Genomic DNA, 57,288 nt, shown 5'->3' with positions numbered 1-57,288 from the left:
AGCTCGTCTCCGAGCTTCTTGACCAGCAGGGGTGGATAGAACGCGTTGTCCCAGGAGTTCACATGGAGCCCGCCGACGAAGATATCGAGGCACAGCAGCCCGGGATCCCGTTCGAGATGGAATTCCAGGCCGAACCCGGCCCGCGACCCCAGCAGCACGACGCCCCTCCCCCACTGACGCTACGCCTGTCCCCGGCACCCTAAGGCCCCGGGCCCCTGCGCTTCCCGGAACGGCCCTGCCCTCCTTCACCCTTCTTCGGCACGGAGCCGGCTGCGGGTGCGCATCAGGATCCGGCCGAGCATGTTCTTCCCGGTCCCGGTCCTGCCGCGGCCCCAGTAGTGGTCGGTGCCGGTGTCCTCGACGATCTCCTGGTCTCCGGTGGACAGCAGGATGCCGCGGATATCGGCGTGCGCCCGGAACTTGGCGGCCACGGCCCGCCGCATCACGTCGTCCTTGACCCGCTCCCAGTCCCGCCGCAGCGGCCGGGACGGATCACGCCCCAACTCGGCGGCGCGCAGCGGCGTACGGGCCCGGCGGACGAGATCCGCATGGCGGGTGCCGATGAATTTCTGGGCCTGGAAGTAATGCTCCGAGGTCGGCCACACCTGCCCGTCGAGTTCCAGTCCGTGCGCGGAGAAGTTGGAGAAGCAGCCGTACGGGACTTCGTCGGCGCCGTAGAAGTAGATCGTCATCCAGGCCTCGTCGCGGTTGCGGGAACGGCACGGTCCCAGGGGCCGGGCCGCCGCCGCAACCGGATTTGCCCGCTGCGGCCGGTCGCGGCGCCGGACCGCTCGTCCGGGCCCCGGCCCCCTCACGCCCCGCTCGTCCGGGCCGCGCTCGTACGGGCCCCCGGGCCCCCTCGGGCCCTGGGCTTCCGAAGCTTCCCGGCGGGACGGGACCGCTGCCTCAGGTGCCCGGGACACCGGGACCGCCAGCATGGGACATGTCAACGACCACCGCAGGGGCCGGGTCCACGACGGGCCCGGCCGCCCCTGCGTGGATTTCACGGGGAGGACATATGTCCGGCACCTTACGCCGACGGGCCACGGTCGGCGCGATCAGCCTGATCCTGGCCGTACCGCTGGGCCTCACGGCCCCCGCCGCCGGGGCCGCCGAGAAGCCGGCGAAGAGCACCACCGCGGCCATGACCGTCGCGCAGGCCCGGCAGGACTACGGCAGCCTCAACGGTCTCCGGCTGCAGAACGTCGACACAACCAGTGGCGTCTGGGTCGTCATCGACGGCAAGCGCCACGGAGTCCCCGACATGTGGACGTACAACAACCTGTTCGGGAACTGGAAGATTGTGACGCTGTACGACCTCTACAACATCCCGTACGGCGGGCATCTCACCCACGATGCCCATCTGATCACTTCGCCGTCCTCGGACACGGTCTGGCTGCTCAACAACGGCCAGAAGCGGGGGATCACGGGCCGGGCCTTCACCAAGTACGAGTTCGACGGGACCAAGATCCAGTCGGTGCGTGACATCGTGCTCGGAGCGATCCCGCAGGGCCCGAACATCGACCTCTGACGCCGTGCGCGGGCGGGGGCGCCCCGGCGCCGGGTGCCCCCACGCCGTAGCGGCAGATCGCCATCCGGGCCTCGCCGCAGTTGCGGGACCCGCACGGCCCCGGGGCACCGGACCGCACCCGCGTCGGGTTTCCTTCGGGCCGGTACGTGACGGAGCCCGGGAGCATGTCCAGCTCCCGGGCTCCAGCTTGCCACCCATTTGCGCACACCGGCGGCGTTGAAGACCGCGGGTCATATTGAGATCGACGTGTTCTGCCTTTGAACTACGCGAGAGCGTCCTGCTGTTCGGCAACCACCGCGAGGTGTGGTTCCAGGTCAACCGCGGCCCGGTGGTGACCGGCCGGTCCCGGCTGACCCGGCACCGGCTGGTCACCGGCCGTTTGCAGGGCAACCTGTTCGGGGCGGAGCGCGGACTCACCGCGGGAAGCGCGGCATTCCCCGACCGTCTTGACGCGGTCGATGGCACCTCGCCCGAGGCGCGGGCGTACCGGCGGTACGCGGCCGGACTGCGCAGCCCCCTTCCCCTGCGCGCGGGGCGGCCGGTCCGCCCCGCCTTCGGCACCGGGACCCGGCGGCGGTGAGGGTACGGAGCCGTCAGCGCCGCTCTTTCTCCCAGGCGGCCACACCCAGCTTCCCGGTGGTCCCGAGGTCCAGCTCGGGGATCAGCATCACCGGACCAGCGCCCGGCTTCGCTACGAGCCGTACATAGGGCCCGTTCGCCGCCTCGCCGAAGCCCTCGTGCTTGTTCCGCCACATCAGACTGCTCCGGGCCGCCTCGCCCGGAGCAAGGCTGAGCCGGCGCGGGCTCGCGGTGCCGAGGCCGGACGAGATCTCCGCGCCGCCGCGCAGCATCCGGATCCCGTCGAGCGGCCGGTGCTGCTCGTCCAGGGGCGTCACCCGGGGATAACCGTCGAGTGCGTACGGCCGGGTGCCGCAGTTCTCCAGCCGTACGCCGACGGCCCGCAGCCCCATCGCCGCCTCCCCCTGGTCCGTCGTCACGCGCACACCGGACCGGGGGCAGGGGCCGGGCGGTGAGCCCAGTTCGTCCACGGGGACGCTCCGCACCGTGAGGATCTTCACCCCGGCCGTCCCGGGGATGTCCGAGCCGGGCGCCGGGGTGGCAGTGGCACTGCTCCTGACGGTGCCGCCGCCCGGTACGGAGGCCACCACTACCGGGGCGCTCTCGTACGGCTTTCCGGCCGAGTCCGTCACCGAGAACGTCACGGTGTAGGCGTACGGCTCCTTCTTGGGACTGGTCACCTCGAAGGCGACGGACGCCACCCCGGACGAACAGCCGGGCGTGCTCGCCCCGAGGCCCGCGGTGCCGGTGATCCTGACGCCGTCCTTCGCCTCTCCGATCGGCGGGCCCGCCTCCCGGCACTTCTCCGGCTCCTCCCCCGCTCGGGCCGGAGCGGTGTCGGTGCCGCAACCACTCAGCAGGAGGGCACCCGTGCAGAGGGCGGCGGCCAGGGGCAGTGGGGTACGGGAACGACGCATCGGGCCACCTCAGCAGTGCGGGCCGCGGCGGCGCTATGACCGGCGCCACATCACCGTGCCATGGGGCGCTGTCGCCCCGGACCGGCAGCGGACCGGCGGCCGACCGTCAGCGCCTCCCGCCGGCCCGATCCCATACGACTCCGCGTCCGCCGGGAACGACGGGCCGCCACCCATGAAGCCTTCCTCGAACTCGCCTGCTGCCCGATCACCCGCCGGCAGATCAACTCACTGTGTCAGGCGTTCTTAGATCTGACTCTGCATCAAGATGTCCACTTGCTTTTTGACGTCGGTGCCACCCTGGAACATATGCTTCATTTCCGGAGAAATCACGGGCCTGAAATTGTTCTCCAGAAGCAGCCTCGGCAGAATAACATGAACATTCAGCCTGCGGTTTCCATCGCCGAACGGATGCATGATCTGAAGCTTGGTGACGACTCTGGCAATCGCCGCCATTTTCGCCCGGTCGTCCACTGCCGCATCGATCTCCTTGCCATAGTCCGCGAAGATGGCATTCAGCAGATCCGACCATTCCTCCGGCTTGTAATTCGTTGTAATCAACTCATCACTGTTGCCGAAGCGGCTCGGCATACGGAGAACGGAGACCGGCTTCGGAGCGTCCGCCTTCTGATTCCAGTCGTACTTTTTGAAGTCGAGCAGAAGCTTCCGCCCGAGAATCGTCATCTTATCCGTATCTTCACTCATCTCCTTCGCACGCAGCGGGAACATCGTCGCCGGAGATGCCTGCGTTCTCTTCGGGGGCTTGGTCAGATTCTCCACTGCTTTGGTATGGAGGCTCTCATAGGTATGCGAATTAAGAACAAAGTCAGGGTTCTCCAGAGCCTCCTTGTATGCCTTGAGCATACCGACCCTGAAACCGGGCGACTGGTCGTTGTCGTAGTAGCTACCAGGGTCTTCCGGGTGTTTCTCTTGCGCCTCTTCGTGATGGACCGGATCGAGGAAGAGCCTCCACCAATCCGACTCCGGGAGGATGTCCGAGAGCTTTCTTGTGACAGGTCCGCCGGAGTTTCCGACAGCAGGAGATCCGTCGGAAACGTCTCCTGCACCGGCCTCGGGGCCGACCGGTGCATCGGGCTGCGGCTCCTGAGTGGCCGGGGGTGAATCCCCGGACAACCTCGGCCGTTGCGGCGGGTCACGATCGTCGTCACCGGTACTGCTGCTGTCACGGGCCCGCTTCTGCGGGGGCTCCGGAAGTGTCCGGGTGTCGTCCGGCTTCGGCTGGGCGCCGAGGTCCACGCCGGAGCCGTCGTTGTTTTCGGGACTGGCGCTCGTGGGGTGGGTCGGAGTGCCGGCGGGCAGGGCGCCGGGGTCCGCCCGGTCCGCGGTGGCCGTCAGGATCTCCGCCTGCCTCGTGAGGCTGGTGCCGCCCTGGCGCAGGGTCCACCGGTCTTCTCGCGGAAGGGCTGCCGAAGGTCTGGGAGTGGCCTCGGGCGGGATCGCACTCGCAGGATGAAGCGGCGGAGAACTGTGCCCGTCGGTGTTGTCGGAGGACCGAGGCGGGGCCGCTTCCTGAGAAGACTCCCGTGTGTGGGTGGGGATGAGCGCGGTGTCGCTGACCTCTTCGATCCTCTTGAGGTAGTCGGCGGGCAGGGCGTCGAGGTCCGCCCGTTCGGCGGTGGCCATCAGGCCGTCCCTCCGGACGCCGCTGAGCCGTTCGTCGCTGCGGAAGACATGGGGGTTCTCGGACTTCCGGCCGTTCCGGGTGTCGAGGTACTCGTCGGGGAGTCCGAGGTAGTGCAGGAGTTCATGGACGAGCGTGCCGTCGTCGTGCCCGAGGTCCCAGCGGATCTGGTTGGCGCGGTCCGGCTTCGGGTTCCGGGTGAGGCTGATGGCTTCGCCGTTGTTGGGATCCGGACGGAACCGGAGCGTGACGCGGAGCTGGTCGCCGGAGGCAGGGAGTTGGTAGCCGCTGTTCACTGTGGAGTCGAGGACGTTCTGGAGCCGGGTCTCCAACGCCTTCAGATCGGTCACGTCGAGGCCGTTGAGCGGCCGGAAGGGCAGGTCGAGCCGGAAGTGGCGGACGGCGCGGTCGCCCCCGAGGTCTTCTCGGCGCACCTGATGCCGGATCAGCGTCGCCGACCCGTCGAGCAATCCGCGCCGCTGGTTGGACTGGACCCGGACCGGGTCGAACCGTTCGGTGCTGACCTTGGCCCAGGCGGCGTCGCCGAATGCCGCCAGTTCCTCCGCCGTTGCGGGCCGGGCGACCCGCCCGGCCGGCACCCGGGGAAGCGACGGGTCCACCGGCGGAGCGGGGCGCTTGCCCGTCGGCAGCGGCGCAGGCGCCGACTCGTCCGGGGAGCGGACGGGCGGCGGGGTGGGGGCCGGGGGAATCGAGGAGGAGGGGGAGGTGAGGGAGGAGGAGGTGAGGAGCTGGTAGGCGAGGGCGGCACGGCCGGGTCCCGCGGACTGCTGGGAGTCGGCGGTGGTCGTGGCGACGGGCTGAGCCGTCGGAGGAACGGGCGTCCTGGCGGGCGCCTGGGGCGTGGAGGGCACGGTCCCGGCCTCGTGGGTGAGGCGGGCAGTGAACGCCGGTGTGGAGTTCGTCCTCAGGGGGCCGTCGCTGGCGGAGTGGATCGGCGCGGCCGGATCCGCCTGATGCGGGGTTGTTCCGGTGTTGGTCGTCGTGGGTGAGGGGACGGCTGCCGAGGTGGTGGGGACCGTCGTGGGGCCGACGGGGGCCCGGCGCGAGGATTCGCGGCGCTGGTAAGCCGTCTCGGCCGCTTCCCGCAGCCTCGTATAGAAGGTGTTCTCCGGGGGGGTCCCCCACATGTGCAGATAGACCAGCATCTGATTGAGGACGGTGTCGTACTCGACCAGCGTGCCGGAGGCATCCCCCGCCGCCTCGTCCCAGCGCTCAAGGCGGGCCCTCTCATCGGGGCTGATCTTGCCCGTCGCCCCGAAGTTGGTGGCGTACCGTGCCAGCTTGTACGGCTGGCTGCCGTAGACCAGCTTCTCCTTGAGCATGTTCTGCTGGAAATCCCCGAACGCCGAATTGTCTTCCCGGGCGCTGTTCAGGGCTGCCAGCGTCTGCTTGCGCTCTGCCGCCAGCTCCTTGACCTGTTGATCGGTCGAGTCGGAGCGCACCAGCTCCATCACCGCGCTACTGCTGAAGGCCCGATGCGCAGCGACATGGGTGAACTCATGTGCCATATGGCCGAGGAGGAAGGAGGTGCCGCCCCTGGCCTGGGTGTCGACATTGAACGAGTACGTCGAAGGTGCACCTGGTATCAGCTTCATCCCGGGGTTGCCGGTCTTCGGATACTCCATCACCGTCACCAGAGGCACCACGTCCATCAGCTCTTGGATGATATTGCGGGTGATCTCGGGCAGTGCCGGATCTTGCTGGAGCACCCTCAGATCCTCGACGTATCCGTCCATCAGAGTCTTGAACTCATCGCCGGTGAGGGCACGGGCAACCCCTTGGGCCTCACTGCCCAGAACACGGTTGTCGAGGTCCGGGTTCTCTCCCCTGCCCAGCGTTCGGTCGGTTTCGGCCAGCAGATCACGGAAGAGCGTGGTGGAGGCCATCTGGGCCTTCTGCGCCTTCGCCTGCTCACTGAGCCGCTGGACACCCAGGGCCCGATTGCTGACAGTGCCCTTGTCGCCCTTGTGGTGGATATAGGAATCGCACTCGCGAACGATGCGGCTGAGGGCCAGCAGCTGGTCCATCGCCCCGGCGTTCCCGAGGCTCTTGAACTGCCTGAGGGCCTCGTCCACCTTGCCGATCTCGGACTTCGACCGGAACCCTGTGGTGGATGTCGCGTCCTGGAACTGCTTCAGGCTCATCACCCCGTCACTGCTCTGCAGCGCGGAAGCGGACGAGGCCCCGCGGGTGTGCTGGGCGCCGGCCCCCTCGTCGGGGTCGTTCTTCGGCGGGCTGAAGCTCGGAGGGAAAAGCGGAGGGGAGACGGATTCCGAGCCGGGCTCGCCGGTTCGGGCTGCCGCAGTCTCCGACGCACTGTCCGGCCGAGGAGACGTGTGCTGGGACATGGTCTCCGTGGTGGTGGCGTCCACCGTCCGCGGCATGGAGGTGTTGTCGGCGTTCCCCCGGCCGGATTCGCTCTTCTGCACGTCCTCGTTCGACACAGTGGCCGGTGTCGTGGTGGAGCGGGAATCCGGTTCGGGCCTGTTGTCGTTCGCGCGCGGTGCCTCGGTGGTGGAGTCGCCGCCCTCCGCCGGCGTGGTGCTCTCCGTGAGGGGAGGGTTGAGCGACTCCGTGTCGTTGGTGGCGTCCACCAGGGTGGACCGGTCCGAGTCGAGGGACTGGTCCTGGTCGGGTGTGGTGCTTTCGGTGGAGAGGGTGGTCGGCTGCTGTCCGTCGGTTTCGGTGTTGGTGGTGGTGCCCGGGGTGTTGCCCGGGGTGTTGCGTGGGGGTGCCTGGTTCGGCGACTGGTTGGTCTGGGTGGACTGGCTGTTCTGGGTGGACTGCTGGTTGGGCTGGTTGGGCGTCTGGGGGGCGGTGGGTGAGGGAGAGCCGGTGGTGGGGACGGGTGCGGTAGTGACGGGAGGCGGCACGCTGCCGTCACCGACGTCGAGGTGGGCGAGATCGCTGCCGTCTCCGTCGTAGGTGAAGTCGTCGTCGATGACGGAGTCGGCGTCCCGGGAGGCGATGGAGGCGGTGTCGCCGTCCTCGTCGTCGTCCAGGGAGGAGAGGGAGGCGGTATCGCTGTCCTCGTCGTCGTCCAGGGGAATGAGGGAGATGGTGTCGCCGTCGTCGCCGTCGGAGGACAGGGTCGCGGTGTCGCCGTTGCCCCCCGCGGGCGCGGTACCAGCGCTGCCGGAAGGTGTGCCGGTGCCTTCGGTGAGCCAGCTCGGGGCTCCCATGCCCAGGTTGCCGCGCAGGCCCATGGCGAGGTTCTCGCCGCCGGTTTCCATCATGGCCCCGAGGCGGCCTTCGGCCATACCGGAAGCGAAGGTCAGGCCGGAGGTCTTGAAGGTGTGCTCGTCGGAGAAGATCAGGTTGTACATGCCCTCCGACACTGCCGCGTGGGCGCCTTCGAAGATGCCCCGGCCGGTGCCCTCGGCGATCTCCCGCATAATGCTGCGGCCCATCGAGTCCGCCGCGCCCTGGCTCAGCACCTTCATGGCATCCGGGCCCAGGTCCTTCGCGATCGGCCCCAGCGCCTTCTCCAGCGCGTCCGGCAGCTCCCGCGTCCCCGTCTTCTCCAGCAGCGCCCGCGCCCAGTCCCGGCCCGCGTCGACCGCGCCGTCCCCGTACTGGCGCCGGAACACCTCCCCCACGTCCTTCACGAACTTGTCCCCCGCCTTCGCCCCGTTCGGGCCGTAGGTGTTCGGCAGGTTCTTCCGGAACGCCTCGCTCATGTCCCGGCCGAAGGAGACCGGGGGCCCGGCATCCGGCTTCTCCGTCTCAGGCCTGCCCTCCCCCGGCTTCGGCCCGGGCTCCGGCACCTCCGCACCCTCCTTCGGCCCGGGAGCGGGGACCTCCGCCTCAGCCTTCGGCTTCGGAGACGGAGAAGGGGAGGGGGACGGGGACGGGACCTCGGTCTCGGTCTTCGGCTTCGGCTTCGGCAACGGAGAAGGGGAAGGGGAAGGGGGCTTCACGTCCGGCACCTTCACCTCCACCTCCGGCCGGTTCTTCGGCGGCGGCACCACACCGTCGATCTTGTTGCCGAGATTCCGCCCCGAGTCCAGCCCGAACATCTTCGCCAGCAGCTTCCCGAACCGGTTGCCCAGCGCGTTGAACGGACCCGCCAGCAGACCCTGCACCATCCCCGACAGCGCCGCGTTCTTCGTGAGATCCGTATCCCACTCGTCCCGCGTCCCCTGGTTCAGCTGAATCCACTGGATCATGGAATCCATCGCCACGCCCATACCGACGTTGATGACCTGATGCGTCAGCAGCGTCACGATCATCCGGCCGATCCACGTCTTCAGGATCATCCGCACAATCGCCTGCTTCTGCAGATACGCACCGATCGACGCACCGAAGAAGAAAGCCGTCGCCGCCGCCACCGCAGCCTCGATCAACAGCGCAATCAACTGCGCGATGATCATGTACTTCGTGTACTGGAGCTGGGTCGCCGACTTCCGCGTGAACTCAGCGACCAACTGCGCCTGGTCACCGACCGCCTTGAAGTAGTCCAGCCCCTCCTGACCACCCAGAAAGGCCTTCATCGCCTCCTGGTACATCTTCGCCGCATCACCGTCGAAATTCTGCTTCGTATAGCCCAGCGCATCGGCGACCATCGCCTGAAACGTCGTATTCAGCTTCCCGTGCAGATCGTTGTGCACCTCGGCGAGGGCAAACAGCTTGTCCTCGTCGCCGTCCGGCGGAACCTCACCCGTCAGAATCGCAAACAACCAGGCACACTCAGGAGGAAAGTGGATGGCCAAGAGTCTGTGCCTGTTCTGCTCGTTCACGGTGCGGGGCGGTGCAGTACGCGGCGGTGCAGTACGCGGCGGTGCGGGCAACGATCCTACGGCTCCCCCCGGCGGACCGGGCCTGCCGTCCAGCCGTCGAGCGCACCAACCGGAACGTTTCCGCCCGGATAGATGTGATGCGGACTCAGATGGTTGAGTGCCGAACCCGATTGGCCGGACATGACCGCTTCGAGGATCCGGGGCGGCAAGGCTCAGCCGCGGCAGACGGCCGGGTCGAACAGGACGGCCGAATCCCCGACGGGCCTGTCGGGGGCTCCATAGCCGGTCAGGGTGAGGAAGTCCGCCTCGACCGGCGTCAGTTCCGCGTTCAGCTCGTCGAGTGAGTAAGTGTCGACGAAACGGGCCCGGGCCCCGGTGACGAGCAGGACCGCGAGGGGCTGGTGGCCGGGCATCGGGAGGCCGGGGTCGAGATCGCCGCCCCAGTACAGGACCGGCGCCTCGGTGCCGCGGTGTGCGAAACGGCCCGCGCCGGCCAGCATCAGGAGCTGGGTCTGGGTGCTGGTCGCCTCCCCGTGGTAGTCGTACAGATAGACCTCAAGCGCCTCGTCACGGTGGCGCAGCAGGTCGCCGCCGTCCATGCCGCGCGGGGCGAGCAGTTGTCGGGGGGTCTTGGCCCGGTCGGCGCGGATCGCGGCCACCGCCTGCGGGTAGTGGGCGGCGATTCCGGCCAGGTCCCAGTCCGGATCGGTGCCGTCCGCGGCCCACCCGGTGTACATCGCGGACGGGTTCTCGATGATGCCGAGGCCCGGCAGGGGCGTCCTCAGCCACTCGTCGAAGCCGTCCCGGGACATCGGTATCCGTGCCGCCAGCATGAACGAACGAGCGCCCATCGAATGCCTCCTCGCGAGAACAGTGCCTCGCACGATAGCCCGGCCCGGTCGTGCTGACCGGGGTGGTGTCAGTGGGGCGACGGCGGCGCCTTGGGCAGGCGCAGCACCAGGCGTGCGCCGCCCCAGGTGTTCCCGGGGGCTCGGGCGGTGAGGGTGCCGCCGTGCGCGGTGGCGATGGAGCGGGCGATGGCCAGGCCGAGGCCGGTGCCGCCGTCCCGGCGGGTGCGGGCGTCGTCGAGGCGGGTGAAGCGGTCGAAGACGCGCTCCCGGTCCTCGGCCGGGATTCCGGGGCCGTCGTCGGTGACTTCCAGAACCACGCCGTCGCCTTGGGTGGTGATCCGGATCCGGACGCCGGTGGCCGCGTGGCGGCGGGCGTTCTCCGTCAGGTTGGTGAGCAGCCGGGTCAGCTGGGCGGCGTTGCCGTGTACGGGCGCGGGGCCGGGGGCATCGAGGTCCAGGGGCGGGCCGGTGCCCGGCCCGCGGGCCAGGTCCTGGGCGAGGAGTGTGAGGTCGACCCGCCGGTGGTGCGGTTCGTGGTGGGCGTCCAGCCGGGCCAGGAGCAGGAGGTCGCCGACGAGGTCCTGGAGGCGGCCGGTGTCTTCGAGGGCTTCGGCGGCGACCCGGGGCCAGTTCGCGCTGTCGGGGCGGGCCAGGGCGAGTTCGAGGCGGGTGCGGAGGACGGTGAGCGGACTGCGCAGTTCGTGGGAGACGTCGCCGGTGAAGGTACGCAGCCGGGTCACGGCACGGTCCAGGCGGTCCAGGGTGTGGTTGAGGGTGGTGGCCAGGCAGGAGATCTCGTCCCGGACCGCCGGTACCGGGAGACGCCGGTGCAGATCGTTGGCGGTGATCTCGGCGGCCTCGCGGCGCAGCGCCTCGACCGGGGCCAGGGACCGGCCCACCGTGACCCAGGTCAGCAGCGCCCCGAGCAGCGCGGTCAGCAGCACACCGGCTGCCAGGAGGACCAGCATGCCGTGCAGGGTGTCCTGGGCGGCGGTGAAGTCGACCGGGCTCCGGACCAGGTAGCGGCCGTCCGCCGAGGACGAGTACGCCGTGGTTCCCCCGGTGGCCTTCGGCTCCGGGGACGGTCCGGGGGCGGTGTCCGGAACCGGGACCAGCTCCACGACGGCTTCGCTCACCTCGATGCCGTCACCGGTGTACGTACCGGCGCCGTCCCTGCCCGCGTGGTCCAGCAGCGCCGCCGCCTGGTCGGCCTGCCGCTGTGAGGAGTCGCGGGCCGACTGCCACAGGTCCGCGCGTACGGTGGCGACCAGGACCGCCGCCCCCGCGGCCAGCGCGACGGTCAGCACCGCCGCCACGGCGAGGGTCATCCGTCCCCGTACGGTGGACGGCCCGATGCGGCGCGGGCACCGGAGAGAAGCGAACACGGCCATCGGTCCTCAGTCTTCGGAGGAGAGCCGGTAGCCGGCGCCCCGGACGGTACGGATGCTCCTGCGTCCGAACGGTGTGTCGATCTTCCGGCGCAGTGCGCTGACGTACACCTCCACGATGTTCAGGTCGCCGTCGTAGTACTCGTCCCATACGCGTTCCGCGATCTCGGTCTTCGTGACGATCTCGTCGGCCCGCTCGGCCAGGCAGGCCAGTACCGCGAATTCTTTGGCGGTCAGTACGACTTCGTCCGGGCCGCGCCGGCAGCGCAGCGACAGCGGCTCGACGCGCAGATCCCCCACCTGGAGCGCCGCGGTCGCGCGGCGCCCGGAGCGGCGGACCAAGGCCTTGAGACGGGCGGTGAGCACCACGAAGGAGAAGGGTTTGGACAGATAGTCGTCCGCACCCGTCTCCAGCCCCTCGGCCAGGTCGTACTCCCCGTCCTTGGCGGTGAGCATCAGCACCGGCGTGCCGCTGCCCGCCGCGCGCAGCTTGGCGCAGACGGCATAGCCGTTGAGGCCCGGCAGCATCACGTCCAGCACGATCACGTCGTACGTTCCCGACAGCGCGCGCCGCAGCCCCCGGCGCCCGTCGGGGACCCAGTCCACCTCGAAGCCCTCGCCGGCCAGCCCCTGGCGGAGCAGGGCCGCCAGGCGGGCGTCGTCTTCCACCATCAGCATGCGCATGGGGTGCAGCCTGCCCCATCGCCGCAGGTAACGGCGTCCGCGCTGAAGCCCGCTTCAGGATTTCAGCGTGTCCTCAGAGGCCCCCTGCGACGGTTTGGCCCATCGCCACCGCGGTTCGAGCGGTGGCCGGACCGGAAGGACATCCTGTGCGTCAGTCCAAGACCGTCAAGCGGGCCGTGATCATCGGTGCCACCGCTCTGCTGGGCATCACCGCCGCCGTCGGCGCCGCCCAGGCCAACGGCGCCGGAAGCACCGGCGCAACGGAGCCCGCGCCCGCGGCCACCGTGCAGCACTCGGGCAACGGCTCCGGCGCCTCCGCCGAGGTGGTCGACCCGCGTACCGGCGAGCGCACCGGCCTGCCCGTCAGGGTGATCGGCACACCGGGCGGTGGCGAGGACCCGGTCTTCTGCTACGACCCGGGCCGTGGCAAGGCGCCGACCTCCGTGACCTTCGTGTCCGCCGGCGTCGGCGAGCAGGGTCTGAAGACCTCCACCCAGCCGGTCGGCAAGGCAGCGGCCAAGGGCAAGAGCGGCGACCGGCCGGGCTTCTGCTTCGAGCCCGTCGAGCCCGCTCCCGGGAAGTAGCCGACCGCCCGATCCGCACGGGCCGTCCCGCTCTCCGGGCGGGACGGCCCCCGGCGGCTGGGTACGCCGGGGGCCCGTCCGCGACCGTGCGGGTCCCGCCCCCCGGGCCCACCGCCCCCGCCGGAGGCGATCCGTCAGGATTCGAGAAGCCCTGCGGCTCCCCGCTCGCCTACCGTGGGGAGCACCCGGAAACCCCACCCCGTGATCAAGATTGTCACTGTTTGAACGAATTGATACGGGTTGCGATACTGGGACGCCGCACCCGCGGGCCCGGCCCCGGCCCCGGACCCGTAGGGAGATGGACATGACCAAGGCAGCCAGGTCACGGCGGCCCGCCGCCGCGCCCGCCGCCCCGCACGCCGCCGACAGCCATGAGCTGATCCGCGTGCACGGCGCCCGTGAGAACAACCTCAAGGACGTCAGCATCGAGATCCCGAAACGCCGGCTCACGGTGTTCACGGGCGTTTCGGGGTCCGGCAAAAGCTCCCTGGTCTTCGACACGATCGCCGCCGAATCGCAGCGGCTGATCAACGAGACGTACAGCTCCTTCGTCCAGGGCTTCATGCCGACGCCCGGCCGCCCCGAGGTCGATGTGCTCGACGGGCTGACCACGGCGATCATCGTGGACCAGGCGCGGATGGGCGCCGACCCCCGCTCCACGGTCGGGACCGCGACCGACGCCAACGCCATGCTGCGGATCCTCTTCAGCCGGCTCGGCAAACCGCATATCGGCCCGCCGAGCGCCTACGCCTTCAATGTGCCGTCGGTACGGGCCAGCGGGGCGATCACCGTCGAGCGCGGCAACCAGAGGACGGTGAAGGCGACCTTCAACCGCACGGGCGGCATGTGCCCCCGCTGCGAGGGCCGGGGCTCGGTCTCGGACATCGACCTCTCGCAGCTGTACGACGACTCGAAGTCGATCTCGGAGGGCGCGTTCACCATCCCGGGCTGGAAGTCCGACAGCTTCTGGACCGTACGGCTGTACGCGGAGTCCGGTTTCCTGGACCCGGACAAGCCGATCCGGAAGTTCACCAAGCGCGAGATGCAGGACTTCCTCTACCGGGAGCCGACGAAGGTCAAGGTGGAGGGCGTCAACCTCACCTACGAGGGCCTGATTCCCAAGATCCAGAAGTCGTTCCTGTCGAAGGACAAGGAGGCGATGCAGCCGCATATCCGCGAGTTCGTGGAGCGCGCCGTCACCTTCACGGCCTGCCCCGACTGCGACGGGACCCGGCTCAGCGAGGGCGCCCGGTCCTCGAAGATCAAACGGATCAGCATCGCCGACGCCTGCGGAATGCAGATCAGCGACCTGGCGGAGTGGGTGCGGGGCCTCAAGGAGCCGTCGGTGGCGCCGCTGCTCACCGCGCTCCGGCGGACCCTGGACTCCTTCGTGGAGATCGGGCTCGGCTATCTCGCGCTGGACCGGCCCGCCGGCACCCTCTCCGGCGGCGAGGCGCAGCGGGTGAAGATGATCCGGCACCTCGGTTCGTCGCTCACGGATGTGACGTACGTCTTCGACGAGCCGTCCGCCGGACTGCACCCCCATGACGTCCAGCGGATGAACGGCCTGCTGCTGCGGCTGCGCGACAAGGGCAACACGGTGCTCGTGGTGGAGCACAAGCCGGAGCTGATCGCGATCGCCGACCATATCGTCGACCTCGGCCCCGGCGCCGGTACGGAGGGCGGCACGGTCTGCTACGAGGGGTCTCTGGAGGGCCTGCGGGCGGCCGGTACGGTCACCGGGCGCCATCTCGACGACCGGGCGAAGGTCAAGGAGTCCGTACGGAAGCCGACCGGCGCGCTGGAGATCCGCGGCGCGACGGCGAACAATCTGCGGAAGGTGGACGTCGATCTTCCGCTGGGCGTGCTCACGGTCGTCACCGGAGTCGCCGGGTCGGGCAAGAGTTCGCTGGTCCACGGGTCGATTCCGGCCGGTGCGGATGTGGTGTCGGTCGACCAGAGCCCGATCCGCGGTTCCCGGCGCAGCAATCCGGCGACGTACACCGGTCTGCTGGACCCGATCCGGAAGGCGTTCGCGAAGGTCAACGGCGTGAAGCCGGGGCTGTTCAGCGCCAATTCGGAGGGTGCCTGCCCGACCTGCAGCGGCGCGGGCGTGATCTACACGGATCTGGCGGTGATGGCCGGGGTCGCGGTCCTCTGCGAGGACTGCGAGGGGCGGCGGTTCCAGGCCTCGGTGCTGGAGTACAAGCTCGGCGGCCGGGACATCAGCGAGGTGCTGGCGATGCCGGTGGCCGAGGCGGAGGAGTTCTTCGGCGGCGCGGGCGGCGGCGGGGGCGAGGCGCATATCCCGGCGGCGCACCGGATCCTGGGCCGGCTCTCGGACGTCGGGCTGGGGTACCTCACCCTGGGGCAGCCGCTGACCACGCTCTCGGGTGGTGAGCGGCAGCGGCTGAAGCTGGCGACGCATATGGCGGACAAGGGCGGGGTGTACGTCCTCGACGAGCCGACGACCGGTCTCCATCTGGCCGATGTGGAGCAGTTGCTGGGGCTGCTGGACCGGCTGGTCGACTCGGGGAAGTCGGTGATCGTCGTGGAGCACCACCAGGCGGTGATGGCGCATGCGGACTGGATCGTGGATCTGGGGCCGGGTGCCGGTCACGACGGCGGAAAGGTCGTCTTCGAGGGCACCCCGGCGGAGCTGGTCGCGGCCCGTTCGACGCTGACGGGCGAGCATCTCGCGGAGTACGTCGGCGGATGAGCGGACCAGTCCGGCGGAACGCGACGGGGGTGCGTTCCGCCGGGCGGAAACGGCGCAGGGTCCGGGAGGCCCTGCGCCGCACCCGGGCCCCTAGGTCCTGTCCGGGCGATCTTCGAGGATCAGCCCGCGGCGTCAGATGCGGTGCATCGCAAGGCGGAGGATCGTCCTCGTACTGGACGTACTTGGATGACTCCGACAACGCAGCGTGGGGGTACCACCCGGGCCGCCAGGCCCAGGGGGAGTGCCGTAGCTGTCGTCGCGGGCCCGACAAGATCGCCCGGACAGGGCCTAACCGCCCTCCGGGCCGGCGCCCACGATCCGCTCCACCGCCGCCGTCACCAGCGCGTCCCGCTCCTCCGCCGAGTACAGGTCCGGCAGCGTCAGCTGTTCGAGGATCAGCCAGTTGAGGGCCGGGATCAGCAGCCGGACGGCGGTGGCGTCCCCGGGCAGGCCCGACTGTTCGTGGTAGGCCACGTTGGCCTCGATATCGGCCCGGATCCGCTCGGTGAGCACCTTCCGCAGTTCGGGACGGCGGACCGCCTCCAGCCTCAGCTCCAGGAGAGCGAGGTAGCCGGTGCGGAAGGATGCCACGCGTTCGACGAGTTCGCGCATCAGCCGCGCGTACGTCTCCCGGTCGCGTCCGGCCGTCTCCGTCCTGGCGACGGTGGCCTCGTCGGGCTGGTACCGCTCGTAGACCCGGGCCCCGGCCTGGGTGAGCAGATCGTCGCGGTTGGCGAAGTAGTTGGAGGCGGTCCCGTTCGGGACCCCGGCTTCGGTGTCCACCGCCCGGAACGTCAGCCCCCGCGCTCCTTCGCGGGCCAGCACCTCGATCGCGGCGTCGACGAGGGCGGCACGCCGTTCATCGTTCCTTCTCACCATGGGCTTCGCACCGGACTCCCCATCATTGACACCACTCCATATGTAGTACTACGTTCTGACCACTTCAGACAGAGTACTACGGACTACGGAAGGACCACCGAGATGCGAAAGCTCGTGTACTACGTCGGCGTGACCCTCGACGGCCGTATCGCCGGCCCCGGCGGCGAGTTCGACTTCTTCCCGCAGGGCGACGAGAAGCAGAGCGCCGCGTACACCGCCTGGATGTCCGCGGCCTACCCGGAGACGGTTCCGACGGCCTTCCGCGCGGCGTCCGGCGTCGCGGACACACCGAACCGCGCCTTCGACACCGTCGTCATGGGGCGCGGAACCTGGCTGCCGGGCCTGGCGGTGGGGATGACCAGCCCGTACGCCCATCTGCGGCAGTACGTCGTCTCCAGCACCCTCGACCCCGCCACCGACCCGGCGCTCACCGTCGTACCGGACGATCCACTCGGCCTGGTCCGGAAGCTCAAGCGGGAGGAAGGCGGCCTCGATATCTGGCTCTGCGGGGGCGGCAGGCTGGCGGGGACGCTGCTGCCCGAGATCGACGAGCTGGTCTTCAAGAGCTATCCGGTGGTCGCCGGTGCGGGGATCCCGGCCTTCGACGGCGGTTTCGATCCGACGGCCTTCGACGTCCTCCAGCGGACGGCGTTCGACAACGGGGTCTGCGTCACCCGCTTCGTACGCCGCTGAAGGGGGCGCCCCGGGGTGCGGGAAGGCCCCCCGCACCCCGCGTCCCCTCAGTCCAGATAGCGCGCGAAACCGTCGAGCGCCCGCAGCATCCCGTCCCCCTCCTCCGCGGGCATCAGCATCACGACCTCCTCGATGCCCAGTTCCGCGAAGGCCTCCATCCGCTCGGGCGTGGGGGTGACCGCGTACGGCACGACCTGGAGTGCGGCCGGGTCGCGGCCGGCGTCCTCCCAGGCGGTACGGAGGACGGGCAGCGTCTCCCGCAGGCCCGCGCCGTGGAGGGGCAGCCAGCCGTCCCCGTACTCCACGATGTGGGCGAAGAGCTTGGGCCCGGCCGCGCCGCCCAGCATGGTCCGCGGGGCGCCGCCGCGTACCGGCTTCGGATGGGCGAAGGACGCGCTCACCGAGCCGAACACCCCCTGGTACCCGGTGGGCTCGTCCGCCCAGAGCGCCCGCATCAGGCGCATCCGGTCCAGGACCAGCTCCCGGCGGCTCGACCATTCGACGCCGTGGTCGGCGGCCTCCTCACGGTTCCAGCCGTAGCCGACGCCGAGGGTGAACCGGCCGCCGGAGACATGGTCCAGGCTGGCGGCCTGTTTCGCGACGACGATGGGGTCGTGCTGGGCGAGCAGCAGGACCCCGATGCCGAGGTGCAGCCGGGAGGTCACGGCCGCGGCCTGGGACAGGGCGACGAAGGGGTCGATCAGCCTCCCGTACCAGCGGGCGACTTCACCTCTCTCCGCGGCGTACGGGAAGGGGGTGGCGCGCTCGACGGGGATATGCGTGTGCTCGGGTACGTAGAGTCCGTGGAAGCCGCGCTCCTCCAGCTCCTGCGCCAGTCCGATCGGTGTGATCGTCTCGTCGGTCAGGGCGGCGGTCACCGCGATGCGCATCCCAGCTCCTTCGTGGTCGACGGTCGGGCTGTGTGCGACGCCGCGGCGGGCCGTACGGTGCGCCGTTCCTGTCCCTGTTCCCTTGCCTGTTCCCTTGCCTGTTCCTGTTTCTGTTCCTGTCCCTGCTCCTGCGCCCGTTCCCGTCCCCGCCCGCCACGGCGGCACCACTGGGCAACGGCAATACCGTGCCGTACCTCTTCCTTCCCACAGCGGCGGAACCCGAACAGTCGTTCATGGCGCGGACCGGGACGCCGGGACACCGCGGGCGGGGCCCGGGTACGCGGACGGGCCGGGGCGCTCGGCCCCGGCCCGTCTCCGCCGGCGCGGCGTGCCCGCCGCGGTGTGCGTCAGTCGTTGATCACCAGTGAGGGCGTGTCCCGCTTGAGGACCTCGCCCCGGAAGAACGCCGGGCTCGTGCGCCGCATCACCAGCATGATGACCAGGCCGAGGAGGAGCAGACCCACGCCGATGACGAAGACCGTGCCGACGCCGCCGACGGAGGAGCCGCTGTAGGACGGGTCCCACATGTCGTACAGCGTCTTGGCGAAGACCGCGGCCAGCATCAGTCCGCCGAGGACCGGGAAGAGGCCCTTGTAGACGAAGTCGCGGCCGGTGCGGAAGATCTCCTTGCGGAAGTACCAGGCGCAGGCGAAGGCCGTCAGCGAGTAGTAGAAGCAGATCATGAGGCCGAGTGCGTAGATGGTGTCCGTGAGGACGTTCTCGCTGAGGAGCGTCATGACGGTGTAGAAGGCGCCGGTGCCGACACCGGCCACGACGGTCGCCAGGCCCGGGGTCTTGAAGCGCGGATTGACCTTCGAGAAGGAGGCCGGGAGCGCCTCGTACGCCGACATCGCCAGCACGGTCCGGGCGACCGGGATAAACGTGGTCTGGAGGCTGGCGGCGGCGGACGCGAGGACCGCGACGAAGAGCAGGACGCCGAGACCGGTGCCCATGATCGGGCCGGCCAGTACGGCGAAGACGTTGTCCGAGGTCTCCGGGTTGGCGAGGCCGAGGCCCGTCTCCCCGGAGCCGACCGCCATCTGGGCCACGACACCGGTGACGAGGTACGAGCCGACGAGGACGACCATCGCGATCAGCGCGGCCCGGCCGGGGGTCTTACCGCTGCCGGTGGTCTCCTCGTTGGCGCTGAGACAGGCGTCCCAGCCCCAGTACATGAAGATCGACAGGGAGAGTCCGGCGGTGAAGGCGGCGAAGGACTCGATGGCGAAGGGGTTCAGCCACTCGGCGGAGAAGGAGAGGGAGGTGTCGAAATCCCCGGCCTTGCCGAGCGCCATCACGACGAAGATCGCGAGGACCAGGAGCTGGAGCCCGACCAGGGCGTACTGGACGCTCTTGGTGGCCGTCATGCCCCGGTAGCTGATCGCGGTGGCAATCGCGATCAGGACCAGGACGGTGAGGATGTGGACGGCCTTGTTGTCGTTGAGCGCGGCCACCGAATCGCTGCCGGTGATCTCGCCCGCGAGCAGCCAGAAGAAGGAGGTCGCGACCCCGGCGAGGTTGGAGAGCACGATGATCGTGGCGACGACCAGGCCCCAGCCGCACATCCAGCCGATCTTGGGCCCGAAGGCCTTGACCGTCCAGGTGAAGGAGGTGCCGCAGTCGGGCATGACCCGGTTCAGCTCACGGTAGGCGAAGGCGACCAGCAGCATCGGCAGGAAGCCGGCCAGGAAGACCGCGGGCATCTGGAGGCCGACCTCGCCCGCGGTGGAGCCGAGGGTGGAGGTGAGGCAGTAGACGGGCGCGACGGTGGAGATGCCGATGACGGCGCTGCCCATCAGCCCGACGGAGTTTCCGCCGAGCCCTTTGCCGCGCACGCCACCGCCCCCGCCGGGGGCGGCGCCCCTTACCGTGTCTCCGGCCTGCGGCCGGGCATCCAACTGAGTCATGGACAGGACGGTAAACGCTGCGGTTTCCACATCCGGAGGCCATCCGTCCGGATATCGAACCCTTGATTTCCGGGGTGAGTCTGGTTCATTGCCTGCATATGAAAGCTTGATGACGATCGTCAAGCGCAGCTTGTAAGGCCTGACGGCGTTTTTACGGCATACGATAACCGCAGCCCTGCCCGTTTTGCCCCTTTTGAAATTTTCCACTGAGCCCTCAGCGAACACCGGCCGGGAGCCACCCCGCCTCCGCAGGCCCCGGGCCGGGCTCAGCGCCCCGGCCAGACCAGGGACTGGATCTCGCTGTACGCGTGCAGGGCGTACGAGCCCACGTCGCGGCCCACTCCGCTCATCCGGAAGCCCCCGAACGGCGCCTCCATATTGCGGGCGACCGTATTCACTCCCACCCCTCCCGACCGCAGCAGTCCCGCGACCCGGAACGCCCGCGCCGGGTCGCCCGACCAGACGTAGTCGATCAGGCCGTAGTCGCTGTCGGACGCCAGGGCGACGCCCTCCTCCTCCGTATCGAAGGGGAGGACCACGACCACCGGCCCGAAGATCTCCTCCCGGACCACCCGCATCCCGCTCGTACAGTCCGCGAAGAGCGTCGGGGCCGTATAGCAGCCCCGGTCCAGGGCGCCGCCGGTCGGGCGTTCGCCGCCCGTGACCAGCCGGGCACCCTCCTTGCGGCCCAGTGCGACATAGGACTCCACCCGGTCCCGGTGGGCGGCGGAGATCAGCGGGCCGACGACCGTCGCCGGGTCCGCCGGATCGCCGACCGGCAGCTTCGCCGCGTACGCCGCCAGCATTCCGGTGATCCGTTCGTACACGCCCCGCTGCGCGAGCACCCGGGTCGGGGCCGTACAGATCTGACCGCTGTAGAAGGAGAACGTCGTCCCGATCCCGGCGACCGCCGCGCCCAGGTCGGCATCGTCGAAGACCAGGGCCGCGCCCTTGCCGCCCAGCTCCATCAGCTGGCGTTTCATCCCGCGCCCGCAGACCTCCGCGATCCGGCGGCCGACGGCGGTGGAGCCGGTGAAGCTGACCATGTCGACGCCGGCGGCGTCGACCGCCGCCTCCCCGGTCTCCGGGGACGAGCCGGTGACCACGTTCACCACGCCCGGCGGGACCCCCGCCTCCGCCAGGGCCGCCGCCAGCCGGAACACCGACAGCGGATCCTGCGGGGCGGGTTTGACGACGACCGTGTTGCCCATGGCCAGCGCCGGGGCGACCTTGCCCGCCGGATTGGCCCACGGGTTGTTGTAGGAGGTGATGCAGGTGACGACGCCGACCGGACGGCGGACCGCGAGCGCGCCCAGCAGCCCGCCGCCGCCCATCGGCCCGGCGGCGGTGAGCTGCGGCGGCAGGGGCTGTTCGACCGGTTCCAGAGCGCCCCTGGCATAGCGGCGGAAGCGGGCCGCGGCCACGCCGACCTGCATGGCCCGCGCGGTCCCGGTGGTCGCCCCGCTCTCCCGCCGGGCCAGCTCCGCCGATTCCGCGGCGTCCCGCTGGATGATCGCGGCGGCCGTATCCAGGATCCGGGCGCGCTCCTCGGGGCGGGTGCGCGACCAGGGCCCGAAGGCGTCCCGGGCGGCCGAGACCGCGTCGTACACCTGGGCGCGGCTCGCCTCCGGCGCGGATCCGACGGTCTCCCCGTTCGCCGGGTCGATGATCGCGTACTGCCCGCCGTCGGGCACCACCCACTCCCCGCCGATAAACAGCCGCCCCTCCGGTGACCGGGCCTCGGAGCCGGTGGCCCGTACCCGCCCCCGGGTGCCGGAACCGGTGCCGGTGGCCCGCGCACGGCCGCCGGTGCCGGTGCCGGTGCCGGTGCCGCGCGCCCGTCCGTGGCCGTCGGCGCCGGCCTCCCCCGCCCGGCCATCCGAGCCGCCCGTCCCCGCCCGGCCTGCGGAACCGCCCGTCCCCGCCCGGCCTGCCGAGCCGGTCACCGGGTCGGCACCGTTCGCGTGTCCCGGCCCGACCGCAGCACGGTTCCCGGTACGGCTCCGGTCACCCGGTCCTCCCGGATCGTCTCCACCCCGTTGACCCGCACCGACACCACCCCGATCGCCTCCGAGTCCAGCCGGGGGCTGCCGCCGGGCAGATCGTGGACGAGCCGCGCGGGCCCGGCGTCGATCCGCTCGGGGTCGAAGAGCACGAGGTCGGCGTGGTGGCCCTCGGCGATCCGGCCGCGTCCGCGCAGCCCGAAGAGCCGCGCGGGATCGTCGGTGAGCATCCGTACCGCCGTCTCCAGCGGCACCAGCTTCCGCCCGCGCAGACAGTCCCCGATAAATCGGGTGGTGTACGGGGCCCCGCACATCCGGTCCAGATGGGCGCCCGCGTCGGAGCCGCCGAGGAGTACGTCCTCGTGCTCCCAGGTGCGGCGCCGCAGCTCCCACGAGGCGGGGTCGTTGTCGGTGGGCATCGGCCAGAGCACGGTCCGCAGTCCGTCGCGGGCGCAGATCTCGACCAGGCAGTGGAAGGGGTCCTGGGCGCGTTCGGCGGCGATATCGGCGACGACCCGGCCGCTGAGCCCCTCGTTCCCGGTGCTGTACGTGTCCCCGATGACGTACCGGGCGAAGTCCGCGAGCCGCCGGAACACCCCCGCCTCCGGGGATTCGGCGCGGCGCAGCAGCTCCGCCCGTACCCCCGGATCGCGCAGTGCCGCGATCCGCTCCGGCACCGGGAGGCCGAGGACCTCGCCCCAGCCGGGGATCAGGTTGAGCGCGCAGAAGGTGCCGAGGGACATATTCATGGGGGCGAGGATCGGCATGGTGAGGGCGACGATCCGGCCGCCCGCGGCGCGGGCCCGTTCACTGGCCAGCAGTTGGCGGGGCACCCGGTCCGGGACGGCGGCGTCGACGGTGAGGACGTTCCAGTTGAGCGGGCGTCCGGCCGCGGCGGTCATGGCGACGAAGAGGTCGATCTCTTCGTCGCTGAAGCGGTCGAGGCAGCCGGCCACGATCGCCTCCAGCTGGGTCCCTTCGTGTTCGCCGACGGCCCGGGAGAGCGCGAGGAGTTCGTCGGGGCGGGCGTGGCGGGAGGCGACGGGTTTGCCGTCGCCGTCGGAGTGGGTGCCGGACTGGGTGGTCGACAGGCCCCAGGCACCGGCGCGCAGGGCGTCGTGGAGCAGGTCCACCATCGCCGTGAGCTGTTCGGCGGTGGGCCGGCCGCCGATCGCGGCCTCGCCCATGACGTACCGCCGCAGCGCGCAGTGGCCGACCATGAATCCGGCGTTGACGGCGATCCGGCCGTCCAGCGCGTCGAGATAGTCGCCGAAGGTGTGCCAGTTCCAGGGCGCGCCCTCTTCCAGGGCGATCAGGGACATGCCTTCGACGCGGGCCATCATCCGCCGGGTGTAGTCGGCGTCGGCGGGACGGCCGGGGTGGAGGGGGGCGAGGGTGAAACCGCAGTTGCCGCCGGCGACGGTGGTGACGCCGTGGTTGAGGGACGGGGTGGCGTAGGGGTCCCAGAAGAGCTGGGCGTCGTAGTGGGTGTGCGGGTCGACGAAGCCGGGGGCGAGCACCAGACCGGCGGCGTCCTCCGTGGTGCGGGCCGCCTCGGTGACGGTGCCCGGCGGGGCGACGACGGCGATCCGGCCGTTCCGGAGTCCGACGTCGGCGGGGTACGCGCTCGTTCCGGTGCCGTCCACGACGGTCGCGGACCGGACGAGGTGGTCGAGCATCGTCTCTCTCCTCCCTGGGGCGCGGTCGCCCGCGCGGGGCGGCCGCGGTTGTGCCCCCTCGCTCCCGGTCTCTCCCGGTCTCTTCCGGTCTCTCCCGGTCTCTCCCGGTGTCTCCCGGGCGGGCGGCGGGCCGCCGTTCCCGGCGCCCGGTCGAACGGCTCAGGCAGGGCACCTCGGTCACTTCAGACAGCCGGACGGCTCCGCCGGGGCTCCCCGGTCACGCCGCCCCCGCGGCGGTCTGCCGGAAGCGGGTGGTGCGGTGCACCGGGTCGGTGTCGATATGCGGGATCACATGCTCGCCGATCAGCCGGATCGTGGTCATGGTGTCCTCGTACGAGATGCCGATCGGCAGCCCGAAGGAGAGCTGGTCGGCGCCCGCCTGCTCCCAGCGCTTGCACTGCCTGCGGACCTCGTCCGGATCACCGCAGATCATCAGCTCCTCGGCGATGAGGAGTTCGACGATCTCGGCGGTGTAGTCGGGCAGCAGCTCGGGCCATTCGGGGATGCCCTCGGGGCGGGGGAAGGTGTCGTGGTAGCGGAAGAGCAGCGACTGGAGGTAGTTGAGCCCGCCGGAGACGGCGATCTCGACGGCCTGGTCGTGGGTCTCGGCGCAGATCGCGGTGGAGGTCACCATGACGTTGTCGTTGACGAAGGCGCCGATGGGCTCCGCCTCTCCGATCGCCGTCTTGTAGGAGTCCAGGACCCACTCCATATCGGAGACCTTCTGGACGCTGAAGCCGAGGACGCCGAGGCCCTTCCGTCCGGCCATGGCGTACGAGGGGGGTGAGCCCGCCGCGTACCACATGGGCGGATGGGCCGTGCCGTACGGCTTGGGGAGCACCTTCCGCGGCGGCAGGGACCAGTGGCGGCCGGTGAAGCCCTCGTACTCGTCCTGGAGCCACATCTTCGGGAACTCCGCGATCGTCTCCTCCCACATCTCCTTGGTGTGGTTCATATCGGTGATGCCGGGAAGGAAGCCGAGGATCTCGTGGCTGCCCGCGCCGCGTCCGGTGCCGAATTCGAACCGGCCTTCGGAGAGGTGGTCGAGCATCGCGGCCTTCTCCGCGACCTTGACCGGGTGGTTGACGGGGGCGAGGGGGTTGAAGATGCCGGAGCCGAGGTGGATGCGGTCGGTGGCGTGGGCGAGGTAGCCGAGGAAGACGTCGTTGGCGGAGAGGTGGGAGTACTCCTCCAGGAAGTGGTGCTCGGAGGCCCAGGCGTATTTGAAGCCGGCGCGGTCGGCGGCGACGATGTACTCGGTCTCCTCCATCAGCGCCTTGTGCTCGGCGAGCGGGTCGGTCTCGGCGCGCTTTCCGACGTATCCCTGTACGAAGATCCCGAATTCCACGGGTGGTTCACCGTCCTTGGTTCTGGAGGTTCTGGGTCCCGGCGGGGTTCGTGCGCGATGGTGTCGGCTCCCGGGTGTTCCCGTTACGGGCGACCCGGGGCGACCCTGGCGTCCCGGATGTTCCGGATGTCCCCGGCATTCCGGGCGGAGTGGCATCCCGGCACCCGGCGAACTCCGGATTCATCCCACCTGACACACCGTCAGATAACTGCCGTCGACTGTTCCACCACCCCTCCGCGACGTCAATAGCTGATGATCCGTCAGATCAGTTGGCCTGGGAGCGGATTCAGCCCGCGGTGACCCCGGCCAGCCAGCCCCCGTCGATGACGATCGGCTGCCCGGTGATGTACGAGGAGTCCTCGCAGCTCAGGAAGAGCACCAGCCGGGCGATCTCCTCCGGCCGCCCGGACCGACCCATGGGCACCAGCTTCCGGTAGAGCGCCGCCGCCGACTCCCGGGCCTCCTCGGGATCGGCGCGCGGGTTCAGCACGGCCGGATCGGTCATCGGGGTGTCCACCGCCCCCGGGCAGACCGCGTTCACCCGGATGCCCTTGGCCGCCAGCTCCAGCGCCGCGACCCGGGTCAGCCCGATCACCGCATGCTTGGAGGCGGAGTACGCGCCCAGATACGCCATGCCCGTCATGCCCGCGTACGAGGCGATATTGACGATCGTGCCGCCGCCGGCCGCCTCGATCTCGGGCGCCACGGCCTTGATGCCGAGGAAGACCCCGACCTGGTTGACCTGGGTGATCTCCTGGAACTCGGCCGCCGGGGTGCGGACCAGCCGGTTGAAGCGCGATATGCCCGCGTTGTTGACCAGTCCGTCGATCTGCCCGAACCGGTCCTTGGCGGTGGCGACGGCGGCCGCCCAGTCCTCCTCCCGGCCCACGTCGAGCCGGACGTAGACCGCGGTCTCCTCGCCCAGCTCGTCCGCGACGGCCGCGCCCTGCTCGTCGAGGACGTCCCCGAGGACGACCCGGGCGCCCTCGGCGGCGAACAGCCGGGCCTCCGCCTCGCCCTGCCCGCGGGCGGCCCCCGTGATCAGCACGGTCCGCCCGGCCAGCTTCCCGGCGCCCACGCCCGCACCCGTACCCGTACCCGTACCCGTACCCGCATCCCTACCCGTACCCGTACCGGCATCCGCACCCGCACCCGCACCCGTACCGGCGTCCCTACCCGTGCCACTGCTCATCGGCCCATCTCCCAACGTCTTTTCAGGGGTTCAGCTGCGGGGCGACCTCGGCGGCGAAGGCCGCCATCTGATCGGTCAGCTCACGGCAGCTACGACTGCGGAACCGGACCTGTATCTGTGTCACGCCCATCCGGGCGTAGGCCCGCAGCGACTCCGCGAGCGCCTCCGGCTTCCCGGCCAGGGTCCGCCGCCCTACCGGCCAACCGGGATCGCCCACGTACAGCGGTTCGGCGATGGCGCCGATCACGGCGGGTGCTTCGATACCGGCCGCTTCCCGGAGCCGCCGCAGCCTCGCGATCTTCGCGGGCAGTTCGCCGCGGGGGTCGCCCTGCGGGAGCCAGCCGTCACCCTTGAGCGCGGCCCGGCGCACGGCGGCGGGCGATGAGCCGCCGACCCAGACCGGTACCTGTTCCTGCGCGGGCCGGGGACGCTGGCCGAGCCCGGAGAAGGCGAACAGCTCGCCCCGGTGCTCCGGGAACTCCTCGGGCCCCAGGGCCGCGCGCAGGGCGTCGATCGTCTCGTCCAGCACCCTCCCGCGCCCGTCGAAGTCGGCCCCGACCGCCTCGAACTCCTCGCGGACGTGTCCGGCCCCGACCCCGAGGACCAGCCGCCCGCCGGAGAGGTGGTCCAGGGTGGCGTACTGCTTGGCGGTGATCAGCGGATGGCGCAGCCCGGCCACCGCGACATGGCTGAGCAGCCGGACCCGGCGGGTGGCGGCGGCCAGGAAGGAGAGCGTGGCGACGGGGTCGTACCAGACGGTGGACATGGCATCGGCGAGCCGCCGCGGGACGGCGATATGGTCGCAGACCGCGATATAGGCGAAGCCGGTGCGATCGGCGGTACGGGCGACCTCGACCAGCTCCTCGGCCCCGGCGCGGGCCTCCCACGGCTCGGCGTACAGGGTGCTCTGGGACTGGACGGGAAGCTGCATTCCGTACGAGAGCAGCCCTCGGGGCAGGGTGGGCAGGGTCCGCGCAGGCATCCGGCGGCCTCCTCGGCGTGAATCTGACGGAACGTCATATCTCGGCTGGGGCCCATCGTGGTACCTGGGGGCGCAGGAGACAAGGCCGCGCCGCGCTCCGGCCGGGCCCCGGCGGAAGACGGACCCGCCCTACTCCTTCGCACTCCCCCCCGCTTCTCCTCACCCCTCCTCGTCCGGGCCGAGGAACAGATCCAGCGCCTCCTCCGTACGGGCCCTGACATAAACCACGCTCCCGCCCCTGACGAGGAGGTCCGGCCCCGCGTACCAGCGGGTGGGCCGGGGGTCACCCGGCGGATAGTCCGGGAACGGCAGCCGGGCGAAGCCCTCCTCGGCGGCGAGGTCCCCTTCCTCCCCCTCGTCGTCGTCGAGCATCGCCGTCAGTTCCTCCGGCTCGTGGACCGACTCCGCGAGCACGATCTCCACGAAGCAGTGCGACACCCGCGCGAGCCACGGCTCCCACCGCTCATCGGACTTGTCGGCCAGGTCGAGCCGGACCACGACCGGTGGGTCGTCCCGCTCCGGATCGGCCGGATCGGTCACCGGTATCCCCCAGCGGCATACACCCTGGTTCTCGTCCCGGAAGACCAGCACCGCACCCCGCTCGTCCGCCTCCACCTCCAGCTCCGCGAGCGGGCGCAGCGCGTCGTGGTTGTCGGTGAGGTCGGGCCGCCGCCCGAGCAGGGCGTACGCCTCCTTCAGCGCGGCCGGGAGCCGTAGCCCGAGCCGCTCCTCGGCCGCCGCGATCTCCCCGGCACCGCAACCGTCGTCCTCGGCGAGCGGCGCGGCGCTCCACTCCGCCGCGAAGGCCCGGATGAAGTCCCACGCCGCGGCGCGGCCTGCGACCGCGCCCCGTATCCCCGCCACCATGTCCATATGCGCGACGGTACCGGCCGCCACCGACACTCCCCCGGGAGCCCGGTGGCCCCCGCCCGGTCGGGCAGGGAGCCCGGCGGCCCCCGCCCGACCGGGACACATCCCCGAAACACCCCCGGGCGACAATCCCGGCATGAACTTCACGATCGAGGACGTGCCCTGGTCCGACACCGATGCCGCCGCGCTGCGGGACGCCCAGCGGGCCGAGATAGCCGCGATGTACGGCACGCCCGACAGCGAGCCCGGCGCACCACCGTCGGCGGCCGATATCGCCGTCTTCGTGCTCGCGTACTCCCCCGACGGCACCCCTGTCGCCTGCGGCGGGCTGCGGGCGCTCGACGCCGTCACGGGCGAGGTGAAGCGGATGTACACGGTCCCCGCCGCCCGGGGCTCCGGAGCCGCGGCCGCCGTGCTCGACGCGCTGGAGTCCCGGGCCCGCGACCTCGGCTGGAGTGCGCTGCGGCTGGAGACCGGCGACCGGCAGCAGGCCGCGGTCCGCTTCTACAGCCGCTCCGGCTACATCCCGATCCCCGCGTTCGGGCCCTATCGGGACGCCCCCGACTCCCTCTGCTTCGAACGGGCCCTCTGACCGAATGGCGGGCAGTCGTTCCGCGGAGCGGAACGGGTGGGCCCGACTGCCGCGCCCCCGGTCACCGTCCCCGTACGCCCCGCCCCTGCCCGGCCCCGGAAGGCTCCTGCCCGCAACAGGAGCGAATCCGCATGCGCTTGCGTACGGGTCCCCCGTTGGAGCGGTCATCGCCCTCCGCCCTCGCACCGGCCCCCGCCCGCCCGGAACCCTTGCCGGGGGACGGGGGTACGACCGGATAACCGGACAACCGGAACAAGGGGGGCGGCAACGCCATGGCGGAACGGAAATCGGAACCGGGCAGCGGGTGGCCGGGGCCCGCACAGGGCGGCGAACCGGGCGGGAAACCGGACGAGGAGTTCGCCGAGCAGGTGGTCCTGGTGGCCGCCGGGCTCGCGGATCTGGTGCTGAGTACGGTCGGTACGGCGGTCGGCACCGCCGTCGACACCGCGCGGGGTCTGCTGCGCCGCTCCGACACCGGAGAGCTGGCGGCCGAGGCGGGCCAGGATCTCCGGGCCCGGGGCCGGCTCGCCCTGGACCGGTACACCACCCGGCCACCGGCCCATCTGGAGCTGCTGGCCCGGCAGTCCCGGTACGCGACCGGCGCCCATGCCCATGACGGCTGACCGCTACGACCCCGGGGCCTTCAAGCTCCGGGTCGATGCCGCCCTGCGCCGCTTCGTCGCCGAGGAGGCGGAGCAGCTCGTCGCCATCGACCCCGATCTGGCGCCCGTCGCCGAACAGGTCGAGGCGGCCGTGGCGGACGGCAAGCGGCTGCGCGCCGCCTTCTGCTACTGGGGCTGGCGCGCGGCCGGGCAGCCCGACAGTGATGCGCTGCTGCTGGCCGCGGCGTCGATGGAGCTGGTCCACGCGGCGGCCGTGGTGCACGACGATCTGATCGACGACAGCCCGCTGCGGCACGGGCGGCCCACCGTCCATATCGCGCTCCGCTCCGGGCAGCGGCAGCGGCAGCGGACGGCAGGTGCGGCCCGGTCGCTGGCGATGCTGGTCGGGGATCTGCTGATGGCGCTGGCCGGGCAGCTCTTCGCCGGCAGCGGGCTGCCCGCCGCCTATCTGGCCCGGGCCCGCCCGCTCTGGTCGGCGCTGGCCCGGGAGCTGATCGCGGGCGAGTGCCTGGAGATCCTCCGTACCGGTACCCCGCCCGATACGGCGGCCTCGCTGAAGGTGATCCGCTACAAGACCGCCAAGTACACGGTCGAGCAGCCGCTGCTGATCGGCGGCGCGCTCGGGGGTGCGGGCGAGCGGCTGCGGGCGGGCTTCTCGGCGTACGGGCTGCCGCTCGGCGAGGCCTTCCAGCTCCGGGACGATCTGCTGGGCCTGTTCGGCGATCCGGCCAGGACCGGCAAGGCGGCCCCGGACGATCTGCGGACCGCCCGGCCCACCGCGCTGCTGGCGGAGACCTGGCGGGCGGCGGACGCGTCCGAACGGGCCGAGCTGCGGACGCTGCTGAGCCGGGGCCGGTCCCTGGACGCGGCCGGGGTCGATTCCGTACGGACGCTGATGAACCGGCTCGACGCGCCCGGCCGGATCGAACGGATGATCACCGCCCGGGTCGAGGAGGCCACCCGCGCCCTGGACGAGGTGGCCGTACCGCGCCCGGCGGCGGCCGCGCTGGCGGCCCTGGCGCATTCGGCGGCGGTCCGCCAGTTCTGACACCTCCCACGGCCCGCCCCGATCCGCCCCGGACACGGACACGGACACGGACACGGACAACGAACACGGACAACGAACACGAGAGAGACAGGACGCCCGATGCCGTACCCCTATACCGAAGAGTCCCTCAAGGCACTGCGCAACCAGGGCGACGAACTGGCGGACGCCACGGTCGCCGCGCTCTTCGAGAGCGGTGACGTCGGAACGTTCAACACTCTGATGCGGTACGTCTCCACCGCGGGCTCCCCGCTGCCGGAAGGGCTGCCGGACGTGGCCCGCGAGTATCTGGAGACGACCGCCGCGCCGCCCGCGTGGGTCGACTGGGGCGAAATGGAGAAGGCGCGGCTCTTCTTCATCGACAACAACGTCCATATCTCCACGGCGCTGTCGTTCGCCTCGATGCCCGCCTGCTATGTCGTACCGAGGGTGGCAAGACTGCTGTCGGCGACGCACTCGCTGGCGTATCCGTCGAAGCGGATGGCGGAGACCGGGCAGTTCGTGGTCTATCTGATGCGGCCCGACGCCTTCGAGGCGGGCAGCCGTTTCGTACCGGCGGCACAGAAGGTACGGCTGCTGCACGCGTCGATCCGGCACCATCTGCTGCGCGAGGGCCGCTGGGACACGGTGGCCGACGGGGTGCCGATCTGTCTGGAGGACATGATCGGCGGGCAGATGTTCTTCTCCATGCTGGTACTCGACAGCCTGCACCGGCTCGGCGTCCATATGAGCAACGAGGGTGCGGACGCCTACTACTACGCGTGGCGGGTCGTCGGGGCGATGCTCGGGGTCGACCAGGAGGCGGTGCCGAAGACCCTGGAAGAGGCCCGGCAGTTCTCCGACCTCTATATGACCCTGCACATGGGCCCCTCGGACGAGGGCGTCAATCTGACCCGGCAGCTCGTCGAGATGTACGAGGAGGTGGTCCCGGGGACGCTCTTCGATCCGATCGTAGGGGCCTTGGTCCGCCATCTGGTCGGGGACACCTGCGGGGACTGGCTGGGGGTGCCGCGCACCCCCTGGGACACGGCGGTGAAGGCGGTTCCGCATCTGCTGGGGGTGCTGGAGACCGTGGAGGACCGTTCGCCGTACGGGGCGTGGGCGCTCGACAAGCTGGGGGATCTGGTGTCGGTATTCGAACTGTCGGCGCTGACCCGGGGGCGGGTGATGCACTACGCGATCCCGGAGCAGCTGAAGAAGGAGTTCGGGGTCTCGGGCGGGGTGCCGCCGAGGAAGCGCTGGAGCCCGCCGCCGGTGACGGTCGGCTGAGCCGGGCGGGCGGCGGGTGCCCGGCCGGAGGGAGGGGGCGGAACGGAACCCGGGCGGGCCTCTTCCGCCCGGCCCGGAGAGGCCCGCCCCCCCGGACCTCTCCGCCGCTCTCCCGCTCTCCCTCTCCGCGCCGCCCTGTGCCCTTCCCTTCTCTTCCCACTTCCCACTTCCCACTTCCCTTCGGGCCCTCCACGTTCTATTGTTCTAGTAGACATAGAACTAACCGAACCGGTTGGAGGGTGAAGTGAGACGATCAGCGACCCAGGCCCCCACGCCGGACCCGTCCGCCGGGACCCGTGCCGCGCGGCTGCGGCGCGGGTGCGTCCTGGCGCTGCCGCCGGTCGTGGCCGCAGCGGTCTTCCTGGCGGTCTTCGCTTCCGTACGGAACGACCTCCCGGCCCAGTTGGCGACGCACGCCGGGGAGGACGGCCGTGCCGACGGCTTCACCGGCCGCGGGGCCTTCGCTCTGGCCGCCGTGCTCTCCCTCTTCGGGCTCGGCGCCCTCTTCGGTGTGACGGCCCGCTTCACCTCCGGTGTCCGGCAGGCAACGGCCGCGCCCCGGCTGCTGCTCGCGGTCGGTGCGGGCACGATCGCACTCGTCGGCTATCTGGCGGTGATGCTCCTGCTCGCCAACTCCGGCGCCGCGGATCCCGCCGCCGTCCGTTTCTCCGACTGGCAGATAGCCGCAGCCGCGGCGACCGGTGCCGCGGTGGGCGCCCTGGCCTGGTTCACCGCCGGTCCCGACCCGGTCGCGGCGGACCAGGGCCTATCTGCGGGCGAGGGCGAGCGGCTCCCCCTCCGCCCCGGGGAGCAGATCGTCTGGACCCGGACGGTCACCGCGCCGGGGATGTGGGCGGCGGGTGCGATCACCTGCGCCGGGCTGACCGCGCTGGGCGCGTTCGCGGGCTGGTGGCTGCTCGCCCTGGCCGTACCCCTCGGCCTGCTCTTCGCCGCGACCGGCCGGGTCCGGGTGACGGCGGACGCCCGCGGGCTGACGGTCACCCCGGCCGGGCTGCGCGCCCCGCGAGTCCACGTCCCCCTGGACGAGATAGCGTCCGCCGCGACCCGCCCGGTCAGCGCCGTACGCGACTTCGGCGGCTGGGGCTACCGAGTCCGGGCCGGTGCGCGCGGGGTGATCCTGCGGTCGGGCGACGCGCTCGCCGTCAGCCGGTCATCGGGCGGTACGTTTCTGGTGACCGTGGACGATGCGACGACCGCGGCCGCGACGCTGAACGCCCTGGCCGACCGGGAGCGCCGCACCACGGCCGGCTGACCCGGCCCCGCCGCCCGCCCCCACCCCGACCCATCCCATCCCATCCCATCCCCTGAGAGCGAGACATGCTCTTCCGCATCGACCACCAGTCGCCGCTCTCCCTCAGCGACCAGGTCGCGGCCTCCGTCCGGCGCGCGCTCGCCGACGGTTCCGCCGGACCGGGGGAGCGGCTCCCCGCCGCCCGCGAGCTGGCGACGTCCCTGGAGATAAACCTCCACACCGTGCTCCGCGGCTACCAGAAGCTGCGCGACGAGGGCCTGGTGGAACTCCGCCGCGGCCGGGGCGCGGTGATCAGCGACGGAGCCGGCCCCGGCCGCGGCCGGCTCATCGAGCGGGTGCATGAACTCGCCGCCGAGGCCCGTGCGATAGGCCTCTCCGACGAGGAACTCCTCACCTTGATCCGCCACACCTTGAGCCCCGGCCCCACCTCGTAAAATCTCCCTCGCTCGACAACCCACCGGCGACAATGGCCCTATGGAACCCAGTATTCGCACCCGGGACGGCGAGCCCCTTCTGCTGCGCGAGGCCACGGCGGACGACTGGCCCGCGATCGGCCCGTTCTTCCACACCGTCATGGCCGCGGGTGAGACTTTCACCTTCCCCACCGACCTGCCCGAGGACGAAGCCCCCGGCTGGTGGCTGCTCCCACCGCCGGACCGGACGATCGTCGCCGTCACACCCTCGGGCGCCATCGCGGGCACGGCGAAGATGAACCGCAACCACCGGGGCAACGCCTCCCATATCGCGAGCGCGAGCTATCTGGTCGACCCCGCCCACGGCGGCCGGGGCATCGGCCGCGCCCTGTGCGCGTACAGCATCGAGTGGGCCCGCGCGGAGGGCTATCGGGCGATGCAGTTCAACGCGGTCGTGGCGACCAACGTCCATGCGATCCGGCTCTACGAGTCCCTGGGTTTCACCATCATCGGCACCCTCCCCGAGGGCTTCCACCACCCCACCGAGGGCTATGTGGGCCTGCATATCATGCACCGCCCGCTGCTGCCGTAACCCCGGCCGCCTCCGTCAGAGCCGGGCGGGGTTCGATGCCCCGGCAGCACCGGCCCGGTCCCGGAAGCCCCCGCCGCCGGACCGCTGAAGTGAAGGACCGGACAGGGCGGCTTTCCGCTGAAGCACCAGGACACATGATCCACCGCAGCCGAACACGCCCGGAACGAAGGCGTGTTCCTGGGCGGGACCCTGGCCTGCCAGAACCGCCGGAAGGCGTACGGCCCCCTGCACAGGAACGGCCCGACCCGAACAGCCGGGTTGACGGAGCGTACCGCGGCATTCCACGGACTCTGTTCCGGAAAGGCAGATCCGCGCAATTCTCCAGGTGGTTTACGCGATCCATCCTGATCCACCGACTCGGGACGGATTCATCTTCCTGATCGCCGCAACACCTGAAGGGATTATCGGGATCTCACATTCCCGCACCTTATTGACCGCGCCGCCGATCAGGTGAACCCGCGGCTCGGATAGTGCGGGCGCAACCGAATTTTCGCTACCCATGGGGCTCAACAGCTCCCCAGTGGTGCAGACCGTGCCTATGCGCCCCTGCACCACGCAATCGCGAAGGTTCCTATGAACGTGCGTCCGAACCACCATCGCCGCAGCGCCCCGGTCCGCGCCCTCCTCCTGGCGCTCCTGACCGTCCTCGCGGCCTGGACCGCCCTGCCCGCCGCCACCGCCCAGGAAGGACGGATCAAGGGCTGGGGCGCCAACGACAACTACCAGCTCGGCGGCACCCTCACCAGCGCCAAGTACAAGCCCGTGACCATCCCCGGCGCCACGGGCAGCTCCATCGACAGCCTGGCCGCCGGGTACTACCACAGCCTCTCGCTGCTCTCCAACGGGACGGTGGAGAGCTGGGGCCGCAACGCCGAGGGCCAGCTCGGCATCGGCAGCACCGCCGCCCAGGAGCAGGCGTCCACCGTGACCGGGCTGCGGGGCGTGGTCGCCGTCGCGGCCGGGAACTACCACAGCCTGGCGCTGCTCGCCGACGGCACCGTGCGCGCCTGGGGCCGTAACTCCGAAGGCCAGCTCGGAGACAACTCCGCGACCCAGCGCAACACCCCGGTCACCGTCGCCGGTCTCACCAATGTCGAGGCCATCGCCGCCGGTGCCCTTCACAGCATCGCCGTCCTCGCCGACGGCACCGTCAAGGCCTGGGGCTACAACGCCAACGGCCAGCTCGGCGACGGCACCACCAGCAACCGCATCACCCCGGTCACCGTGACGGGCCTCGCCAACGCGCGCAGCGTCGCGGGCGGCAGCGCCCACAGCCTCGCCCGGCTCGCGGACGGCACGGTCTGGGCCTGGGGCCGGGGCTCCGAGGGGCAGCTCGGCGACAACACCACCACCCAGCGCATCACCCCGGTCCGGGTCGACGGCATCACGACCGCCCGTGAGATCAGCGCCGGCGTCTACCACAGCGTCGCCCGCCTCGCGGACGGCACGGTCAAGACCTGGGGCTACAACGCCCAGGGCCAGCAGGGCGACGGAACCACCACCAACCGCCCCGCGCCCATCACCCTGGACGGAGCGACCAACATCCGCGCCATCTCGGCCGGTGGCTACCACACCCTCGTTCTCGACCGCGACGGCCGGGTCAGCGCCGTCGGCTACAACAACCAGGGCCAGATCGGCAACGGCTCCACCACCAACCAGACCACCCTCACCACTCCGGTCAACAGCCTGAGCAGCATCTCGCTGATCGCGGGCGGCGGAGAGTACAGCCTCGCCGGATAGCAACACCACGGTCTCAAGCCGAGCCCGACGGCGTCGCCCTCGCCCCGCAAGGGAGGGGGGTGACGCCGTTCGCGTGGCCCGGCTCCGTACGGCCGGACCCCGAGATCGCCGATCCGGGTCAGGCACCCCGGACCCGTCGGCGAGACCGAGCGGACCGGCGCGGACCCGGCGGTGTCCGCCGACCGACCCGGGCACCGGCACCGGCACCGGCACCGGCCGACGGCTCCGGGCCGCTCGTCGGTGTGCCGGTTGGCGCTCCCCCGTACTTCGGAAGATGCTCCCCCTCAGGGAGACGGTTCCGCCGGACCGGAAGCCGCCTCACCGCCTCCGCCCCACGGATACCCCCCTGGGCAGCCGCAGGGATGTCAGAGGCCCGGCGCGGCGGCCGACAGGCCGCCCAGCAGTGTCTCCAGGTAGCGGTGCGCTGTGTCGATCCGGTCGGCCGGGGTGCCCCCGTGCACGTCTACCGCGTGGGCGATACCGCACATCAGCGGGACCAGGTCGGCGGGGGCCAGGTCGCGGCGTACCGCCCCGGCGGCGACTGCCCGCTCCAGGAGTGCGGTACCGGCCGCGCGAAGCGACTCCTTGAGTTCCGTGGTACGCGCGAGGGCGTCGTCCGCCGCTGCGGCGACCGGGGGCAGGGACGCGTCGGTGACCTGCGCTTCAACGGTACGGGTCAGGAAACCTCTCAACGCGCGCCAGGCATCGGGGTCGGCCAGCGCCTGTTCGCCACAGGCGGCCAGGGACTCCAGACAGGGGGTGGCGACGGTCTCCAGCAGGGCTTCGGGGGTGGCGAAGTGGCGGTAGACCGTCCCGACACCGAGTCCGGCGCGCCGTGCGACATCGTTGAGCTGCAAGGGCATGCCCTGGTCGACCAGGACACGGGCGGTCGAGACGATCTGGTCCCAGTTGCGTGCCGCGTCCCTGCGCAGGGGTGTCGTCATAGGAACATGCTAGGTCGGCCGGTCGTCGGATCGGACGGCGGTGATCGGCGCGTGCCGCTCGCTGAGCCTGCGAACAGACTCGGCAAGACGAGGGTCGGTCGCCGCGCGGAACGGTGCCTCGGGGCGGGCTCGGGCGCCGATGACGATGCCGGTGCGACCGGACAGGGCCTTGTCGGTGGCCGCGGCAACGGAGGGCCTGGCGGCGACGGATGCCGAACCCGATGTCGAACGGGCGAACTTCCGGCGCACCAGCGGCCACAGCAGACGCAGCGCGGGCGAGACGATCTTCGGGTCGGTCAGGGTTCCGTTGGTCATATCGGTCGCCGCGCCTCCGGGATCGGCGGCGAAGACGGAGACGCCCGTACCGTCCAGCCGTGCGGCGAGGTCGAGCGTATAAGCGAGGTGGGCGAGCTTCGCGCGGCCGTACCAGTGGAAGCCGTAGTAGCCGCCGGGCGGCTCGACCTCGTCGAACACCCGCTTGGCGACACCGACCGCGCCCGAGGTCACGTTCACGATCCTGCTCGGCGCGCCGGCCTTCAGCGTGGGCAGCAGCAGTTCCGTCAGCAGATACGGCGAAAGGTGGTTGACGACGAACGACGCCTCGACACCGTCCACCACCCGCCGCCGCGGGAACATCGCCCCGACATTGTTGACCAGCACGGTCAGGGGACGCTCGGGGTCGGCGTGGTCGGCTGCGATCCGGCGGGCGAGTCTGCGCACTTCGTCCAACGAGGAAAGATCAGCGGACAGGAATCGGCCGGGATGCGCCGGATATGCCGCGCCGATCCGCTCGACCGCCCGCGCGCCCCGGTCGGCGTCACGGCCCACCACGGTGACCGAGAAGCCCTCGGCGGCCAGCCCCAGCGCCGTCTCCAGGCCGATCCCCGCCGTCCCGGCCGTGACGACCGCGGTCTTCCGCATGGGTCCTCCCCCGCAAGTAACGGATAGGTCATCCACTTATCCCACGGTAACACATACGGATGACCTATCCGCTTCTCCTGTGCGGGCGGGAGCGGAGAGCGGGCCGCGACACGTCCCGCCCGGCCCCCGCCGCCCCGCCGGAAGCCCCGTGCCGGTCAGCTCCAGGACCAGGTGAAGGTCTGCGGACCCGAACCGCACCAATTGATCTTCACGTTGTAGTCCCTGGCCGGGGCCTCCATGCACCACGCGGTGTTGAGGGAGTTCCGGAGCTTGTAGTGACCATTCCCCTGGTTCTCCGCGATCCACTTCTGCGAAGCGTTGGAATTGCAGTCCCACAACACCAGATTGGCGCCGGGACCGGCCGTGTCGCTGTGCGCGATGTCGATGCAGCGACCGCTCTGCACACCCTGGATGTTGTAGACGCCCGAGGAGACCTCGTGGAGGCTCCACTTCTGGTTGTCCTGGCCGTTCGATCCGTACGCCCAGATCTCGGTCCAGTTACCGGTTCCCTGACCGCGGGCATCGAGCACGGCACCGGTGAAGTCATTGCGAATGACCCATCCCGACGCCGCGCCCGCCGGACCGGTGGTGGCGAACACGGCCGCAAGAGCCGCGCTCGCAGCCAGCGTCCCTCTCAGTACAAGACGAACAAACACTCCAACTCCCTTCTTCATATCCCATTTCCCCATCTCCTTCCGGTTTTCCAGCCCAGTCGGCCCATGAACCACCCGGCCGTGGAATCCACTCCGCGAGATGCGTCGATCCGCTGCTCAGACAGGGTCGCCACGACTGCCTGATCACCCGTTCGGCCGCCACCCGGACGGGCCTGGCCCCATCGGATGGGCGGCTCCGGCCGGGCCCCCGGCGTGTCAGTCGGTCCCGCGCCCGGCCACGGGACGAACATCCATCGGAAGAACGTCAACGATGGAGAGGACTTCGGTGGACCGGAGCTGCCACCCGGCGAGAACTGCGGCCGCGCTGGCCTTGGGTGCCGCCCTACTGGCGGCGGCTGGCTGCTATCCCCCGCCGGAGACGGCGGCCGGGCCGGCCCGAGCGCAGGATCCGCCTGCCTGCCGCGGAACGATGGTGGGGGTCGCGCACCCCGATGACGACGTGTTCTTCCTGACGCCGGAGATCAGGGACACCATCCGTGCCGGGTGCCGCGTCGACACCGTCTATCTGACCGCGGGCGACGACGGCAAGAAGGACCGGCTGAAGGCACTGGAGTACGTCGACCGCAGGGAGTACGGCGTACGGGCGGCCTACGCGGAGATGGCGGAGGCGTCCAACGACTGGAAACGGGCCGATGTGCAGGCGGACGGCGTCCGCGTCCGCTCCTATCTCCTCGCCGACCAGGACCGGGACACCGATGTACGGCTCACCTTCCTCGACCTCCACGACGGGCTGCCGGAAGGGCAGAGCCCGAACAGCCTCCTCAAGCTCTTCGAGGGAGACAGGAGCAGCATCGAAGCGTTCCAGGGCGACGGCGGGAACTATACGGAGGACCGGCTGCTCTCGACGGTCTCCGCACTGGTCCGGCTGAGCAAGGCCCAGCGCATCCTCACGATGGACCACGACAACGCCTCCTTCGCCTTCGGCCTCAACGGCGGCGTCGACCACAGCGACCACGGCATCACCGCCCGCTACGTCAGGAAGGTCGGCTACACCCTCGGCATCCCGGTGTCCGCCTATCTCGGCTACACCATGTCCCCGCTGCAACCGAACCTCACCGCCGCGCAGTCCGCCGAGAAGGACGAGGTGGCGCGCTGGTACATCGCCAACCGAAGGTGCCGGGCCACCGGGACCTGCGCGAGCGTCACCCCCTTCAAGGGCCCGCTCCAGAAGGACTGGAGCCTGTGGATCCACCGCCAGTACCAGCAGAGTCCACGGGATCCGCGCGCCGGGGAGCTGCTGGGGGACATCGGCCGGACGACGTACTTCACGGGCCGGAGCCCGGAGCAGTGTCTCCACGCCGACGCCGACGCCGGCCAGGCCGATATCCGCGCCTGCGACGGTTCGCCTGAACAGAAGTGGGATCTGGGCCACGACAAGACGATCCGGCTCCGGGGCGACCGGGACTCCTGCCTGACCGCGGCAGAGGGGTCGGCCCGGCTCGCGCCGTGCAAGCCCGGCGACCCGGACCAGCAGTGGACCCGGGTGCCGTGGCAGAGCACCTCGTGGAAGCGGACCGCCTGGCAGATCTCCGGGAGCGGGAACCGCTGTCTGTACCAGGACGACCGCAAGCTCCCCGCCCGCTGGGACGCCCGCGACCGGCAGAACCCGGAGCTGAAGCTCTCCGCCTGCGGTAAGCAGCCGATGCCGGAGCTGTACTGGCGGTGGGGTGGGTGACGGCTGTGGGGGTGCTCCCCTTGCTGGAGAAAGGGGAGCACCCGACGCGGTCCTACAGGCTCGGCTCCCCGGCCGCGAAGGTCACAAAGGAGGACCAGGCGGCGGTGGGGACGTGCAGCGCGGGTCCGTCCTCGACCTTGGAGTCGCGGATCCCAATGTGAGTGGCGAAGTCAGCAACCTCGACACAACTGTTGCCGGTGCCACCGCTGTAGGAAGACTTGAACCAGGCGGTTTCGACACAGTTGTTGCCCGTGTCGCCGCTGTATGACGACTTGAACCAGGGGCCCGCAGGAATCAGGGCTATTGGGGGCGTGTGAATGTTGATGGCTCTACTGCTTTCTCGCTAGTTCCTTCACGAAGTCGATGGTTTCCTCGACCCCGAGGGCCGCACCTGCCATCGCATCGAACCGGCGGGTGAACCGGTCCACTTCCCGGGGCTTGTCAGAGGTAGAAACCGCACCCCAGGCATTGTCGGCCTGGACACGAGAGGGCAGATCGCCGAGGTCAAGAATGGAGAAGTCGTGAATCGCCCGGTAGCCGCGACGAAACGGCATCACCTGGATGGCTATGTTGACCTCTTCCGTCAGCCGAATGATCTCTTCGTACTGCCCTTGCATCACCGCGTCGTCGCCCACAGGGATGCGTAGAGCCGCCTCACCGAGGATCACGCGAAGGCGGACTGAATCCTCACGGCTCAGGACCCTGCGCTTTCGCTCCATCCGAAGTTCGACGCTGCGCCTGATGAACTCCGCAGTGGTGTCCTCGATGGGGCGGCCCATCTCATGTACTGCTTTTGCGTACTCCGGGGTCTGAAGCAGGCTGTACACCACCGTCGGGTGATACGCCATAATCCCGACCGCCTCCGCCTCCAGCCCCACATAGTGCGGCATCCCCGTCGGCATGAACGCCCGGTACTGCGTCAGCCACTCCTCCGACGGTGCCTCGCGGTTCAGTTCGATCAGCTGTTGGACGAGTTCGGGATCGGTGACGCCGTACCGCCTCAGCAGGGTCCGGAGGGTTCCCACGTTCCGGCGGAAGTTCAGCTCGCCCAGTTCGATTCGGGTGAGCGTCGGCTCCGAGAGGTCGCTCAGGCCTTTGACCGCAGCTCTGCGCGTCATCCCCTTGAGGCGGTCTACCTCTACCGGGGGACAGTTCTCCCGTAACTGCCTCAGCTGAATACCTAGTTCCAGGCGACGCCCTGTCGCCCCTCGTTTGGCTCCCACGTGCGCACCCTCCAGTGCCCCTCGTGTCAGTTAACTATCTCCGTGAGCGGGCGCGCTACACCCCTGCGCAGGCCCTCAGGCCCGTTGTGCACGTCCCCGCATAGTCCACTTACGGGTGTTTCAGAATTTTCAAGGACGTTGTGGTTGCAGGGAGTTCGACCCTGCCGCCACCGTAGTTGAGGAAGACGAACCATGTGCGGCCTTGCTCGAACCCACACCACCTGCGAGCTGCGGATTCGCACATTCGCGCGACCCCTGTACAGGCTTGCGGGAGGACCCTCATGTGCACCTCAACACTCGATCCCGAGACCCCTTCGACCGTCGGGTTCGAAGTGCGGTTGAACCGGTCAGGGAAGGCCGGTGATCCGCTCACCGAAGAGGACCGGCTGTGGCCCGGACTCATGCGGTACGCCGCTCAGGCCCACACCCGGCTGTGGCGGCTGGACCATCTCACCGACGCCGTGGACCTGATCGTCTCCGAGCTGGTGACGAACGCCCTGGTGCACGGCGAGGGTGCCGTGGACATCCGGATGTGGCGGACGGACAAGCGGCTGTTCGTGGAGGTGGGGTCGGCCAGTCCGCGGGTGCCCCGGATGCGGGAGTCCGGGCCGCTCGACGAGAACGGGCGGGGGCTGCATCTGGTGGCCGTACTCGCCGACGGGTGGGGGGTGACGGCAGGCGGGGCCTGGTGTGCGCTGCGGGTCGACCGGGAAGCGGCATGAACGGGCAGCGACCCACGGAGGCCGGTACGTGCCTCCCCCCGAGGCCGCTGAATCTGCTGGAACCGTGGCCGGACGTCGTCATACTGCCGAGCAGCCTCGCCCGGGCGCTGACCGTCGTGGAGCCGCCGTACTGGGAACCGCTCTCCGGCCATCACGCGGCAGGTTCTCCGGGAAGGGCGCCGAGGGGTGCGAGGATCCTTTCCCGTGGCGGCAACCACGCCGCCGCGTCACCGCCGGCGAAAGGGCCGATCGTGTCCGAGCAGCAGCCGATGTCACCGTCGGAGTTCAACCAGAAGATCATCGAGGAGTTCCGGGGGAACGCGGGCCGGGTCGGCGGGATGTTCGAGAACCTGCCGCTGGTGCTCCTCACCACCACCGGCGCCCGCAGCGGAAAGGCGACGACGACCCCGCTGGCGTACACGCAGGACGGCGACCGGGTGCTGGTCTTCGCCTCCAACGGCGGCGCCGACCGGCACCCCGCCTGGTACTGGAACATCTCGGCGCACCCCCGGGTGACCGTGGAGGTCGGGACCGGGAGCGGGGAGGTGGAGACGTACGAGGCCACCGCGGTCGCCCTCCAGGGCGAGGAGCGCGACCGGCTGTACGCGGCGCAGGCCGAGCGCGTCCCGGCCTTCGCCCAGTACCAGGCCGGGACCGAGCGGGTGATCCCCGTGGTCGCGCTGGAGCGCACCGCGCCGTAGAACCGCAGAGCCGTGGAGCTGTAGGGATTCAGCCCGCCCAGAGGCCGTCCTCCGTCAGGCCCAGCAGTTCGATCGCGTTGCCCCGGACGATCCGCTCGACGACGTCCGGGGCGAGGTGGCCCATCTGCGCCTCGCCGACCTCACGGGATTTCGGCCAGGTCGAGTCGGAGTGCGGGTAATCCGTCTCGTACAGCACATTGCCCACGCCTATCGCGTCGAGATTGAGCAGCCCGAAGGGGTCGTCGAAGAAGCAGCCGTAGATGTGCTCGGCGAAGAGTTCGGACGGCGGGCGCAGCACCTTGTCCGCGACCCCGCCCCAGGCGCGGTTCTCCTTCCACACCACGTCGGCGCGTTCGAGGATGTACGGGATCCAGCCGATCTGGCCCTCCGCGTACATGATCCGCAGCCGGGGGAAGCGTTCGAACTTGCCGCTCATCAGCCAGTCGACCATCGAGAAGCAGCAGTTGGCGAAGGTGATGGTGGAGCCGACGGCGGGCGGGGCGTCGGCGGAGGTGGACGGCATCCGGGAGGACGAGCCGATGTGCATGGCGATGACCGTTCCGGTCTCGTCGCACGCTTGGAGGAAGGGGTCCCAGTCGTCGCTGTGGACGGAGGGCAGGCCCAGGAACGGGGGGATCTCCGAGAAGGCGACGGCGCGGACCCCCCGGGCGGCGTTGCGGCGGACCTCGGCGGCGGCGAGTTCCGCGTCCCAGAGGGGGACGAGAGTGAGGGGGATCAGCCGCCCTCGCGCCTCGGGGCCGCACCACTCCTCGACCATCCAGTCGTTGTAGGCGCGGACCGAGAGCAGGGCCAGCTCCCGGTCCTTGGCCTCGGTGAAGGTCTGGCCGCAGAAGCGGGGGAAGGTGGGGAAGCAGAGCGCGGACTGGACGTGGTTGACGTCCATATCCGCGAGGCGCTCCGGGACGCTGTAGGAGCCGGGCCGCATCTGCTCGTAGGTGATCACTTCGAGTCTGATCTCGTCGCGGTCGCAGCCGACGGCGGTGTCGAGGCGGGTGAGGGGGCGGCGGAGGTTCTCGTAGAGCCACCAGTCGCCGATCGGGCCGTCGTCCCCCTTCTCCCCCATGACCGGCGCGAACTTTCCGCCGAGGAAGGTCAGCTCCTTGAGGGGGGCGCGGACGATGCGCGGGGCGGTGTCCGCGTACTTCGACGGGAGCCGGTCCCGCCAGACATGAGGGGGCTCCACCGTATGGTCGTCCACCGAGATGATCTTCGGGAAGGTCTCCATGGATTCACGGTAGCGTCGATCTGACGGTACGTCAGCTAGCTGGTTCGCCGGTGGTACGGCGCCGGAGCAGCGGGTCCCGGACCGGGCGGGCGGGGCTTCCCGGCCGGACGCGCACCACCCGCCCCATGGACCTCTCCTCCACCCCGGGGAACCGCGACCCCCTCCGCCGCGTCCTTCCCAGTGCCCCCGCCGAGCGGGCCGCACGCCGTGTGTAGTGTGCAAGCGGAAGTGACCGCTCCAGAAAACCCAGGGGGACCCCCACCATGCCCGCCACCAGGAGGAACGTCCGCCTGATAGCCGCCGCGGCGCTCGTCGCACTCGCCGTGCCCGTGCTCGCGGGCTGCGGAATGGAAACCACCGCGCCCGCGACCGCGCGCGGGGACGCGAAGGGCGAGCCGGCTCCGGGGACCACCGACTGCGAGAAGGTGAAGTGCATCGCGCTGACCTTCGACTCCAGCCCGGGCAAGAAGACCCCCCAGCTACTCGACTACCTCAAGAAGGAGAAGGTCCCGGCGACCTTCTTCGTCATGGGCCGGAACCATCTGACCAAGTGGCCCGAGGTGGTGAAACGATTCGCCGACGAGGGCCACGAGGTCGCCAACCACACCTGGACCCACCCCCGGCTCGACAAGCTGAAGAAGGACGAGATCCGCGAGGAGCTGTCCCGGACCAATATCGAGCTGGAGAAGATCACCGGGCAGAAGCCCACCCTGATGCGGCCGCCGCAGGGGCGGATCAACGACGACGTGACCGCCGTCTCCAAGGAGCTGGGACTGGCCCAGATCCTCTGGAACGCGACCGCCAAGGACTACTCGACCAACGATTCCGCCCTGATAGAGAGCCGCATCCTCAAGCAGGCAAAGAAGGACGGAATCATTCTTTTGCATGACATCTACGACGGGACGGTTCCCGCCGTTCCCGGGATCGTCGCGGAGCTGAAGAAGCGCGGCTACACCTTTGTCACGGTGTCCCAGCTGCTGGCTCCGGCCAAGGCCAACCCCGGTGAAATCTACCGGCCTTGACGCTTCGGCCCCGGCTGACCAGGGAAAGCGGAGGGACGATTGCCGGATGTGGCGGAAGATCGCCATGGGGTATTACGGGCCCCGGGGGCCGGGCATTGAGCCGAATGAAGCGCTCCGCCTGCTGACGGGGCCGTCGTGTACAAGGCAGACTGTCGGATGCGAACCGGCAGTTGGGGGCAGGGGGCAGCATGGACCGTGACAGCGGGCCTCGCGTACCGGAGCAGCGCACTCCGGCGCCCAACGAGGCCAGTGGAGCCAACGACGCCGTCGAACTCCGCTTCAGTGTGCTCGGCCCCGTGCGGGCGTGGCGCGCCGGGCAGCCGCTGCCGTCGGGCTCCCCGCAGCAGCGGGCCCTCCTCGCCGCGCTGCTGCTGCGCGACGGCCGGACGGCGACCTCGCACGAGCTGATCGACGCGATGTGGGGCGACGAGCCGCCGTCCCAGGCGCTGGCCACCATCCGGACCTATGCCCACCGGCTGCGCAAGGTGCTCTCCGCGACCACCCTGGTCTCCGAGTCCGGCGGCTACGCCCTGCGGATAGAGCGGGACGCCCTCGACCTCTTCGTCGCCCAGGAGCTGGCCGCGGCGGCCGAGAAGGTCCGGGCCGCCGGGGACCCGGCCCAGGCCCGGATGATGATCAACAAGTCTCTGGGCCTGTGGGACGGCGAACCCCTGGCCAATGTCCCCGGCCCCTACGCGGAGAATCAGCGCACCCGGCTGGCGGAGTGGCGGCTCCAGCTCATGGAGACCCGGCTCGACCTGGATCTGGAGGTCGGGGCCCATGCCGAGGCCGTATCGGAGCTGACGGCCCTGACCGCCGCCCATCCGCTGCGCGAGCGGATGCGGGAGCTGCTGATGCTCGCCCTCTACCGCAGCGGCCGCCAGGCCGAGGCCCTCGCGGTCTACGCGGACACCCGGCGGCTGCTCCTGGAGGAGCTGGGCGTCGACCCCAATCCCGAGCTGTCGCAGCTCCAGGAGCGCATCCTGCGCGCGGACGCGACGCTCGCCGCGCCCGTCGAGCACCATCCGGCACCGGTTCCGCTCGCCCAGCCCGCGCAGCTCCCGGCGACCGTCCCCGACTTCACCGGCCGGGCCGCGTTCGTCCGGGAGCTGAGCGAGCAGCTCTCGGCGGCCGAGGGCTCCGTGATGGCGGTGTCCGCGCTCGCGGGCATCGGCGGTGTCGGGAAGACGACGCTCGCCGTCCACGTCGCCCACGAGGCCCGCCCCCGCTTCCCCGACGGCCAGCTCTACGTCGACCTCCAGGGCACCAGCACCCGCGCCGCCGAGCCCGAAGCGGTCCTGGGCGCCTTCCTGCGGGCCCTCGGGCTGCCCGAGGCCGCCGTCCCGGAGACCCTCGACGAGCGGTCCGCGCTCTACCGCTCCACCCTCGCCGGCCGCCGGGTCCTGGTCCTGCTGGACAACGCCCGGGACGCCGCCCAGATCCGCCCGCTGCTGCCCGGCACCGCGGGCTGTGCCGCGCTGGTCACCAGCCGGGTCCGGATGGTCGACCTCGCCGGGGCGCATCTGGTCGACCTCGATGTGATGTCCCCGGAGGAGGCGCTCCAGCTCTTCTCCCGGATCGTCGGCTTCGAACGGGTCTCGGCGGAGCGGCAGTCGTCGCTGGACGTGGTCGCCGCCTGCGGCTTCCTGCCGCTGGCGATCCGGATCGCCGCCTCCCGGCTGGCCGCGCGGCGCACCTGGACGGTGTCGGTGCTGGCCGAGAAGCTCGCCGACGAGCGCCGCCGCCTCGACGAGCTACAGGCCGGCGACCTCGCCGTGAAGGCCACCTTCGAGCTGGGGTACGGCCAGCTGGAGCCCGGCCAGGCCCATGCCTTCCGGATGCTGGGGCTGGCGGACGGTCCCGATATGTCCCTGGCCGCCGCAGCCGCCGTCCTCGGCCTCCCGGTCCAGGAGACGGAGGATCTGCTGGAGGCCCTCGTCGACACCTCCCTGCTGGAGTCCGCGGCCCCCGGCCGCTACCGCTACCACGATCTCGTCCGGCTCTACGCCCGGTCCTGCGCCGAGCGCGACGAGACCTCCGAGGAGGGCGAGGCGGCCCTCGCCCGGCTGCTGGACTTCTATCTCGCCACCGCCGCCCGGGTGTACGGGATCGAACGCCCCGGCGACCGTCTCGTCGACCACGTCGGGCCGGTGAATCTCGAAGGGGTGGTCTTCGCCGACCGCCGCCGCGCCCAGGACTGGCTGTACGCGGAGGCGAACTGCCTGCTGGCGAGCGCCCGGCAGGCGGCGGGCGCGGGGCGGCTGAGGCTCGCCGCCGATCTGCTGTGGGCCGCGCAGGGGCTGGCCGAGTCCGGGGCCAACTCCAAGCTGTACGAGCTGGCCGCCCTCGCCGTGCGGGACGCCGCCCATGAGGCGGGGGAGCTGCGGACCGAGGCCCGCGCCCGGGTGTCGACGACCAATGTTCATCTGATCGCGGGCCGTTACGAGGAAGCGGACGACGAGGCCCGGATCGCGGCCGAGCTGGCCCGCGCCGTCGGGGACGCCGCCCCGCAGTACTGGTCGGACAACGACCGGGGCATCATCGCCTTCAACCAGGGGCGCTACGAGGCGGCGGAGGGCTTCCTGTGCAGCGCATCCGAGGGCGCCCGGCTCGACGGCAGCTTCTCCAGCGAGGCGAGCGCCCTGTGCAACCTCTCCCGGACCCAGCTCGCCCTCGACCGGGTGCCGGAGGCGATCGACCTGGCCCGGCAGGGCGTCGCGATATACGAGCGGATCAACCACACCCTCCGGCTGGCCAACGCCCGCTATGCGCTGGGCGTCGCCCTCACCCAGGCGGGGCGGCACGCGGACGCGCTGGAGCAGCTCTCGGAGGCCATGGAGCTGTTCGAAGCCAACCGGCAGCGGCTCTGGGAGGGCACGGCCCATTTCCGGATCGCGCAGGTCCATCTCTCGGCCCGCCGCGCGGCCCGCGCCGCCCAGCACTGCGAACAGGCCCTCGCCATCGGCTGCATCGGCGGCGACCGGATCCGGGGCATCGTGCTGATCACCCTGGGCCGGGCGCTGTCGGCACTGGGCCAGGCAGACCGCGCCCGGGTCTGCTGGGTGGAGGCCGCATCCCTTCTGGAAGCGGCGGGAGCACCGGAAGCGGAAGAGGCCAGGGCGCTGCTCTCACCGCTGAGCACGCTCTGAGAGCCCGACGGTCCGGCCCCGGCGCCTGCCGTCCACCGGGCCGCCCCGGCACGGAACCTCCCGGCGCGGAATCTCCCGGCGCGGTAGCCACGGGCACCGGCCACGCGGCACCAAGCGGAAGGACGGCCCGGCGGGAAGCGGAGGGAGCGTCAGGAAGTCTCAGCGGCCTCTGATCAGGGGGCGTGAAGGCGCTCGGAAGCGAATTCCGGGGGCGCACGCTCGAACACGCTTGACGTACCGACCCCTCGGGCGACAGCGTTTCCCCAGTTGGGAGCGGTTGTGACCGCTTGCTGTCTCGACGTTCATCGAATGTTTATGCCGATCCGACATGCTCGTCAGCAGTCGATCCGTCGCAACGGGGGGCAGACGGATCACGCGGGACCTGCTCCTCTCCGGGGGGTCAGGAGCAGGTCCCCCGGCCTTCCGTCCGGGAACCCTCGGGGGAGTCCCCGGCCGGAAGGCCCCTTTCGTTATCCGGCACCGACACATGGGGGACAGGAAAGATGACACAGAACAGTTCGAACGAATTCATTGCACGCGGCGCCGCGCAGGCGCCGTCCGTTCCCGAGGGCATCCTGCCCCGCGAGCGCCACACCCCGGCACCGCCCGCTCCGGGTCCGGTCACCCCGCCCGTCGTCCCGGCCGATTCCGGCACGGGTCGGCCGCAGTCACCCGTCCCGGCCGGCGCCCCGCAGGACGAGGCGAAGGTCCCGGTCCCGCCCGCCGAGGGGATCCTGCCGCGCGAGCGCCACACTCCGGCGCCTCCCGCGCCCGGCCCCGTCACTCCGCCCACCACGGCCGAGGCTCCCGTCACACCGCCCGTGACACCTCCGGCCACCACGGGCGACGGCGCCCCGGCGACGGCGGACGGCGCTGCCACACCGCCCGTCCTTCCGTCCGAGTCCACGGTGAACGAGGAGTTCGTCACGATGGAGCGCCACACTCCGGCACCGCCCCGGCCCAAGGACTGAGGCTCAGGCCCCCGGTCCACGGACCGGGACTCCGTCTCCGGCCCCAGGCCTGAGCCCCCCGGGGCCGGAGACGGCCGGAGACGGCCGGAGTCCACCGTTGAACAAGGTACGGCCGCGGCATCCCGGGGGAACGCCGCGGCCGTACCGCTCCGTCCGGACCCGACGGACCAACGAGTCAACACATCAACACGTCGGCAGGGCAGCAGGGCAGCAGGGCGATGCCCACCATGCTTCACCAGGGAAAACAGTCATCACAGCACTCCCACCCGCCACTTGAGTCCCCTTGGGCCCCATAGAGGTAAATCCTGGACATAAGCGGTGGATCATTAAAACAAGTTCACAAATTCTTCCCGGGGCCCCTCCCGCAACCGATCACTAACGGTGTGTACTTGAGCGGTCGTCGACGACGACACCAGAACCACCACCCTCCCCAGAGGTTTCGATGATCGAGATACCGGAGCTGGCCGCCGCGGGCCTGGCCGCCGGGACCCTGTCGGCCCTCGTCCTGGGAGGTGGCCTGCTGCGGGCCCGGCGTACGGGGTCCCGGCGGGCCGCCGAGATCGAGACCCTGCGGGCCCATCTCGCCGTCGCCCGCGAGGAAGCGGACCGTACGGCCGGGGCCGCTGCCGCCGAGGCCGCCCATCTCGCCGAACACCGGCTTCCGGCCACCGCCACCCGGACCGTCCACCCCCATGTCCGGGTCCCCGGCCCGCTGCGCCCCGAGGTCGCCACCGGCGAACTGGGCACGGCCCTGGACAGCATCCTCACCGGTGTGAGCACCGCTCTCGACCAGGAGCGGAAGCGGGTCGACGCCGCCGCCCGGGCCGTGATGCGGGGGGCCACCCGCGAGGTCCAGGCCGGGCTCTACCGCCTTCAGGACGATCTCCGCGCCCTCCAGCAGCGGTACGACGACCCCGAGCTGGCCCGGACGCTCTACGCCCTCGACCACGAGAACGAGCAGTCGCTGCGCCGGGCCCAGGTCGCGTCGGTGGTCTGCGGCGCCTGGGTCGGTCTGGCCCGGGAGGACTCGCACCTGGTCGACGCGGTGACCGGCGGGCAGTCCCGGCTCGTCGGCTACGAACGCGTCGAGATCGGCAACCATCTGGAGGACGGCACCGCGCTCGTCTCGCACGCCGTCGAACCCGTGGCGATCATCGTCGCCGAACTGCTGGACAACGCCCTGCGCCACTCCTCCTCCGACACCCGGGTCACGGTCCATCTGGAGCGGGCGCACCACGGGGTCACCGTCACCGTGGACGACGCGGGCGTCGGCATGGGCAGCGACGAACGAGCCTACGCCCAGCGGATGGCGGCAGGAAGCGAACCGATTCTCCTCTCCGAACTCGGCGATCCGCCGAGGATGGGCCTGGCCGCCATCGGCCAGCTCACCCGGCAGTTCGACCTCTCGGTGGATCTGTCGTCGCCGTCCCCCTACGGGGGCGTCCGCGCCGTACTGCTGATCAAATCCCATCTGCTCAGCCGGATCGACCCGGTCGAGCGGCCCCCGGCGGCCAGCGCCCCGCGCTCCACCCGGGGCGCCGCGGAGGCGGCGGCGCAGGAACGGTCCGGCCGGCATCTGCTCACCGATCTGCACGGACTGCCCGTCCGGCAGAGCCGCCGCCCGGCCGCGCCCGCCCAGGCGCCGACCTCCGGTGCGCCCGCGGACCTGCCCGCGGATCCGCCCCCGGAGCCGGCCGCGGCTGAGCCCACGGCCGCCCCACCACGGCAGCCGGACCCGGCACCGGACCCGGACCCGGCGGCCGAACACCCCCAGCACCACCGGCCGGAAGGTGACGCGCTCCCCCGGCGCCGTCGCCGGATCCGGCCGGACGGAACCGACGGAACGGGGGCGGCCCCCGCCCGCCCCCGTCCCCCCGTGCGGACCCCGGAGGAGGCCGCCGCCGCCCTCGGCGCGCTCCAGGCCGGTACCGCGGCCGCACGCAACGCCGCCGAACCCGGCGCCCTCGACCCCGGCGCCGGCCCCACCGAAGGGAACGACCCCCGATGACCACCCGTACCTCCCGCGACTCCGGCGACACCGCGTGGGTGCTCGACCCGATCCTGGAGATCCCGCATGTACGGGCCGCCGTCCTGCTGACCCTCGACGGCCTGGTCTCCGGCTACTCCGACCGGCTGTCGCGGCCCTCGGCCGAGCGCACCGCCGCCATCATCAGCACCGTGCAGGGCGCCTGCCGCAGCGCCGCGGCGACCTTCGCCGACCGGGACACGGCCGAGGTGCGCCAGGTCGTCATCGAGTCGGACCACGGCTACATCCTGGTCGCGCCCACCCGCCACGGCACCTGTGTCGCCGCCTACGGAGACCCCGAGGTCCGGCTCGACCTGCTGGCGCACCGGGTCCACTCCCAGGTGGCCCGGCTCGGCGAGAAGGCCATGTCCGCGGCGCCCCGCGGGACCGATGGCGACGTCACTGCCGGATGACGGCCCGCCGGGGCGGCCGTCCCCTGGTCCCGGCGTATCTGTCGACGGGTGGTCAGACCAGTCCCGGTACGGACTCCCTGGAACGGCTGTCGATCCTCACGGGCCTGGTCGCACCGGGCGCCGGTACGGACCCGGGCCCCGGGCACGAACCGCCGGACCCCGGGTCCCCCGCGGACCCGCACCCGTCACCCCCGGCGGGCCTGCCGGATCCGGCACCGGTGCCCGGACCGGCGCCGGATCCCGCGGTCCGTAACACCCGCGGGAACGGGCTGCCGTTACCGCTGCCGGCCGGTCCCGAGCCGGAACTGCCGCCCGGACTCCCCGCGGCCGAGTGGGCGCTGCTCGACATCCTCGACGGCGGTTCCCTCACGGTCGTCGAGGTGGCCGCCCTCCTCGGGCTGCCGGTGTCCGCCGTCCGCGTGCTCGCCGTCCGGCTCATCGACCGGGGGCTGGTCCGCGCCCGTCCGCCCATCCCCTGCGCAGCCATGCCCGCGCCCGATCTGTTGAAGAGAGTCGTCGATGGCCTCCGCGCCCTCAAGCTCTAGCCACGGCTCCGGCGGTATGCATCTGCCGGACGATACCCGCGAACTGGTGAAAATCCTGGTCGTGGGCCCTTTCGGGGTCGGTAAGACCACCCTGATCGACTCGGTGTCCGAGATCCGTCCGCTGCATACCGAGGAGCAGCTCACCGAGGCGTCGGTGGCCGTGGACGATCTCGCCGGGCTCCGGGACAAGACCACCACGACCGTGGCGATCGACTTCGGCCGGATCTCCCTCGCCGGCGGCATCGTGCTCTATCTGTTCGGCACCCCCGGGCAGGAACGATTCAGGACCCTGTGGGCGGATATCGCGTACGGGGCGCTGGGCGCGCTGGTGCTGGTGGACACCCGCCGGATCGACGCCTCGTTCGAGGTGCTCGGGCTGGTGGAGGAGAGCGGTCTGCCGTACGCGGTGGCGCTGAACACCTTCCCGGACTCCCGGGACCACTCCGAGGAGGAGTTGCGGCGGGCGCTGGACCTGGAGCCGGCGACCCCGATGGTGCGGTGCGACGCCCGGGACCGCAACGCCTCCGTCGACGCGCTGCTCGCGCTCGTCGAGCATCTGCTGACGCTGACGCCCTCCGGCGGCGCGCCGTGCGCACGGCCGGAGTACACCCTCGCCAACAGCCCCCGGACGGAGAGCCAGTCCCGGTGAACCAGCCCCCCACCTCCTCCCCCGAGCCCCCGCACCCCTGCCGCACCTTCCGCACCGAACACACCGGCCACACCAGCCACACCGCACACGCCGCACACGCCGCACACACCGCACACACCGGTCACGGCGGGGACGTCGAACGCGCCCGAGCCGTGCGCAGCCGGGAGCCGGAGCCGGTCCGCCTCTGGGAGGAAGGTTTCGCCGCCGATCCGCACACCTACTACGCGGCGCTGCGCGCCCAGGGCCCGGTCGGCGTCGCCGAACTCGGCCCGGGTGTTCCCGCGTACGTCGTCACCGACCGGCGGGCCGCCCTCGACCTCCTCCACGACGACGCCACCTGGTCCCGCGACCCCCGCCCCTGGGAGGCCACGGTCCCGGAGGACCACCATCTCCTCGGCATGATGCGCTGGCGCCCCAACGCCCTCTTCGCCGACGGCGCCGCGCACGTCCGCTACCGCCGGGCGCTGGTCGACTCCTTCGCCCTGGTGGAGCCCCACGATCTGCGCGAACGGGTGCACCGGGCCGTCGACATACTCGTGTCACGGATCGGCCCGGCGGGCCGCGCCGATCTGGTGGCCGAGTTCTCCCGCCCCCTGATGTCGCTGATCTTCAACAATCTCTTCGGGCTCCCGGACAGCTCCAGCGACCGCCTCCACACCTCTCTCGCCAAACTCATGGAGGGCGGCGAGCGTTCGGCCGAGGGGGAGGCCGAGTACGGCGCGTACGTCTTCGAACTGATCGCCGCCAAAACCGCCCGGCGCGGTGACGACCTCACGAGCCGGCTGCTCGACCACCCGCTCGGGCTGAGCCGGGAGGAGGTCACCTGGCAGGTCTTCCTCTCCTTGGGCGCGGGCCATGAGCCCACTTCCAACCTGGTGTCCAACGCGCTCTCCCGGATCCTCGGCAATCCGGACTACTACACGACCCTGACCAGCGGTTCACGGCCGGTGATGGACGCGGTGCTGGAGGTGCTGCGCTACGAGACACCGCTCGCCAACTACGGCATCTACTACGCCAGGGAGTCAGTCGCCTGCCACGGGGTATGGGTACGTGCGGCGGTGCCCGTCGTCGTCTCGTACGGCGCGCTCGGCCACTTCGCGGAACGGGAGCACGGGGGCACCCACCACCCGCACGACGCCTCCCACCTGTCGTGGTCGGCAGGTGAGCACGCCTGTCCCGTGAAACAGCACACGCTGCTCATCGCCACCGAGGCGATCGAACGGCTGACCCAGTGGCTTCCGGATCTCGACCCTCTGCTGCCCCGCTCCCGGCTCACCTGGCGCCCCGGCCCCTTCCACCGTTCGCTGACCGCGCTGCCCGTCCGCTTCTCGCCGCGTACGCCCGACACCGAACAAGAGCGCACCCTGCGGATCCCCCGTACTCCGGCCTCCGCGGATGCCTCTCCCCGTGCCGCCCGCACCGGCACCCCGTCCAACGGCGTCCATCATCCGGGCGCCGTGCCCTCCCGTGCCGCCCGCACCGGCACCCCCGGCCCCACTCACACCGACGCAACTCACGAGTCAGGAGTCTGAGGATGACCGCGACCCAGACCGGGACCGAACCCCGGGCCGAGCAGCTCCCCGTCGCCATCGACCCCTTCGGCGCCGATATCCCGGGCGAGAGCGCCAGGCTCCGCGCCCTGGGGCCCGTCGTCCCCGTCGAGCTGCCCGGCGGCATTCCGGCGTGGGCTCCGACGTCGTACGACATCCTCCGGACGCTCATTCTGGACCCGCAGGTCAGCAAGGACCCGCGGAAACACTGGGCCCGGTTCGGGGAGACCGCGACCCGGCCGTCCTGGGGGTGGATCCTGAGCTGGGTCGGCGTGATCAACATGCTGTCGACGTACGGCCCCGACCACACCCGGCTGCGGAAGCTGGTCGCGCCGAGCTTCACCGCCCGCCGGACCGAGAAGATGCGCCCGCGCGTCGAGGCGACCACGGAGGAGCTGCTCACGGCCCTCGGCGAGGCCGCGGAGCGCGGCGAGACGGTCGATCTGCGGGCCGGGTACGCCCAGGAGCTGCCGATGCGGATCATCTGCGAGCTGTTCGGTGTGCCGGAGCACCTCGTGACCGACGTCGGCACGCTGATCACCGCGATCATCAACACCAGCGACCAGAGTGCGGAGCACGCGGCCTCGGTACAGCGGCAGATCGGTACGGTGCTGCCCGCGCTGATCGCGTACAAGGCGGAGCACCCCGGCGACGATATGACGACGGAGCTGATCCGGGTCCATGACGAGGACGGCGACCGGCTCAGCGACGAGGAGCTGGTCTACACGCTGCTGCTGGTGATCGGCGCGGGGTACGAGACGACGGTCAATCTGATCGGGAACGCGGTGGTGCTGCTGCTGAGCCACCCGGAGCAGCTCGCGGCGGTCCGGTCGGGCGAGATCGGCTGGGACGCGGTGGTGGACGAGGTGCTGCGGGTGGCCCCGCCGATCGCGGGTCTGCCGCTGCGGTTCGCGGTCACCGATATCGAGATCGCGGGTGTCACCATCCCGGCGGGGGAGGCGATCCTGGCGACGTACGCCGCCGCGGGGTACGACCCGGCGCACTACGGGGACGAGGCGGCGGCCTTCGACGCCCGCCGCGGCGCGGACGACTCCCTCGCCTTCGGTATCGGCGTTCACCGCTGCATCGGCGCCCCGCTGGCCCGGGTGGAGGCCCTGACCGCGCTGCCGCGGCTCTTCGAACGCTTCCCGGGGATGCGGCTCGCGGTACCGGCGGACGAGCTGCAGCAGGTGCCGTCGTTCATCGCGTACGGCTGGCAGGAGATCCCGATCGTGCTGAGCTAAGCCGGGTCCGGGTGTGCGGGTCCCGGTGGCCGGCCGGGGCCCGCGGCAGCGGCGCGGCGCAGTTCGCCCTTGAGGATCTTGCCGGAGGCGTTGCGCGGCAGTTCGGGGACGAACTCGACCTGCCGCGGCACCTTGTAGTTGGCCATCTCCCGCCGGGCCCAGGCGATGAGGTCGTCGGCGGTGAGGCAGGCGCCGGGGCGGCGTACGGCGTAGGCCTTGCCGACCTCGCCGAGCCGGGCGTCCGGGATGCCGATCACGGCCACCTCGACGAGGTCGGGATGGGCCCCGACGAGCTGTTCGATCTCGGCCGGATAGGCGTTGAAGCCGCCGACGATGAACATGTCCTTGATGCGGTCGGTGATCCGGAGGTTGCCTTCGGCGTCGAGGATGCCGATGTCCCCGGTGTGCAGCCAGCCGTCCGGGTCGACGGCGGCGGCGGTCGCCTCGGGGTCCTCGAAGTAGCCGCTCATCACGTGGTATCCGCGCACCAGCACCTCTCCGGGTTCGCCGGGCGCGGCCAGCACCCGGACCTCGGTGCCGGGCAGGGCCCGGCCGGAGGTGCGGGCGATGGTGCCGGGGTCGTCGCCGCGGCGGCACATGGTGACGAAGCCGCCCGCCTCGGAGAGCCCGTAGGCGGTGAGGACGGTGCCGATGCCCAGTTCGGTACGGAGCCGTTCGACGAGCCGGCGCGGGACGACGGCGGCGCCGGTGACGACGAGCCGCAGGGTCGACAGGTCGTGGGCGTCGCGGGCCGGATGGTCCAGCAGGGTCCGGTGGAGGGTCGGCGGTCCGGGCAGGACCGAGATCCGTTCGGCGGCGATGTTGGCGAGGACGGTGTCCGTACCGGAGACCGGTTGGGGGACCATCGTGGCGCCGCGGGTGAGGCAGGCGATGATGCCCGCCTTGTAGCCGAAGGTGTGGAAGAACGGATTGACGATGAGATAGCGGTCGTCGGCGCGGAGCCCGGCGAGTTCGCTCCAGAGGTCGTAGGCGCGCAGGGTCTGCGCATGGGTGATGACCGCGCCTCTGGGGCGGCCGGTGGTGCCCGAGGTGAAGACGATGTCGGAGGGGTCGCCGGGTGCGACGGTGTCGGCGCGGGCGCGTACCTCGTCGGCGCCGGTGGCGGCTCCGGCGGCGAGGAAGTCGCGCCAGGTGAGGCAGGAGTCGGGCGCGGTGTCGTCGAGGACGACGGTCTGCCGCAGTTCGGGGAGTTCGGGGTCCGCGCGGCGCAGGGACGCGAGGTAGGAGGTGCCGAGGAAGGTGCCGGTGACGAAGAGGAGCCGGGCCCGGCAGCGGCGCAGGATGTAGGCGGCTTCGGCGCCTTTGAAGCGGGTGTTGAGGGGGACGAGCACGGCCCCGGCGGTGACGGCTCCGAGGGCGGAGACGATCCACTCCGGGGTATTGGGGGCCCAGACGGCGACGCGGTCGCCCTTGCGGACGCCGGAGGCGATACAGGCGGCGGCGGCGCATTCGACCTGTGCGCCGAGTCCGGCGTAGCTCATGCGGATACGGCCGCCTTCGGCGACAACGGCTTCGCGGTCCCCGTGCTCGGCGGCGGCGCGTCGGACGAGCCGGGGAATGGTGCCCCAGACCAGGTCCCCGCGGGGGTCGCGGGCGGGGGCGGGTCCGTGCCGGGGCGCCGCAGCGGGCGCCGGGTCCGTACCGCGTGCCGGTGCCTGCGCCGGGCCCGGCGTGGGCGTGGAGCCGGTGGCGCCCGCAGACACCGGCCCGGGTGCGGGCCCCCGCCCGGGCGGCGCGGTCGGGGCCGTACCGCCGCCTGCCGGTGCGGGCCCCCGCCCGCCCCGTGCCGGGTCCGCGCCCGCCGGATGTGTTCCCGCCATCCCCTGCCTCCCGTCACCACCACCGCCCCGCACCGGAGCTGACTATCCGTCAGATTAACGATAGCCTGACGCACTGTCAGCAGTCGGCCGTCAGTGGTCGGCATCGAACAGCGGAGGGGTCCGTGGCCGG

General features: G+C 71.0%; 49 protein-coding genes and 1 pseudogene (2 of these 50 cut by a window edge). 27 read left to right on the top strand and 23 right to left on the bottom strand.

Going from position 1 to position 57,288, the window contains the following annotated elements; translation table 11 throughout:
* Both ACIQ9E_RS12735 and ACIQ9E_RS12730 read right to left on the bottom strand, forming a co-directional pair.
* Positions 1–158, bottom strand: partial view of a hypothetical protein gene (locus tag ACIQ9E_RS12735; RefSeq protein WP_403706110.1) — the 5' portion only. The gene continues 367 nt to the left of window position 1, outside the view; only the first 158 of its 525 coding nucleotides appear in the window; its start codon is at positions 156–158; the stop codon falls past the left edge of the window.
* Between the two features lie 87 nt (positions 159–245).
* Positions 246–692 (bottom strand): NADAR family protein, encoded by a 447-nt coding sequence (locus ACIQ9E_RS12730; RefSeq protein WP_403706109.1) that lies wholly within the window; start codon positions 690–692, stop codon positions 246–248.
* 326 nt (positions 693–1,018) lie between these two features.
* Between ACIQ9E_RS12730 and ACIQ9E_RS12725 the strand changes: the two genes are divergently transcribed.
* Positions 1,019–1,531, top strand: a complete 513-nt coding sequence (locus tag ACIQ9E_RS12725; protein WP_403706107.1) for a hypothetical protein — start codon at positions 1,019–1,021, stop codon at positions 1,529–1,531.
* A gap of 235 nt (positions 1,532–1,766) precedes the next feature.
* Positions 1,767–2,111 carry a hypothetical protein gene (locus tag ACIQ9E_RS12720; RefSeq protein WP_403706105.1) on the top strand — a complete coding sequence of 115 codons (345 nt, stop codon included), beginning with the start codon at positions 1,767–1,769 and terminating at the stop codon, positions 2,109–2,111.
* A gap of 13 nt (positions 2,112–2,124) precedes the next feature.
* Here the strand turns inward: ACIQ9E_RS12720 and ACIQ9E_RS12715 are convergent, their stop codons facing one another.
* Complete coding sequence (locus ACIQ9E_RS12715; protein ID WP_403706103.1) at positions 2,125–3,027, bottom strand: DUF4232 domain-containing protein; 903 nt, start codon at positions 3,025–3,027, stop codon at positions 2,125–2,127.
* 135 nt (positions 3,028–3,162) lie between these two features.
* Between ACIQ9E_RS12715 and ACIQ9E_RS12710 the strand changes: the two are divergent.
* Positions 3,163–3,258, top strand: a pseudogene (locus ACIQ9E_RS12710) (IS5/IS1182 family transposase); the annotation flags it as partial.
* A gap of 12 nt (positions 3,259–3,270) precedes the next feature.
* On the opposite strand, the gene ACIQ9E_RS12705 reads toward ACIQ9E_RS12710, so the two are convergent.
* From ACIQ9E_RS12705 to ACIQ9E_RS12690, 4 genes are all read right to left on the bottom strand, one after another.
* Positions 3,271–9,366, bottom strand: a complete 6,096-nt coding sequence (locus ACIQ9E_RS12705; RefSeq protein ID WP_403706102.1) for a hypothetical protein — start codon at positions 9,364–9,366, stop codon at positions 3,271–3,273.
* A gap of 272 nt (positions 9,367–9,638) precedes the next feature.
* The gene (locus ACIQ9E_RS12700; RefSeq protein WP_403706100.1) at positions 9,639–10,277 is read right to left on the bottom strand and encodes a hypothetical protein; all 639 of its coding nucleotides are present in this window, start codon (positions 10,275–10,277) and stop codon (positions 9,639–9,641) included.
* Between the two features lie 68 nt (positions 10,278–10,345).
* Positions 10,346–11,605, bottom strand: coding sequence for an ATP-binding protein (locus ACIQ9E_RS12695; protein WP_403706098.1), 1,260 nt, complete (start codon positions 11,603–11,605; stop codon positions 10,346–10,348).
* A gap of 69 nt (positions 11,606–11,674) precedes the next feature.
* A complete protein-coding gene (locus ACIQ9E_RS12690) occupies positions 11,675–12,349 on the bottom strand; it encodes a response regulator transcription factor (RefSeq protein WP_403706096.1) in 675 nt (224 codons plus the stop codon).
* Positions 12,350–12,495: 146 nt separating this feature from the next.
* Here ACIQ9E_RS12690 and ACIQ9E_RS12685 point away from each other — a divergent pair, with 146 nt between their 5' ends.
* Both ACIQ9E_RS12685 and ACIQ9E_RS12680 read left to right on the top strand, forming a co-directional pair.
* Entirely contained in the window at positions 12,496–12,933 is a 438-nt protein-coding gene (locus ACIQ9E_RS12685; RefSeq protein ID WP_403706094.1) for a hypothetical protein, read from the top strand.
* A 304-nt stretch (positions 12,934–13,237) separates the two neighbouring features.
* Positions 13,238–15,652, top strand: coding sequence for an ATP-binding cassette domain-containing protein (locus ACIQ9E_RS12680; protein ID WP_403706092.1), 2,415 nt, complete (start codon positions 13,238–13,240; stop codon positions 15,650–15,652).
* A 288-nt stretch (positions 15,653–15,940) separates the two neighbouring features.
* On the opposite strand, the gene ACIQ9E_RS12675 is transcribed toward ACIQ9E_RS12680, so the two are convergent.
* Entirely contained in the window at positions 15,941–16,531 is a 591-nt protein-coding gene (locus ACIQ9E_RS12675; protein ID WP_403706090.1) for a TetR/AcrR family transcriptional regulator, read from the bottom strand.
* A 102-nt stretch (positions 16,532–16,633) separates the two neighbouring features.
* Here ACIQ9E_RS12675 and ACIQ9E_RS12670 point away from each other — a divergent pair, with 102 nt between their 5' ends.
* Positions 16,634–17,224, top strand: coding sequence for a dihydrofolate reductase family protein (locus tag ACIQ9E_RS12670; RefSeq protein ID WP_403706088.1), 591 nt, complete (start codon positions 16,634–16,636; stop codon positions 17,222–17,224).
* Between the two features lie 47 nt (positions 17,225–17,271).
* On the opposite strand, the gene ACIQ9E_RS12665 is transcribed toward ACIQ9E_RS12670, so the two are convergent.
* The 8 genes from ACIQ9E_RS12665 to ACIQ9E_RS12630 form a co-directional block, all read right to left on the bottom strand.
* Positions 17,272–18,114, bottom strand: a complete 843-nt coding sequence (locus ACIQ9E_RS12665; protein ID WP_403706086.1) for a TIGR03619 family F420-dependent LLM class oxidoreductase — start codon at positions 18,112–18,114, stop codon at positions 17,272–17,274.
* Between the two features lie 347 nt (positions 18,115–18,461).
* Positions 18,462–20,021, bottom strand: a complete 1,560-nt coding sequence (locus ACIQ9E_RS12660; RefSeq protein WP_403706084.1) for an APC family permease — start codon at positions 20,019–20,021, stop codon at positions 18,462–18,464.
* A 266-nt stretch (positions 20,022–20,287) separates the two neighbouring features.
* On the bottom strand, positions 20,288–21,739 hold the full coding sequence (locus ACIQ9E_RS12655; protein WP_403706253.1) for an aldehyde dehydrogenase family protein: 1,452 nt from the start codon (positions 21,737–21,739) through the stop codon (positions 20,288–20,290).
* A 224-nt stretch (positions 21,740–21,963) separates the two neighbouring features.
* Positions 21,964–23,703, bottom strand: coding sequence for an amidohydrolase family protein (locus ACIQ9E_RS12650; RefSeq protein WP_403706082.1), 1,740 nt, complete (start codon positions 23,701–23,703; stop codon positions 21,964–21,966).
* A gap of 217 nt (positions 23,704–23,920) precedes the next feature.
* Complete coding sequence (locus ACIQ9E_RS12645; RefSeq protein WP_403706080.1) at positions 23,921–25,051, bottom strand: LLM class flavin-dependent oxidoreductase; 1,131 nt, start codon at positions 25,049–25,051, stop codon at positions 23,921–23,923.
* A gap of 286 nt (positions 25,052–25,337) precedes the next feature.
* Positions 25,338–26,243 (bottom strand): SDR family NAD(P)-dependent oxidoreductase, encoded by a 906-nt coding sequence (locus ACIQ9E_RS12640; protein ID WP_403706078.1) that lies wholly within the window; start codon positions 26,241–26,243, stop codon positions 25,338–25,340.
* 22 nt (positions 26,244–26,265) lie between these two features.
* On the bottom strand, positions 26,266–27,225 hold the full coding sequence (locus ACIQ9E_RS12635) for an LLM class F420-dependent oxidoreductase (RefSeq protein ID WP_403706076.1): 960 nt from the start codon (positions 27,223–27,225) through the stop codon (positions 26,266–26,268).
* A 159-nt stretch (positions 27,226–27,384) separates the two neighbouring features.
* Positions 27,385–28,122 (bottom strand): SMI1/KNR4 family protein, encoded by a 738-nt coding sequence (locus tag ACIQ9E_RS12630; RefSeq protein ID WP_403706074.1) that lies wholly within the window; start codon positions 28,120–28,122, stop codon positions 27,385–27,387.
* A gap of 109 nt (positions 28,123–28,231) precedes the next feature.
* On the opposite strand from ACIQ9E_RS12630, the gene ACIQ9E_RS12625 reads away from it, so the two are divergent.
* The 8 genes from ACIQ9E_RS12625 (at position 28,232) to ACIQ9E_RS12590 (ending at position 35,642) form a co-directional block, all read left to right on the top strand.
* Positions 28,232–28,687 carry a GNAT family N-acetyltransferase gene (locus ACIQ9E_RS12625; RefSeq protein WP_403706072.1) on the top strand — a complete coding sequence of 152 codons (456 nt, stop codon included), beginning with the start codon at positions 28,232–28,234 and terminating at the stop codon, positions 28,685–28,687.
* A 272-nt stretch (positions 28,688–28,959) separates the two neighbouring features.
* A complete protein-coding gene (locus tag ACIQ9E_RS12620; RefSeq protein ID WP_403706071.1) occupies positions 28,960–29,310 on the top strand; it encodes a polyprenyl synthetase in 351 nt (116 codons plus the stop codon).
* Entirely contained in the window at positions 29,300–30,358 is a 1,059-nt protein-coding gene (locus tag ACIQ9E_RS12615) for a polyprenyl synthetase family protein (protein ID WP_403706251.1), read from the top strand. Before ACIQ9E_RS12620 ends, ACIQ9E_RS12615 begins: the two co-directional genes overlap by 11 nt.
* A gap of 99 nt (positions 30,359–30,457) precedes the next feature.
* Positions 30,458–31,624 (top strand): oxygenase MpaB family protein, encoded by a 1,167-nt coding sequence (locus ACIQ9E_RS12610; protein WP_403706069.1) that lies wholly within the window; start codon positions 30,458–30,460, stop codon positions 31,622–31,624.
* Between the two features lie 244 nt (positions 31,625–31,868).
* Entirely contained in the window at positions 31,869–32,897 is a 1,029-nt protein-coding gene (locus ACIQ9E_RS12605; RefSeq protein ID WP_403706067.1) for a hypothetical protein, read from the top strand.
* A gap of 65 nt (positions 32,898–32,962) precedes the next feature.
* Positions 32,963–33,331: a GntR family transcriptional regulator gene (locus tag ACIQ9E_RS12600; RefSeq protein WP_403706065.1), complete on the top strand. Its 369-nt coding sequence runs from the start codon at positions 32,963–32,965 to the stop codon at positions 33,329–33,331.
* Between the two features lie 40 nt (positions 33,332–33,371).
* Positions 33,372–33,902, top strand: a complete 531-nt coding sequence (locus ACIQ9E_RS12595; protein WP_403706063.1) for a GNAT family N-acetyltransferase — start codon at positions 33,372–33,374, stop codon at positions 33,900–33,902.
* 573 nt (positions 33,903–34,475) lie between these two features.
* A complete protein-coding gene (locus ACIQ9E_RS12590; protein ID WP_403706062.1) occupies positions 34,476–35,642 on the top strand; it encodes an RCC1 domain-containing protein in 1,167 nt (388 codons plus the stop codon).
* Positions 35,643–36,007: 365 nt separating this feature from the next.
* On the opposite strand, the gene ACIQ9E_RS12585 is transcribed toward ACIQ9E_RS12590, so the two are convergent.
* From ACIQ9E_RS12585 to ACIQ9E_RS12575, 3 genes are all read right to left on the bottom strand, one after another.
* A complete protein-coding gene (locus ACIQ9E_RS12585) occupies positions 36,008–36,586 on the bottom strand; it encodes a TetR/AcrR family transcriptional regulator (protein ID WP_403706060.1) in 579 nt (192 codons plus the stop codon).
* Positions 36,587–36,595: 9 nt separating this feature from the next.
* The gene (locus tag ACIQ9E_RS12580) at positions 36,596–37,507 is read right to left on the bottom strand and encodes an SDR family NAD(P)-dependent oxidoreductase (RefSeq protein WP_403706059.1); all 912 of its coding nucleotides are present in this window, start codon (positions 37,505–37,507) and stop codon (positions 36,596–36,598) included.
* Between the two features lie 155 nt (positions 37,508–37,662).
* Complete coding sequence (locus ACIQ9E_RS12575) at positions 37,663–38,163, bottom strand: RICIN domain-containing protein (protein WP_403706057.1); 501 nt, start codon at positions 38,161–38,163, stop codon at positions 37,663–37,665.
* A 427-nt stretch (positions 38,164–38,590) separates the two neighbouring features.
* Between ACIQ9E_RS12575 and ACIQ9E_RS12570 the strand changes: the two genes are divergently transcribed.
* Positions 38,591–39,856 (top strand): PIG-L family deacetylase, encoded by a 1,266-nt coding sequence (locus tag ACIQ9E_RS12570; protein WP_403706056.1) that lies wholly within the window; start codon positions 38,591–38,593, stop codon positions 39,854–39,856.
* A 52-nt stretch (positions 39,857–39,908) separates the two neighbouring features.
* On the opposite strand, the gene ACIQ9E_RS12565 is transcribed toward ACIQ9E_RS12570, so the two are convergent.
* Positions 39,909–40,151 (bottom strand): DUF397 domain-containing protein, encoded by a 243-nt coding sequence (locus ACIQ9E_RS12565; RefSeq protein ID WP_403706249.1) that lies wholly within the window; start codon positions 40,149–40,151, stop codon positions 39,909–39,911.
* A gap of 34 nt (positions 40,152–40,185) precedes the next feature.
* On the bottom strand, positions 40,186–41,079 hold the full coding sequence (locus ACIQ9E_RS12560) for a helix-turn-helix domain-containing protein (protein WP_389879915.1): 894 nt from the start codon (positions 41,077–41,079) through the stop codon (positions 40,186–40,188).
* 281 nt (positions 41,080–41,360) lie between these two features.
* Here ACIQ9E_RS12560 and ACIQ9E_RS12555 point away from each other — a divergent pair, with 281 nt between their 5' ends.
* The gene (locus tag ACIQ9E_RS12555; RefSeq protein ID WP_403706054.1) at positions 41,361–41,801 is read left to right on the top strand and encodes an ATP-binding protein; all 441 of its coding nucleotides are present in this window, start codon (positions 41,361–41,363) and stop codon (positions 41,799–41,801) included.
* Between the two features lie 251 nt (positions 41,802–42,052).
* Positions 42,053–42,502, top strand: a complete 450-nt coding sequence (locus ACIQ9E_RS12550; protein WP_403706052.1) for a nitroreductase family deazaflavin-dependent oxidoreductase — start codon at positions 42,053–42,055, stop codon at positions 42,500–42,502.
* Positions 42,503–42,530: 28 nt separating this feature from the next.
* Here the strand turns inward: ACIQ9E_RS12550 and ACIQ9E_RS12545 are convergent, their stop codons facing one another.
* Positions 42,531–43,748 (bottom strand): amidohydrolase family protein, encoded by a 1,218-nt coding sequence (locus ACIQ9E_RS12545; protein ID WP_403706050.1) that lies wholly within the window; start codon positions 43,746–43,748, stop codon positions 42,531–42,533.
* A 263-nt stretch (positions 43,749–44,011) separates the two neighbouring features.
* Here ACIQ9E_RS12545 and ACIQ9E_RS12540 point away from each other — a divergent pair, with 263 nt between their 5' ends.
* The 9 genes from ACIQ9E_RS12540 to ACIQ9E_RS12500 all read left to right on the top strand — a co-directional run bounded on the left by ACIQ9E_RS12540 (position 44,012) and on the right by ACIQ9E_RS12500 (position 55,317).
* Positions 44,012–44,770, top strand: coding sequence for a polysaccharide deacetylase family protein (locus tag ACIQ9E_RS12540; protein ID WP_403706048.1), 759 nt, complete (start codon positions 44,012–44,014; stop codon positions 44,768–44,770).
* A gap of 188 nt (positions 44,771–44,958) precedes the next feature.
* Entirely contained in the window at positions 44,959–47,919 is a 2,961-nt protein-coding gene (locus ACIQ9E_RS12535) for an AfsR/SARP family transcriptional regulator (RefSeq protein ID WP_403706046.1), read from the top strand.
* A 503-nt stretch (positions 47,920–48,422) separates the two neighbouring features.
* Positions 48,423–48,890, top strand: a complete 468-nt coding sequence (locus tag ACIQ9E_RS12530; RefSeq protein WP_403706044.1) for a hypothetical protein — start codon at positions 48,423–48,425, stop codon at positions 48,888–48,890.
* 442 nt (positions 48,891–49,332) lie between these two features.
* Entirely contained in the window at positions 49,333–50,898 is a 1,566-nt protein-coding gene (locus ACIQ9E_RS12525) for an ATP-binding protein (RefSeq protein ID WP_403706042.1), read from the top strand.
* Positions 50,895–51,329: a roadblock/LC7 domain-containing protein gene (locus tag ACIQ9E_RS12520; RefSeq protein WP_006348672.1), complete on the top strand. Its 435-nt coding sequence runs from the start codon at positions 50,895–50,897 to the stop codon at positions 51,327–51,329. The genes ACIQ9E_RS12525 and ACIQ9E_RS12520 overlap by 4 nt, the downstream gene beginning before the upstream one ends.
* Positions 51,326–51,874 carry a DUF742 domain-containing protein gene (locus ACIQ9E_RS12515; RefSeq protein ID WP_403706039.1) on the top strand — a complete coding sequence of 183 codons (549 nt, stop codon included), beginning with the start codon at positions 51,326–51,328 and terminating at the stop codon, positions 51,872–51,874. Before ACIQ9E_RS12520 ends, ACIQ9E_RS12515 begins: the two co-directional genes overlap by 4 nt.
* The gene (locus tag ACIQ9E_RS12510) at positions 51,849–52,523 is read left to right on the top strand and encodes a GTP-binding protein (protein WP_403706037.1); all 675 of its coding nucleotides are present in this window, start codon (positions 51,849–51,851) and stop codon (positions 52,521–52,523) included. Before ACIQ9E_RS12515 ends, ACIQ9E_RS12510 begins: the two co-directional genes overlap by 26 nt.
* Before the next feature lie 152 nt (positions 52,524–52,675).
* Positions 52,676–54,055, top strand: coding sequence for a cytochrome P450 (locus ACIQ9E_RS12505; RefSeq protein WP_403706247.1), 1,380 nt, complete (start codon positions 52,676–52,678; stop codon positions 54,053–54,055).
* Positions 54,056–54,057: 2 nt separating this feature from the next.
* Positions 54,058–55,317: a cytochrome P450 gene (locus ACIQ9E_RS12500; protein WP_403706034.1), complete on the top strand. Its 1,260-nt coding sequence runs from the start codon at positions 54,058–54,060 to the stop codon at positions 55,315–55,317.
* Here the strand turns inward: ACIQ9E_RS12500 and ACIQ9E_RS12495 are convergent.
* On the bottom strand, positions 55,314–56,912 hold the full coding sequence (locus ACIQ9E_RS12495) for a FadD3 family acyl-CoA ligase (protein ID WP_403706245.1): 1,599 nt from the start codon (positions 56,910–56,912) through the stop codon (positions 55,314–55,316). The genes ACIQ9E_RS12500 and ACIQ9E_RS12495 overlap by 4 nt on opposite strands.
* A 368-nt stretch (positions 56,913–57,280) precedes the next feature.
* Between ACIQ9E_RS12495 and ACIQ9E_RS12490 the strand changes: the two genes are divergently transcribed.
* Positions 57,281–57,288, top strand: partial view of a lipid-transfer protein gene (locus ACIQ9E_RS12490; protein ID WP_403706031.1) — the 5' portion only. The gene runs 1,141 nt beyond the window's last position; 8 of the gene's 1,149 nt are visible here — the first part of the coding sequence; its start codon is at positions 57,281–57,283; its stop codon lies off the right edge, out of view.

It is taken from the genome of Streptomyces sp. NPDC094448 (genome assembly GCF_044763775.1).
GTDB lineage: Bacteria > Actinomycetota > Actinomycetes > Streptomycetales > Streptomycetaceae > Streptomyces.
This window is presented reverse-complemented; position numbering and strand designations above follow the sequence as displayed.

What these genes read in the sequence shown, in the direction of transcription:
- ACIQ9E_RS12595 (WP_403706063.1), top strand. Translation starts at nt 33,372, where the DNA reads ATGGAACCCAGTATTCGCACCCGGGACGGCGAGCCCCTTCTGCTGCGC.
- ACIQ9E_RS12530 (WP_403706044.1), top strand. Translation starts at nt 48,423, where the DNA reads ATGACACAGAACAGTTCGAACGAATTCATTGCACGCGGCGCCGCGCAG.
- ACIQ9E_RS12625 (WP_403706072.1), top strand. Translation starts at nt 28,232, where the DNA reads ATGAACTTCACGATCGAGGACGTGCCCTGGTCCGACACCGATGCCGCC.
- ACIQ9E_RS12725 (WP_403706107.1), top strand. Translation starts at nt 1,019, where the DNA reads ATGTCCGGCACCTTACGCCGACGGGCCACGGTCGGCGCGATCAGCCTG.
- ACIQ9E_RS12640 (WP_403706078.1), bottom strand. Translation starts at nt 26,243, where the DNA reads ATGAGCAGTGGCACGGGTAGGGACGCCGGTACGGGTGCGGGTGCGGGT.
- ACIQ9E_RS12500 (WP_403706034.1), top strand. Translation starts at nt 54,058, where the DNA reads ATGACCGCGACCCAGACCGGGACCGAACCCCGGGCCGAGCAGCTCCCC.
- ACIQ9E_RS12515 (WP_403706039.1), top strand. Translation starts at nt 51,326, where the DNA reads ATGACGGCCCGCCGGGGCGGCCGTCCCCTGGTCCCGGCGTATCTGTCG.
- ACIQ9E_RS12510 (WP_403706037.1), top strand. Translation starts at nt 51,849, where the DNA reads ATGGCCTCCGCGCCCTCAAGCTCTAGCCACGGCTCCGGCGGTATGCAT.
- ACIQ9E_RS12610 (WP_403706069.1), top strand. Translation starts at nt 30,458, where the DNA reads ATGCCGTACCCCTATACCGAAGAGTCCCTCAAGGCACTGCGCAACCAG.
- ACIQ9E_RS12690 (WP_403706096.1), bottom strand. Translation starts at nt 12,349, where the DNA reads ATGCGCATGCTGATGGTGGAAGACGACGCCCGCCTGGCGGCCCTGCTC.
- ACIQ9E_RS12680 (WP_403706092.1), top strand. Translation starts at nt 13,238, where the DNA reads ATGACCAAGGCAGCCAGGTCACGGCGGCCCGCCGCCGCGCCCGCCGCC.
- ACIQ9E_RS12635 (WP_403706076.1), bottom strand. Translation starts at nt 27,225, where the DNA reads ATGCCTGCGCGGACCCTGCCCACCCTGCCCCGAGGGCTGCTCTCGTAC.
- ACIQ9E_RS12520 (WP_006348672.1), top strand. Translation starts at nt 50,895, where the DNA reads ATGACCACCCGTACCTCCCGCGACTCCGGCGACACCGCGTGGGTGCTC.
- ACIQ9E_RS12555 (WP_403706054.1), top strand. Translation starts at nt 41,361, where the DNA reads ATGTGCACCTCAACACTCGATCCCGAGACCCCTTCGACCGTCGGGTTC.
- ACIQ9E_RS12570 (WP_403706056.1), top strand. Translation starts at nt 38,591, where the DNA reads ATGGTGGGGGTCGCGCACCCCGATGACGACGTGTTCTTCCTGACGCCG.
- ACIQ9E_RS12715 (WP_403706103.1), bottom strand. Translation starts at nt 3,027, where the DNA reads ATGCGTCGTTCCCGTACCCCACTGCCCCTGGCCGCCGCCCTCTGCACG.
- ACIQ9E_RS12675 (WP_403706090.1), bottom strand. Translation starts at nt 16,531, where the DNA reads ATGGTGAGAAGGAACGATGAACGGCGTGCCGCCCTCGTCGACGCCGCG.
- ACIQ9E_RS12670 (WP_403706088.1), top strand. Translation starts at nt 16,634, where the DNA reads ATGCGAAAGCTCGTGTACTACGTCGGCGTGACCCTCGACGGCCGTATC.
- ACIQ9E_RS12730 (WP_403706109.1), bottom strand. Translation starts at nt 692, where the DNA reads ATGACGATCTACTTCTACGGCGCCGACGAAGTCCCGTACGGCTGCTTC.
- ACIQ9E_RS12695 (WP_403706098.1), bottom strand. Translation starts at nt 11,605, where the DNA reads ATGACCCTCGCCGTGGCGGCGGTGCTGACCGTCGCGCTGGCCGCGGGG.
- ACIQ9E_RS12700 (WP_403706100.1), bottom strand. Translation starts at nt 10,277, where the DNA reads ATGGGCGCTCGTTCGTTCATGCTGGCGGCACGGATACCGATGTCCCGG.
- ACIQ9E_RS12665 (WP_403706086.1), bottom strand. Translation starts at nt 18,114, where the DNA reads ATGCGCATCGCGGTGACCGCCGCCCTGACCGACGAGACGATCACACCG.
- ACIQ9E_RS12660 (WP_403706084.1), bottom strand. Translation starts at nt 20,021, where the DNA reads ATGACTCAGTTGGATGCCCGGCCGCAGGCCGGAGACACGGTAAGGGGC.
- ACIQ9E_RS12525 (WP_403706042.1), top strand. Translation starts at nt 49,333, where the DNA reads ATGATCGAGATACCGGAGCTGGCCGCCGCGGGCCTGGCCGCCGGGACC.
- ACIQ9E_RS12600 (WP_403706065.1), top strand. Translation starts at nt 32,963, where the DNA reads ATGCTCTTCCGCATCGACCACCAGTCGCCGCTCTCCCTCAGCGACCAG.
- ACIQ9E_RS12540 (WP_403706048.1), top strand. Translation starts at nt 44,012, where the DNA reads ATGCCCGCCACCAGGAGGAACGTCCGCCTGATAGCCGCCGCGGCGCTC.
- ACIQ9E_RS12620 (WP_403706071.1), top strand. Translation starts at nt 28,960, where the DNA reads ATGGCGGAACGGAAATCGGAACCGGGCAGCGGGTGGCCGGGGCCCGCA.
- ACIQ9E_RS12590 (WP_403706062.1), top strand. Translation starts at nt 34,476, where the DNA reads ATGAACGTGCGTCCGAACCACCATCGCCGCAGCGCCCCGGTCCGCGCC.
- ACIQ9E_RS12535 (WP_403706046.1), top strand. Translation starts at nt 44,959, where the DNA reads ATGGACCGTGACAGCGGGCCTCGCGTACCGGAGCAGCGCACTCCGGCG.
- ACIQ9E_RS12585 (WP_403706060.1), bottom strand. Translation starts at nt 36,586, where the DNA reads ATGACGACACCCCTGCGCAGGGACGCGGCACGCAACTGGGACCAGATC.
- ACIQ9E_RS12545 (WP_403706050.1), bottom strand. Translation starts at nt 43,748, where the DNA reads ATGGAGACCTTCCCGAAGATCATCTCGGTGGACGACCATACGGTGGAG.
- ACIQ9E_RS12580 (WP_403706059.1), bottom strand. Translation starts at nt 37,507, where the DNA reads ATGCGGAAGACCGCGGTCGTCACGGCCGGGACGGCGGGGATCGGCCTG.
- ACIQ9E_RS12615 (WP_403706251.1), top strand. Translation starts at nt 29,300, where the DNA reads ATGACGGCTGACCGCTACGACCCCGGGGCCTTCAAGCTCCGGGTCGAT.
- ACIQ9E_RS12650 (WP_403706082.1), bottom strand. Translation starts at nt 23,703, where the DNA reads ATGCTCGACCACCTCGTCCGGTCCGCGACCGTCGTGGACGGCACCGGA.